Below are 57,671 nucleotides of genomic sequence, written 5' to 3'. Positions count from 1 at the left end.
TGCACCATTGGGCTATCTCGATGAACAAAACACGGGGCGTATGCGTAAAATCATTGATGAGGATTCGGGACAGACCCATACTTTCGTGGCGCACCTGCTGCCCGATGTGGCAAGTTGCATTGTTGCGCCGATAGGTGTTATCGTACTGTTGTTCTCTGTGGATTGGCAGTTGGGTGCGGCTGCAATGATACCTCTCGTTGGTGCGATAGGCATTATGGGATATATGATGAACCCGAAGAACAACCAATTTCAAAGGCTCTACCTTGACGCGCAGGAGAAGATGGGGGCAGAGGCGGTGGAATATGTCAGAGGTATTCCCGTGGTTAAGGTGTTCCAACAGACGGTCTTCTCGTTCAAACGCTTCTACGATAGCATTATCAGCTACCGCGACCTTGTCATCAAGTGTACGCTTGTGTGGCACACGCCAATGTCATTGTACATACTTGCTATCAATGCCTTTGCCTTCATCCTCGTTCCTACTGCTATTATCCTGATAGGACTCGGTGGAGATACAAGCACAATTATCGCCAACGTGATACTTTATGTGGTGATTGCACCGCTCATCGCTTCCAACGTGATGAAAGCCATGTATCTCAGTCAGGACCTGTTCATGGCAAACGAGGCTGTGGAACGATTAGAGCAGCTCACTGATATTGCACCGCTCTCGCAGCACGACGAGCCGAAACGTGCAGAAGCGTATGACATTCGTTTCAACGATGTTTCGTTCCGATATGAGGGAGCGGAGAAAGATGCAGTGAGTCATATCAACCTTATCATTCCTGAAGGAAAGACGGTGGCACTTGTAGGAGCCTCGGGCAGCGGAAAGACCACGATAGCAAGACTGATACCCCGCTTTTGGGACGTACGTCATGGCAGCGTTACCATAGGAGGCATAGACGTGAGGGATATGCGCAAGGACGAACTGATGCGCAACGTGTCGTTCGTCTTCCAGAACACCCGTCTGTTCAAAACTTCGCTCATCGAAAACCTACGTTACGGCAATCCTGATGCAACGACCGAGCAGATCAACCGTGCCATCGACCTCTCACAAAGTCGCGAGATTATCGACCGGCTACCACAGGGATTGGATACCGTTATCGGTGCCGAAGGTACATATCTTTCGGGAGGTGAGCAGCAGCGAATTGTTCTTGCCCGTGCCATTCTGAAAGATGCTCCTATCGTGGTGCTCGACGAGGCAACCGCCTTTGCCGACCCCGAAAACGAACAGCTTATCCGTAAGGCACTGGCACATCTCACACAAGGAAAAACCGTGCTAATGATAGCTCATAGACTAACCACTGTGCAGGATGCCGATAGTATCGTAGTTGTGGACAACGGCGAGATAGTCGAACAGGGCACGCACAAGGAACTATTGAGTGAGGAAAAGTATTACCACCGTATGTGGAATGAATATCAACAATCCGTTTCGTGGAAACTATCATCTATTAAAAGTCATAAAGTCATAAAGTCATGATTAAATATTTTCAAAACCGTTTCGCTCTTACGGAAAAAGGGGCAAAAGACTTGCGGCAAGGCATCATCTTTTCGACACTGCTCAACCTTGTGCTAATGCTGCCACCCACTTATTTGTTTTACTTCTTAATGGAGTATCTCGATAATATGCCAATGAATGCCCCTCATACGTTGTGGTTTTATCTCCTCGTGGCAGCAGGGTTAATGGTCGTGATGCTCGTCGTGATTCGTCGGCAATACGACAGCACCTATACCACCGTATATAATGAGAGTGCGCAACGCCGTATCTCCTTAGCCGAGAAACTGCGCCGCTTGCCTCTCGCCTTCTTTGGTGAGCGCAATCTCTCCGACCTCACTGCCACCATTATGGAAGACTGCACACAATTGGAAACAACGTTCTCGCACGCCATTCCCCAGCTGTTTGCTTCCGTGGTGAGCATGGTCATTATCGCAGCGGGCATGTTCTGTTACGACTGGCGATTAGCCATCGCTGTGTTTTGGGTCGTGCCATTTGCCTTGGTGGTGCTGTTGGTTTCACGAAATCGAATGGACAAGGCTTTTACACGTATCTACCACATCAAGCGTGGCGTGAGCGAACAGATACAAGAAGGACTGGAGTGTGTGCAGGAAATCAAGTCGTACAATGGCGAGGACGAATATAACCAGCGGTTCGACCAGCGATTAAAAACATTGGAAAAAGGACTTGTTGCCGGTGAACTCTTGATAAGTGTGTTTGTCAACATCTCCGCTGTACTGCTTAAACTGGGCATGCCTACCGTCATCGTTGTAGGCGCATGGATGCTTCAGCGTGGCGACGTGTCGGTGTTCGTCTATTTGGCGTTCCTCCTTGTTTCGGCAATGGTTTATAATCCTATTCTTGAAGTATGCAATCACCTTGCTATTCTTACTTTTCTCGATGTACGCATCAAACGAATGAAAGAGATGGAGGCAATGCCCATACAGACGGGCGACACCAAGGTGGAAGTTTCAAACTATGACATTGAGTTCCACAACGTCAGCTTTTCCTACGAAACAGACAAGCAGGTGCTTCACAATGTTTCATTCACTGCCCGACAAGGCGAGATAACCGCACTCGTTGGATCATCTGGAGGAGGAAAAAGCACCGCAGCCAAGCTCGCCGCACGCTTTTGGGACATCAATAGCGGTAAGATAACACTGGGCGGACACGACATCTCTGACATAGAACCAGAGACGTTGCTTAAAAACTATGCCGTCGTGTTTCAAGACGTGATGCTTTTCAATGCCTCCGTTGCCGACAATATACGCATCGGCAGGCGTGATGCCACCGATGAGGAAGTAAGGCATGTGGCACGATTGGCACAGTGCGATGACTTCATCCGTCGTATGCCACAAGGCTACGATACAGTGATTGGCGAAAATGGGGAAACCCTTTCGGGTGGGGAGCGGCAGCGTATCTCCATAGCCCGTGCGCTCTTAAAAGATGCTCCTGTCATACTCTTGGACGAAGCAACCGCCAGCCTTGATGCCGAGAACGAGACAAAGATTCAGGCGGGTATCTCTGAACTGGTGCAGGGCAAAACTGTCATTATCATCGCCCACCGTATGCGCACCGTATTAGGTGCCGACCACATCATAGTACTCTCGGGCGGAACGGTCAGCGAGCAGGGCACACCCGAAGAGCTAATGGCACACAATGGGACTTTTGCACAAATGGTAAGACTGCAACAGGAAAACAAAGCTAATTTATAGAACCAGCCTACAAAATATTTGAAAGGGTTGACCGCATTGCTGCGATCAACCCTTTAAAGATATCATTTTCCTTTTTGGGGAATAAAGCTGAGAGAATCTACTTTACCCTCTCCACGGTCTGTCCGCCAGGCTCGCCGGGCTGTATGGCGAACCGCACCTCGGGGGGGCAGTACTTCTTTTCTCGCAGAAGTGCTGTTCCCCCCGGGGTCGATGTTATTTTACGACGCGCATCAAGCGCACGGCGTTGCCGCTGACTCCGCTTTTCGATCCGAATGTCGCGCCGATCGTGATGTTGTAGTGGGTCATTGTCACGTTCCCCGGTATCCAAGCACCGTCGGACGTGGAGGTCCAGTAGTTGAAGTGGCGGCCTATCTGTTCTATCTTGCACTCGCTACCATTATAGCCATTGTTCCATCCGGGAAAGGGCAAGAAGAGGCAGCCCTTCTTGGTGACGGCTTCCATCCTGAGAATCTTGCCCTTATTGCCGCTCTCCAGGTCGGTATCGAGGGTTCTTTTGCCGAAAGTCGAACCATTCGGTGCGGTGAAGAGCGAGCTTGCAGTCGATTTTGTCATTCCATCGGGGAATATCACGATTCCAGCCTGGTCCACATTTCTCTCCACGGTACCGTTGCCGTTGAGGTCGAGGAACGCGAGGGCGAAGGCAGGCGTGTCGTCGTCAGGAAATTTGCGAGTGTCGAACAGGTACTGCCAATCGCTCAGGCTGGGGGTTACTAATGGGTCCTTGCTGTCGCCCAGCTTCGCGTAGTTGGTCCAGTCATTGTCCGTGCCCTGGTACTCGGTTTTTGCCGTGGGCAGGAAGTATTTGCCCGTACTCTTGTCGACGAGGGTGGGGTGTTCTGGTTTTCCGAAGAAGAACATGTCGAACACGGGGTTGGTGGTGCAGCTCACGTTCCATGCGTCGTTATTGTCCTTCACACAGGTGTAGATGCCGAAGTAGTAGTTGTCAGCGTAGCTGGTGGGGGGCACCATGATCCACTGCTCGGGGGCGAGTCGGTAGTATCCCTTCAGCACGTTGTACGTGGCAGTCAGCGATAGTGCTTTGTCCTTGCCCTTGCGGTAGAGGGTGTTGGGCTTGATGTGCTTGCGCACGGAGAGTGAATATACCTGCTTGGGCATCATGTACTGCAGGTTGCCGTCGGTGAAGTTGACCTTCTTGCCATCCTTGCTCACGGTGAACACGGATAGGGTGCCATCGGCTTTGCGCACGAAGGCGTCGGCGCTGTTGCCTACCTTCGCTGATACGGCTCCGGCGGAGACGATTTTTTTGGAGGTTTGCTTGTCGGTGTAGATGTCGAAGGAGATCGTGGCTTTGTCGGTCGCTGCCTTGTTGGGCACCAGAGGGAGGTAGATGTCATAGGGTGCATCAGGGCTCGCGGTCGTCGTGAACACAAGCCCCGAACGCACGTTGCTCTCCGTTCCCGCCATGACGGTGCTCGTAATTTCTCCGCTTGCTGCGTCGACGGTGGCTTGCAGGGGTACGTCGCCGTGTACCACGAGGTCTTTGTATTTGTCGCCCAGGAGCGGGTCGGTTTTGCCCTTGACACTGAAGTGGGCTGCGGCGAAGGCATTCTTGAGTGTCACGTCGCCCAGTATACTCGCCTTGTTGCCGTCCATCTTCACCGTTCCTTCTGCGTTAAGGGCGCAGAGGCTTTTCAGCGATTCGCGCTTGCCGTCGAGCTTAGAGAAGTCGAACATGATCTTGCCGTCCACGATGCGGGATGTATTCGTGTTGGGGCCGAGGTAGAATATGCGAACCTTTTGTCCGGCTGTCAACCCGTTTACGGATCCTTCGAACACGCCCTTCTCCTCGCCTATGCCTTTCTTGATCGTGAGGGTACCGAGGGCTTTGCCGTCAGCGTTCACCACAAGTAGTGCGTCATTGTTCTCCCACAGCCACGGGTTCTTGTCGTCGCCCTCGGTGAGGTTGGCGCGCGTGCCGTCGGGGTTCTCCACGCCAGTCGAGGCGGTCATGGTGAGCGTTACGCCCTGTGCTGGTGTATCGCCGCCGTCGATGAAGTCTTCCTGTCCGGTGCACCCGGTCAGTGCAAGCGCCACGGCTGCCGTTACGGTCACCGCTGCCTGTCTCATTGCTTTGATTGCTTTCATTTTGTCTTTCTTAATTATTTTTGTCGTTTGATACTTTTGTTTTGTTGTCGCTTTCCTGTAAGCTGCTTCCGCCTACCTCTCGGTTTCCCAGTCGCTGTTGTAGGACTTGCTCAACCCTGTTGCGCTTCGTCCTGAAAGTGATGGGTCGCTGTTGTCTACAACCTCCCATTCGCTTTCATCACTGTCCATCGAACTCTTTATTCCGCTGCCGGCGAGCAGGTTCTGTTGCATTTCCGTGGAAATGATTTCAACATTGGGTGTAATGTACTTTTTCTTTTTCATTTTGCTCGTTTTTTGATATTGTTCTTTAAATGATAATTATACTTGAGAAATGTCTATTGCTGACGCTTGCTTACGCCGCCGTCCGCCTGGCGAGCGGACATGAAGAAAGCAGGAAGGAAATTCCTGTGGAATCCCCGTCCTGCCTATGTTTCCATGCGTGCGCCTCGCGCGCGTATGCGAATATCTAAATAAGAGAGTTGACCGGCGGTTAGCCTGTGCGCATGTGTGTGTTAGCAAATTATTTGGGAATGCCAAATAATCTGTCGGAAAAATCACGCTGTCATCAAAAAAGTTTCGCATTTTACACACGCTCCACATTGCTTATGACGTGGCGCGAGCCACGGAGTTGATATATCAAGGGCAAAGGTACGAAAATTGTCCGATAGGTCCAAGCGTGCGGCCTGTTTTTTTTCATCTGCCCGCACGGGGCGGCACAAATACCCATTATTGGGTATTGTACGTCCCGGTCTTTATCCTTACCTTTGTCGCCATCAACAACCATCATGACATGACAAGGAGAAAACGACATATCAGGCAGCAGGAAGCTGCCATCCCATGCGAGGCGCACCGTTCAGGCAATGAGCGGTGCGCTTTTTTTTTGAACAAATCGGAACATCGTTCATTATTGTGGCTTCGCCAAGACCGGAATATCATATTCATCAATCATCAAAATAAAAACAACAATGAAAATCGAAAAAATCAACAACCTTTTCAGGCAGTTGGCGAACTGGATTTTGCGCCATCGGCTTATTGTGGGTGCGCTGTTCGCCCTGCTTGTCGCGTTCTCTCTCGTTGGAGCCAAGCGCATCGTGATAAGAACTTCGTTCGACGACTATTTTTTGAGCGACGACCCTATACTGCTCAAGACCAACGAGTTCAAGTCTATCTTTGGCAACGACTACTATGTGGCAGTATTGGTAAAGAATAAGGACATCTTTTCCAAACGCAGTCTCACACTCATTCGTGAGCTGAGCAACGAACTGAAAGATAGTTTGTCGTACGCCGACAAGGTAACATCGCTCACCGATCTTGAGTTTGCCTCTGGTACGGAAGAAGGTATGACCATAGAGCAGATTGTACCCGAGCAAATTCCATCGGATGCCGCTGGACTGAAAGAAATCAAGCGCAAGGCTTACAGCAAACCCTATCTGGCGAAGAAAATGGTATCGACCGATGGAACAATGACATGGATCATGGTAAAGCTGCGTCCCTTCCCTGCCGACAGTGTGTGGAAGAAGACGAGCGACATGGCTCCCGACATGATTACTGGAAGGGAAGCTGGACATGTCATAGGCAAGGAGAAATATGCAGAACTGTCGCCCGCTGCTGCGGGAATGCCTTATCTGAGCTATGAGAAGGTGGTCTATCTCAAGGGTGAAATGGGACGACTGTTCCTCTTCGCATTCATCATCTCTATTGTAGTAATGCTCATCGTAACTCGTTCGCTACGTGGAGTAATAGCGCCATTACTCACCTCTGTCTTAGGACTGCTCATCAGCTTTGGCATCATCGGCTGGACAGGCATCTACATCGACATGACAACCACAATGATAGCCGTCATTCTCACCTTTGCCTGCTCCATTGCCTACAACATCCACCTGTACAACTTCTTTAAGACGCGCTTCGTAGAGACAGGTAGGCGCAGGCAATCCATCATCGATGCGATGGGCGAGACAGGTTGGGGCGTATCGCTCTCAGCACTCACCACCGTGGCTGCCATGATGACGTTCCTTTCCATGAAAATCGTACCCATGCAGGCAATTGGTCTCAACACATCCATCAGTCTGCTCGCCGTATTGATTACCTGCCTTTTCATCACTCCCCTTCTGTTGTCGTTTGGCAAGGATAGAAAACCAACCGTCAATATGTCGAAGAGCTTTGAGGGCTATATTGGCAATAGGTTTGAGCAATTCGGAAGTTTTGTAATACGCCATCATCGGGGCATTGTCGCGTTGTCGGTGGTGCTGACAATTTTCTGTGGCATCGGACTCTTCTTCATCGAGCCAGCATTCGACATTGAGAAGACGATGGGGAGAAAAGTGCCTTACGTCAACAAATTCCTCAACCTTTGTGAAACGGAACTCGGCTCCATGTATGCCTACGATTTGATGATTACGCTGCCACACGACAACGATGCCAAGAAACCAAAAAATCTACAAAAGCTCGACCAATTGTCAAAAATTGCTGACAGCTACAAGCTAACCAAGCGCCACAACTCCATCACTGACATTGTGAAAGACATGAATTGCACACTCAATGGGAACAAGCAGCAATTTTACACCATTCCCGACAATGCCGATATGGTGGCACAGTTGCTGTTGCTGTACGAAAACGCCGGAGGAACGGAGTCGGAATACTGGATGGACTACAACTATAAACGGCTAAGACTACAAATAGAACTGAAAGACTACAACTCCAACGAAGCGGAAAAGGAAATGAACGACCTTCAGGCAGAGGCACGCCGTCTCTTCCCCGATGCACACGTTTCGGTGGTAGGGAATATTCCGCAGTTCACCGTCATGCAGCAGTATGTGGAGCGAGGACAGATGTGGTCGATGATGCTGTCGGTATTGGTGATCGGCATCATCCTCGTTCTGATTTTTGGAAACTGGAAAGTGGGACTCGTAGGGATGATACCCAACATAGCCCCCGCCATTATCGTAGGTGGAATGATGGGATGGCTTGGCTACCCACTCGACATGATGACCGCCTCGCTCATTCCGATGGTCTTGGGTATCGCAGTCGATGACACCATTCATTTCATCAACCACAGTCATGTGGCATACGACAGATGCGGCAATTATGCAGAAGCCATCAACCGCACCTTCCGCACCGAAGGACTTGCCATTGTGATGTCCACGGTCGTCATCTCGGCAACATTCATGGGCTTCGTCTTCTCCGATGCCACACAGATGAGCAACTGGGGCATCCTTGCCGTGGCGGGCATGGTATCGGCTTTGTTGGCTGACCTCTTCCTCACTCCTATCCTCATAGACTATCTCCACATCTTCAAGCAAGAGAAGGCAAAAATCAACAACACTCAAAATAACAATTAAAACAAAAAAAATGAAAACAAGAAATTTTACATTGCTGCTCATCGCTCTGTTGGCAATTGGCAGCGCACAGGCAGCAGGACTGTCTGGTAGGGATATTATGCAGAAAGTAAAGAACCGACCTGATGGCGACACACGCTACGCTAACGTAGAGATGACGCTCATTCAGCGAAGTGGACACAAACGCATCAGAAAACTCGAATCGTGGGCTATGGACGTAGGCAAGGACACAAAGAAAATTATGTTCTTCACTTATCCCGGAGATGTGAAGGGAACAGGATTTCTCACCTGGGACTACGACAATCCACGCAAGGTGGACGACAAGTGGCTCTATCTGCCTGCCATGAAAAAGACAAGACGTATTAGCGGTAAGTCGTCGAAGACCGACTACTTCATGGGTAGCGACTTTACCTACAACGACATGAGTATGCGCAATGTGGACGAGGAAAAGCACCAGCTCCTGCGAGAAGAAAACTTAGCCGGACATAGATGCTGGGTGGTGCAGTCGATTCCCAATGACAAGGACGAAATCTATACACGTCGAGTAACATGGATAAGACAGGACTGTTTGATGGCTGTCAAGGCTGAATACTACGACAAACTGAACAAACTACACCGCCGACTCTCTATCTCCAACATCGTAAAAGTACAGGGATTCTGGACGATGCACCTCATGCAAATGGAAAATGTGCAGACGGGTCACAAGACCATCATTCGCATGAACAACCAGCGATTCAATATCAAGGTTGCGCCCAACCTCTTCACCGTTTCCAAATTGGAGAAAGGACTCTGACCATGAGAATGCTGCGATTATGGACGATGCTCTTGCTTGTGCCGATGTTCTCGGCACAAGCATCAGCCCAGATTGACACCTCGGCGGTGGAGACCGATTCCGTTGATGCGGAATATGTGCAAGAGGAAGAAACGGAGGACAACGCCCTGCGCGTTCGGGTGAAGGGATTTCTTGACACCTACCACGCACTCCGAACAACGGGGAATGCTGACTGGATGGCATCGCGAACTCGGGCAAGGGGCGAAGTGAGACTCGAAAAAGGAGCGACTGCTCTCTTTGTCTCACTGAATGCTATTTACAACGGAATACTGAAAGAACGTACAGGCATAGAACTGCGCGAGGCGTATCTGTCATATACCAAAGGCAACCTTGACCTGCGTGTGGGACGGCAAATCGTGATATGGGGAGTGGCAGATGCACTGCGCCTTACCGACTGTGTGTCGCCCATCGACTATACCGAATTTCTCGCCCAAGACTATGATGACATACGTATGCCTGTGAATGGCTTGCGTGCCAAATACACCTTGGGAGTCATTACAGCAGAAGCAGTGTGCAACCCAGTGACTAACTTCGCTGTGATACCTACCGACCTGCGCAATCCGTGGGCAATGCGGTTGCCGAACACCTCCCTCCCCTATTCCATAGACTTAGAAAGCGGAAAACCAGAAAAGCGACTGAAGAACATGGAATACGGCGGACGCATCACCGTCAATCTCAGCGGTGTGGATTTCTCTGTGAGTGCCTTGCGCACATGGAACAAGTTGCCAGCCCTTCGCATGGGAATGACAACCGACGGAAAGTCACTACACATCGATGGACGCTATCACCGCATGACGATGTTAGGAGCCGACTGTTCGTTGCCCATCGGGCAATTCGTCATTCGAGCAGAGGTAGCCAAATACATCAATGAAGCGCAAAATGCTGCAATGGGATGCGAAGTAGAATGCCGCAATGCACTCAATGCGCTCATCGGCATTGATTGGTACCCTGGCAACGACTGGAATGCAAGTCTGCAATATTGCCACAAATACACATCGGGCAATCTTGAAAGACTGCCTATCTATCGCCATGCAGGGATAGCCACGGCACGACTCGCCAAAGAACTGCTGCAAAACACGCTAAAACTTTCTACCTTTGCCTACGTTGATGTAACAAACGGTGGCATCTTCAATCGCCTATCCACCACCTATGCCCTCAACGATCAAACAGCAATCGCTATCGGATACGACTATTTTCATGCCGACAAAGGAATATTCAAGATGTATGGCAAAAACAGTGAGGCGTGGGTTAAACTGAAGTACAGCTTTTAACGATAACCACTACTCTGAGAGTAGCAAGCAGGACAAAACTCAGACAATTGTAAGTTGTTATTTTCCCTTATTGATGATATAAATACCAGCGGCTGCCAACAAGCCAGCCACCAAATACTTGAAATGAAACGTCTCGTTGAGACAGAGACAGGAGGTCACGGCGCCCACCACGGGGATGAGCGAGTTATAGATGGCGACCTTTCCCACAGGGTTGCAGGTCAGCAACTTGTTGTACAAGCCAAAACCCACCGTGCTAATGCCAATGAGCAGCACCAAGTACACGCAGCCCAATAGCGTGATACGTGGCAGTGTGCCATTCCACAACAGCCCAGGCACCACCAAGAGCAAGCCGCCAATGGCCAACGCCAGTCCCGTACCAACAAACACGTCGATGCGCTTGCCCAGTCCACGGATAAGTAAGGAGGTAACAGCACCACAGAGGGCATTGAGAATAATCATGCCGTCGCCTAACCATGTGAAGTGTCCACTCTCGGCACTTCCCAAATTAAGCGACAGAATACCAGCAAAGCCCACCACACAACCCGTGAGTTTGCGCAGCGTCATGCGGTCGCTCTTAAAGAAAAGACAGGCAAAGATAACCACCGAGAAGACGCTGAGCGAATTGAGAATAGCGGCTCGCGAACCCTCACTATACGACAGTCCGAAATAGAAAAACGCATAATGCAAGGTGGTGTTCAGAAGGGCAAACAGCAGAATGTACCACGAATCTCTCGCCGATCGCAAATGAAAATCGCGCCCAGTGAGTTGCGCCATAAGCAAGATGATGACGCCCGACAAACTAAACCGAATGCCAGCAAACACCATCTTGCTACCCGTCATTCCTTGCGTGATGCCAAACTCGGCAAAGCCTAATTTGATGAGCGGATATGCCCAGCCCCATGCCACGGCGGCTGTGAGCGCAAATAGTGAAACCCAAATGGGACGTTGAAAAATACTCTGTGTTGGTGGGTTGCCTCTCATTGTTTGTTCATTCCTCCTTTTTTGATGCTCCATATTTCCATACCACCCACGCATTGCGAAGGTGGAACCAAGTTTCGCATCCTTAATTAGAGTGTAAAGGTACGATATTTTTCTTAAACACACACATCTCACCAACGGCTCTATTCCATGATGAGCAAAAATTGTGGGCATGGACGTGATGGATGACGCTCCGCCTCAATAACAAGATGACTTAGAATTGTTATATCTTGTCAATGAATTTGAAACAACTACTCACTAATTTTGCCAGCAAACTAATGATTACTAACAAAATCAAGAAAATGAAAGTTATATTCGTTGTACAAGGAGAAGGTCGTGGACACCTCACCCAGGCTTTGGCATTAGAAAAGGCACTGGAGGAAAAAGGACATCAAGTGATTGAAATATTGGTAGGCAAAAGTAAATCAAGACAGCTTCCCGATTTCTTCCTTCAAAGAGCCAAAGCACCCGTGGACACCTTTTGGAGTCCTAACTTTCTCCCTTCGAAGAAGAATCAGCACATCGGTCTGACACGCTCCATGGCATATAATTTCATGAAATCGTCCGACTATCTTCAGAGCATTCAACAGCTCTACCAGCACATCCAGTGGAGCGGTGCCGATTTAGTGGTGAACTTCTACGAAATACTTACCGGACTCACTTATGCGTTTTTGCGCCCCTCCGTACCAGAGGTATGTATTGGACATCAATACATGTTTATGCATCCCCAGTATCGCTTTCCCCATCACCACACTACTGCTCGCTGGCTCATGCTGGCGTTCACACGCGCCACATGTTGGGGAGCAGCGCATAAGTTGGCGCTTTCGTTTCGGAAGATGCCCGACTGTGATAAGCAGCATCTCTCTGTAGTACCCCCACTATTGCGTGAAGAGGTGCTGGACATCTCTCGTCATCGCAATGACTTCATCACGGGCTACATCATCAATGCTGGCTTCAGTGATATGGTGAAACAATGGCACCAAGCCCACCCACACGTAAAACTTCATTTCTTTTGGGACAAAGCGGATGCAGAAGAGGTAACCAAAATCGATGACACCCTTACATTTCATCGCATTGATGACACCAAATTCTTACACTATTTAGCCAATTGTAGGGCGTACGCCACCACTGGAGGGTTTGAGTCGGTATGCGAAGCCATGTACATGGGCAAACCCGTACTCATGGTTCCTGCCCACATTGAACAAGAGTGTAATGCTCACGAGGCTTCGTTAGACGGGGCTGGCATCAAAGCCGAAACGTTTGATATCAGTCAGCTTATAGACTTTACCTACGAACATTCTGAAGACGTAGAATTTAGAATGTGGGAAAATACTGCCAAGATGATGATTGTGTCACGATTAGAGGCGGTAGTCGAAAGATCTCTTCATATAGGTCATCGCAGTTGGTCCGTACGCAGAATGTTCTCCCACTCCTAATTGCATCGCCACATGTAGCCCTTTTTCAAGGGGAACAAAGACGGGCAAAGCTGCAAATAATTTGGGAGGATACATTTGAGCAAGGACGGGGCGAAGCCGTAATAGGAACATCGTCCAAGATAATGTGCAGCAAATGTTACAAGCAAAGGCGGGGCGAAGTTACAAATATTTTTGGGAGTTTACATTTGAGCAATTGGGGCGTGAAGCAGTAACAGGAACATCGTCCAAGATAATGTGCAGCAAATGTTACAAGCAAGGACGGGCGAAGCTGCAAATAATTTGGGAGTTTACATTTGAGCAAAGACGGGGCGAAGCCCCAATAGGAATATAGCCCAGAGCAACGCTCTGGGTATAGATGCATAAGCTAACAGGCGCGCTGTAAGCGCAAAAGGAGCCAGTAAGCCTCCTCTCTTTCTCCTTCCTTTTGCTCTTTCAGAGCGCAAAATAGATGGTCAACTGTACCCAGAGCGTTGCTCTGGGCTAAGTTCTTTTTGGGCTTTCAGCCCGTCTTTGCTAAAATGCAATAGCCCGTACTTGCTGAAATGTAATAAACACGGTTACAGATAACACCTGCGTCAAAGCATTGTGCAACAGCGACGATAATGGACAAGGGCTGGAGCAAAGCGGCAAATAATTTGGGAGTTTACATTTGAGCAAGGCGGTGTAAAACCGTAACAGGAACATCGTCCAAGATATTGTGTAGCAGATGTTACGAGCAAGACGGGGCGAAGCTGCAAACAAGCGCATAGTCCTATCTATAACAATTTAGAGAGTCCTGTATTCAACAAATTAGAGAGACGAAATCATCATAAACAATCCGCATACAGGTTACGCCCCGAAGGGGCAACAGCGCATAGCCAAAGGCATTGTGCAGCAGATGTTACGAGCAAGGGCGGAGCGAAGCTACAAATATTTTTGGGAGTTTATATTTGAGCAAAGACGGGGCGAAGACGGGGCGAAGCCCCAATAGGAATACAGCCCAGAGCAACGCCTTGGGTATGGATGTATAAACAAACTGGCGCGCTGTAAGCGCAAAAGGAGTCAGTAAATGTGCTCCCTTCCTCTTTCCTTTTGTTCTTACATATGGCAAAAGGAGCCAGCAAGCGATGACTTAACAGCCTGAACCGTCAATGTTGCAGGCAGGTGCATCTGACGCATTGCTCGAAAGTCCTGCCTCTTCAGGACGGAGCGTAACAGTGCCATCCTCCAAAACAAAACATGGAATGCCTGCCGCTCCACAGCGTTTCGCCTCATCAAAAACGGGATTGGTATCGCGCAAATGCAAAAATTGTTTTAACAACGATACATGTTCGCCAATGTCTATTACTTGGTAACGACTGTCGCCCGCTACCTGACGGTCTACTGCCACACAATCGGGGCAAGACTTCATTCCATAAATCTTAATCATGGGGTGAGTTTGTGAGTTTTTAAGTTAATGAGTTTTTAAGTTCGTAAGCTAATGAGTTCATAAGTTTCAACCTAATGCTTGCAAATCTTGGTCTCATCTACCGTAAATTGGTTGGAGGATGCGGGCATGAACTTTCCACGAGCTTCGAGAAAATCAACTAATTGTGCGGCTGTCATGCCTTCTGCCGAACAGGTGTGAAAACGTTCCGCTTCGCCAAACTTGTTGATAATTGCCTTTACCAACGCTTCTTTACTTTCATATGTGTTGCCTGCCATCATGTGCAGGACTTCATGTCCATGTGCCATAGTGAGTTTTGAGTTTATGATTTTGTGAGTTAATGAGTTTTGAACCTTGATAAACCTTTTAATGAGAACATCTATACCATGCGGTACACCGTCTATAAAAGGCAAAAAGGTGTCGCCTACCATAGAGACGCCACCCTTTCATATCTAAAAACTTTCGAGCCTCTTGTCGGATTCGAACCAACGACCCCGAGATTACAAATCACGTGCTCTGGCCAACTGAGCTAAAGAGGCGGGTGGGCAAGCTACTCTTATCGCGCCGCTACAACCTAATACCCTTGCTGCGTTCCCACCCTGGGGGATTCAAAGGGAGCTGGCCGTAAAAGACTTGCCCATTTTCTTAGCGAATGCAAAGGTAAGAAAAGGATTTGAATACCGCAAATTTTCTATTATATATTTTTTCAACGGCAATTTCATTTAACAACGGGCATAGAGTCAACCAACAAGTGCAAAATTAGTCAATCATTTTATAAAACTCTTGTTTGGTGTTGAAAACTTGAGTTTTTCACTTCCAATCTGGAGCGCAAAGTGCCGAAGCGTTATCGTATATTCACTTCTCTTTGTTTGGGAGTACAAATATAACAACAGGAAGAGAGTCTTTTCCTGCCTTTATACCTAATTATTTAGAACAAAATTGATTATTAAGTAGTTATTCTGACAAGTCCCAATTTGGAACATTACCAAAAATCATGTGTTATTTGTTTTCATATATAATTTCTTTTGTTTCATAGTGTCGTCTATATATTTTTTCTAATTTTACTATTCGATTATTTTTATCATAAGTAAATACACATGTATATGAAATAATGATGTCAGACATATTGGGCTTGTAAGTATAACTATATTGGGTAATAAGACTATCCTTGACTATAATGTTAATACTAACTACATAGTCAACACTGGCATCAAGATACGTGTAATACTTATTGATATCTTGTATAGAAATCTTTTTTCGCTCCCCTATAGGCTTTGTAAACGATAAGATTTCGCTTGGGTCATAACTTGACAAAATATCAGCAATAATACACGCATCTTTATATATGACCTCGGGATATTTTAGAATTATTCCATAATCAATCAGGCTATAAGATTGATATAAAAATATCTTTTGATATTTGATTTCATCTGCGGACAATTTAACCAATCTACCTCGTTTATTATACACCCCGATTTTTTTTTCGTTTAGAAATAAACTTCTCTCTACCTTACAACCATTGCTTAAAATTTTTACAACAGTTTGTGATTTCAATTCTAAACTATTTAGAATTGAAATCACAGAAAGTATCAATATAGCACAAAATCTCATTACTAATCTTTTATTTAGTTTCTATAACTCATCATCCCTTTTTCCAAAAACATATATTGTCTTCTGATGAAATACTGGAGATAAATATAATATTCGTTTTTTATTTTCAAAACTTATCAGATATTTTTCTTTGAAAGTTTTTTTCTTATAATTTCTCTGCATGATTAGTGTATCCTTATCAAGTGACCATATCCAATATTTTTTTGAACCTATGGGATCTATCTTGATAAGGGTATGATTATTCTTAAAAATAAGTGTAGGACCTCCGTTATTGCCAGTTCCAATCTCCGTATTTTCACGAATATATGATTCACCATTGCGTATGATAGTATCACCATGTAGAATAAGGGTGTACATTAAAGTCCACTTTGAATTTACTAATAGTGAGTCGTTAGCTGAAATTTGCATACTACTCGAAAAAATGTATATAAATAGGAAAAATAATTTATTCAACATGTTTAGGATTCTCCCTCCTCAAAGGTTTATTTAATTCTTTTCTAATTATATTTTCATTATTAATTGCATTACCAGTATCCGCACCAAGAACCTTAGGAGCTGCATGCCCTACTATTTCATGATATAAAATGTTCCTGCAAAATGTCTTAGGCAGGTGGGCGCCTGCGGACAGCCTTCGATGAAGCAGACTGCAAAAAGGGGCGGTACCATGTCGTATGTAAAACTCTTGTATTCCATTGTCATTTGTCTTTCATTTCCTGACAGTTGCTTTGCAAGCATTTATTTATATTTGCCGATACCGGCAAGGATATTGATGTGATTTCCGACTTATCCATAGACCTCCATATTGATGGTTATCAACTATTTAACGTCATCCTTTTCGATTTATTGCTCTCATCTTTTTTGTTCATGCTATTCTTCGTACTTTTGATAATTTCCGTTGAACTGCAATGCGGACATTGAAACTCAACTCCCAATCTGGCGCATAAAGTGCCGATGCGTTCTCGTACATTCATTTTTCTTTGTTTTGGACTACAAATATAACAAAAGGCAGAGAATCATTCCCTGCCTTTACGCCTAATCTTTTAAAAATAACATTGATAACCAGATGGTTATTATAATAACTCCTGATTGAAACATTACCCTAACATTGAAATGTGATTTAGATGCATCCCCTCCATATTGTCTATGTCCAATGGAATGTTCCTGTATAATCGCTTCTCCATGACACCCACTTCATTGGGATTATAGGATACGAAAAGCCCAACTTCATCACCATCAACTGCTTCCACAACCGTGTCAGAGACGAGTTAAACAACGTGTTCACCCAATTGATGGTGCTACTTGCTGATCGAAGCTTAGTGCCCCTTGACGTGGAATACATCGATGGGGCAAAGATAGAGGCTAAGGCAAAGTCGCTGCTTTCACCATGTTGTAGTATTTTACTCTCATCAATCATAAGCCTATCGGACAGTTAAATACGCTTTAATTTGACCAACGAATTTTTATTTACTGATATTAGCCCTCTTCTACGTAAAATTTACTTTCTTTACTCAAAGCTAAACTATCTTCAACTATAAAATCCCTTATTATTATCGGAATCAATTCTGATTGATCCTTTAAAAAAAACTCATCATCATAGTCATATACAACCATGTGTAGTTTCCCTTTTTCCATATAGCAGTTATTGATGTTTTTAGATAAGCTTACAAATTCATCAACAACTCTACCGTCATTATTTAAAACAATCCAATGGTAAAAATTTGTATCTAGTCCTGTTGGATTTTTTGTAACAGATAATAAAAAATAATAACCATTTTCACAGATAAAGACGTCGGGAGGATATTCCATATTTTCTGCCCAATTGGATAGTTTGATTGATTTTTTGATGCTCCTACTTATGTTAAACTTTCGATAATTTTTTAATGCTGATGTCTTGTTCTTTGAAAACGTAGCCAAGGAGGAGAATCTCATACTTGCATGTTTAGTTGTAGTATGAACTTCGTTGATACTTATGCCTCTACACTTTGTCTTAAAGGAACAAGAAGTTTCTATAAGACAAATGAATAGAAATGTTAGTAAATAATTTACCAGTATTTTCATTTTTTTTCTTCCTCCTGACCAATGGTTACTATGATTTTCTTTCATCCATTTATTGGATAAACGCATAAAGGTTGTGCCACCATAGGCGGCTGTAGATTCATACATAAAAATAATAGGATTATTATTAACAAAGCAATAAGTAGATAATATAGGATAATCTTCTTCCTTGGGATCGACACTCATCCACAAACTCAATCTTGGCTCATAGTACCTCGCACCATAGTAGTACATACCTGTCTCCTCATCCAGCTCTTTGACGTTGAGTTCTACTCTACGATTGGCTGCACTCGGCATAGAACAAGCAAGCTTGCCTCTGCGCTCGTTGGCACAATCGTTGAATCGAAAAGACGTGCTCCATGTGTTATTGCAGTTGGCTTTCCCTGCGGTCGCCGATTTCCGCGTAAGCTCCAATTCATCAATGAACACCTCGCCATACGGTACATATTCAATGTGCTGCGATACTTCGCCATCAAGGTTGGTGATGTAGCTACTGCTGCCCAAATGGTCGGGGTGGTAGTAGAACTGCATCTTCTTATAGTCGTCATTCGGCTTGAAGTTACCATTTGCAGCCCTTGTGCGTGCCATTGCCCTTGCCTTTGCTGCCTCCGGTGTGCCGTCGTTGCAGCAGAATTGGTGTGCCAATGAGTGGAAAGTGAGCTTGCTCTATCTTTTCCGAGTGCAGCCGACAATTTCCTTTGGACAAACTTAACCGTTTACGTAGTCGTCATTGTCCTGACCGTTGTATGGGATGTCAAAGGTACGATAATTTTCCTTGATCGCCTGCAACTGCTCACTATATTTTTTCTTATAGTCCACCGTCAATGGGTTGTTTGTTGTCAAAAACATTCATGTTCTTTTGTATCAACCACAAATTGAACCAATTAAACTAATCCAACTGTCACCCCTTCAAGCTATCTAAATGACTTAACCGGACTATTTACATGGGTTAACCAGACTATCTACATGGGTTAAGGGTGCTAACTCATGTTTACAACGGCATTATTGTAATGGGATAACAGCCAAAAAAGCAGGCTTTATCTGAAAAATGGTTGTCTTTTTTCATGCGAGTGAAATCCATGATGTGCTTTCCCCCACCATATTTAGCAACAAGGATGGAGCGGTGAGCCCCATCCTTGTGTTGGTAATAGGCTGGTTCTATAAATTACCACCGCATATAGTCATTAAAATTTTATGAAATACGTTTTGTTATCTTTTGGCTTCTTTTTATATAAAACAGGCTGTGCCTCAACAATTCAAACAAGTTTGATTGTATTCGGCTTGCTCCGTTTTTGGTTCAAAATGTAAGATTGTTCAGTCGTGTAGCTCGCTACACTCCTTCACGCTCTTGCATTTTGACCTCAAAAATAAGCTCAAAATCTAACAAAGCTAATTTATAGAACCAGCCTATCATCAGCAGCAAACGTTATTTGCGCGGTGCATCTTTCATCACAACTTCGTAAATCTCGGCATCGCCCTCGACAACTACTCGTGCGGTGCGAGACATGAGAGTGAAGGGATAGAAGTTGGTGGTTACCTGTTCGGTGTGGATACATTTCCCACGTTTGTCGAACTGGCTCACCTTTACTCCGCCGTTTGCAGGCAAGCGCATCAGCAGCGCATATTGCGAAACACCCGGTTTGATGTCGAACGACAGACGACCCGAAAGGTGGAATGCGGTTGTGGGTTGCTCATCAAATGCCCGCAGGGCAGCCTCAGTTTGCGAACCAGCATCTACCTTAAAACCTAAATATTGCTGACGAACAGGATTGACCTCAAACAAACGGACCGCAGTCCAATTCTTTTTCTCAGAAGGCAGTTTGCGCAAGCGCACATAGCGCGCCATCACTTCAGCCCCCTCCCACTGCACATCGTAGACGCCTTTGAGCTCTTTCAACAGCGGTTGCCAGTTGTTGCCATCGGCAGAATATTCCAAAGTGGCATGGTCGAAGTAATCCACATCGTCTACCGAGTTGCGTCCCTGAAGAATATGCACCTCACGGACAGGCTTCACACATCCCAAGTCTACCCCTATCCACTCGCCTGTTCGCTGCGATGCGGTAGAGGTATAATAAGAGGTGGTATCCGTATCAAACATCAATTGCGAGAGCGTGGTCTTGAGGTTGGGATAAGAGCCCACGGCACGATATACGAACGGCTTGCGCCCAGATATCTGTTGATAAAACGCCTCACTCAAGTCTTGCATCGCCACCTCATAGAATGGCTGCAACTTCATGGTTCCCGATCGATGCGCCTCGTAAGCCTTGCGCTCGCTGAGCGTCATGAGATTTTGCACGTAACCCGTCCAGAAATCGGTTAAATCACCCTCCTTGTACTGTTTCATCAAATCAATCGTGCGCTTTCCTCGTGTGCCTAAGCGTCCAAACTCCACGAGCCAAGGCTGCAACTCCTTTAGCAAGGCAGGGTTGTCATTGGCTTGCTGCATCTGTGCAGGCACTTTCTCGATGCGGTCGAACTCCTGATACAACGCCTCGAGCTGTTGGGGCGTATAGTTGTTGAAGCGGAATGTCTCCGTCTCCCACGACTCATCCCTGCGGTAACCCGTCTCCGTATCTGCCGAATGAATGGCAAAGGTGCGGTAAGCCTCGTGAGAGCGAGGAGCAACTACCTGCAAACCACGTTCCCAACTATCCATGGCATTGTATGCCTTTGGATTCCATGTGTAATCTGCCACACTATAGAGCGACAGCTTGGACGCTTCGGCATGTTCCATAGGATTGCTCACCAGTCCGCACATCTCGTTGGGGGTCACTGTTGTATCGAGTCCATAAACAGGACCCTGAAGTACGATGTGGCGCACATAGTCGGTCACCGCATAGTTCCACCAGAAGAAGGCAGGACGCTGAATGCGCTGGTTCACCCAGTCTAACGTTTCGTGGGTGACATCACTGCACACCACATCACCCGTCCAAAACACTTTGATGGAGGGGTCCAACGCTCTACCGTAAATGCTCAAAGCACCCTGCGGTGAGGGGTTTGCCCACAACTTGGAATAATCTGTAGGACAGACGATGAGGGGCGACACATCTTTCTTTTGCTGTACAAACTCATGCGTCAATCGGTTCAGCAGTTCTACCTGCTTCATCGGATTGGTTCCCTCTCCATCGATGTCATCGAAGAAGATAGCAAACGAACGCACGCCGAGCTCGTACATCATCTCAAACTTACGCACCAAATTTTGATAATCTTCCTCATTCCAATGAATATCCTTTCCGGGGTGGATAGCCCACACAAAGTCAACACGATTGCGCTGCGATGCCATCACCAAATCATGAATCTGCTCACGCTCCTTCTCTGGATAAGGCTTGCGCCAATTAGGTGCGCTGTGATAGGGGTCGTCCTTAGGACCATAGAGATAGGTGTTCATCTTATATTTTCCATAGAAATCGAGGAGCGACAAGCGCGCCTTGTGCGACCATGGAGTGCCATAAAAGCCCTCCACTACTCCTCGATAAGGGAAGGTAGGATAATCGACAACAGAGAGACATGGCAGCGTTTTACCGCCTTGTGCAGCAGGACTTTCCATGAGTTGCTTCAAGGTTTGTACGGCATAAAACACCCCTTTGTCATCACGCCCCGTGATGCGAATGCCTTTGGCATCGATTTGCAGGGCATAAGCACCCTCTACATTGGGCAAATTGTTCTTTTTCGAGGCATAACTCACGGTGAGGTTGACGCCTTTGCGTTGCAGGTTAAGGAAGTTGAGGTCCTGCGCCAGCACGTATTTCTTGTCCTTCGTCTTATCCTTCAGGCGCACGCCAGCAGTGACATCGAGTGCAACCTGCCCCCCGACATTCATTTCTATTTTCTGCGGAGTGGGATTGATGACAATGCCCTGATGATTTACTTTGTGTCCAGGCACTTTCAAGATGTTTTGCGACTCTTTGCGCTGCGAGCTGAGATCGAACCCAGTATCTTGCGCCATGCCAGTGGTTAGGGACAAGACAGCCGTCACAGCTGCGAGCGAAATTTTATAGATTTGTTTCATATTGATAGGATTGTATTTTTGTTGAACATGGGCGACATAAGAAGGAAGTGGCGAATCATCTCGCCACTTCTTCCGCGTCTAATGGTAAATGTGAACTTTGTTTGATGTTGCTTGTGGTGCTATTTTTGAATCGAAAGGAAGTTGAAAGAAGCCCAACTATATTGCTATGTGTTCCAATTGTGTCTTCGTGTAGTTGGCAGGCGCATCGTATATCTTGACGAGTAGCTCACGACTCTCGGCATCAGCCAAAGGGAAACCTACCCCCTTGTGACCGAGCAGTTGCGTTACCTTTGTCAAGTCTGAATACTGAATGGCGTTGGCATCCTCCGTGGGACGTTTCACTGTAGCGTCGTAGCTAAATGCGTTGTCGGTGATTTCTTCGAGTGTCAAAGCCTTGTACACGTTGGTATAATCGGCACCGTAGGTAGACTCTTCATAGAAGAATCCCACCTTGTCGTCCTTTTGCCACACCATGGTGCTATACGCCGAACCCATTTGTGATATTTGTTTCTTTCCTGTCCAATTGCTTGCAAACGCTTTTGGCGTGAAATAATCGTTCAAGCTTTCTAATGCCTTGAAGTAAATGCCCACATTGGCACGGTTCGGACCAAAGGGAACACTTTGCAGTGCCAAGAACATTTGCTTACCATCGCTGTTGCGCTTCACAGGAAGTATCATGATTTCGCCATTGCACGAATTGCTTTGTGCTGCCGTTCCGCGATTGTTCGCATCCGACTTAGCCACCTCGCCCCACGAGCCTTCGCCCGTCTCATGGTTAGTATAGGTATAGATATTGAACAGTCGTCCTCCATTGGTGCGGCTCGACAATAACACTCTACCATCGGGCAATTCTTCACACTTAGGCTCATCACCTCCGGGAGCAGGACGTGCATCCTTCCCTCCCAATACTTTCCAAGTTGCTCCGAAGTCATCAGAATACAGCACGCGGTTGCCACCGTCACGAGCACAAACAGGCATATACACACGGTAGTGCGTTCCATGCTTCACGATACTGCTCTGGCATAGCTTCCCAGAACCAGCAAACATACTTTTCACTGCACCGTCTTTACTTCCGTCAAAGAGTCCATAAACGGCAGCGGTAACATCGGTATAATTGCCCCACGTCTCACCTCCATCGGTACTCAGATAACGCACCATGGGCAGTGGATGCCCATTTTGGTAGTTCGCTGTTTGGTAGGGAACATGTCCTGCCACACACATCATCAGCACCTCATTGCTTTCACGGTCGGCAACAACAGCAGCATCGCCAAAGCCATAATCGAGTCCGCTGCCCGTTCCTTTGCCATTGGCAATGGTACGTGCATCGGTCCAAGTAGCACCATGGTCGGTAGAGGTTCGCAATTGAATATCTACCTCGCCATAACCAATGTCAGAGCCACCCGGGCGATAATCAGAGAAAGCCAGTAACTTACCGTCTTTCAAGCAAGCCAAGGCTGGTATGCGGTAAGGATGTTCGTTGGGACGAGTGATATAGAGTGGATGAAAATTCGCTGGAGCTGCAGCCTTTGTCACGGTTACTAACACGTTCTTCAGGTGTGCAAAACCTGTGGTAGATTGTGTCGCATGCTTTACATTGAACGTTGCCGTAGTGGCATGGATGTCTGTCACCTTCACGGCTTGCCACTGTGTGGGGCCATCCGACGACAATTCGGCAGCACCTTGCGGCGTCACCACAATCTTCTGTCCTGCCTTATCGGACGAGAAAGAAAATTCGTAACTCACGATTTCGTAGTCAGGAGTAACTGCTAAGGTGTAATCAGCACTGAACTTCGCCGAGCTGTTTCTTGTAAAAAGCTTTATCTCGTTCCCGTCGTAGTACGCCATATTGTTGGCAGCACAAGTCAGAGTGAGCATGGGATCAACGTCGTTACTGGTCCATTGCGCACCGTATGTTTTAGCAGGATTGGACTTGGTCCATGTACCTGTTGACTTCTGAATGCGGATTACTTTGTCCGCTGCGTGTGCGGTACTCCACCCCAAAGAAAGGAGCAGTGCAAAGGTCCATAATAATCGTAGCGATTTTAGATTCATAGATAATAGTGTCTTTTAATGTGTAAATAAATAATAATTCGATTGTTTCGTTTACAAAAATACTAAAATTATTTGAAATAATGGTACAATATGTCGAATTATTCAGAAAGAGGAAAGATAATAAGAAACAATTCTCTGTTTATTAGATAATTTGCTTACTTTTGCACATTAGTTATGATAAACGTACAAACACTTATCCAACTCAAAGCCTTTGCTCGCATTGACGGTCTTTGGCTCGCTCTGCTGTGGACCTCCAGCTTTGCCTGTTTGATGTATCCACCGCTGAATATCTTGGGCAACCTGCTCCTCTTGATGACGCCAGTGCTGATGACGTGGCGTGTCATCAAGTTTCGCAACTATGCGCTCGACGGTAGTATCTCTTATCGGCGCGCCTTTGCCTACGGCTGTTACATGACATTTTATGCCTCGCTGATATTTGCCATGGTGCAGTGTCTGTATTTCCAGTTCTTGGACAACGGCCACTTTGTGCAGCTGCTCAACCAGTCGGTTGAAGAGCTGAAAGCGATAGATACGAGAAACACCGACTACTGGAGCAACCTCCAGCAATCCATTGAAATGATGCGAAGCGTTTCGCCCATTGAACTGGCATTTATGTTCATGATGCAAAACCTTTTCATTGGAACATTGACCAGTACCATTGTGGCGATTTTTGGCAAAAAGAAGAAATAAACACCTCATGACTTCGCCCTACCGATACGCCGTCCTCTACCCTCTCTCCTATGCAGATGAGGAGAGGCGGACAAAAGAGTGAGGGCAACGTTGTGAATGATGAATAGAATAGTATGGACATATCTGTAGTAATTCCCTTGTACAACGAGGAAGAATCGTTGCCCGAACTCTTCTCATGGATAGAGCGGGTGATGCAAGCAAACGCTTATTCGTTTGAAGTAATTTTTGTAAACGACGGCTCTACCGACCATTCATGGGAGGTCATCCAACGACTCAGTAAGCAGTCGGAGGCTGTGCGAGGTATCTGTTTTAGACGTAACTACGGCAAGAGTCCAGCCCTGTATTGTGGCTTTAAGGAAGCACAGGGCAAGGTGGTGATTACCATGGATGCCGATTTGCAAGATTCGCCCGAAGAGATTCCAGCACTCTATCGCATGATTACGAAAGAGGGCTACGACCTTGTGTCGGGCTATAAACAGAAACGATACGACCCACTGAGCAAAACACTTCCTACCAAACTCTTCAACGCTACGGCTCGCAAAATTAGTGGCATCAGCAACCTTCACGATTTCAACTGCGGACTGAAAGCCTATCGGCAAGAAGTGGTGAAGAACATCGAGGTGTATGGCGAGATGCACCGCTACATCCCTTACTTGGCGAAAGAGGCAGGATTCTGCAAGATTGGCGAAAAGGTAGTGCAGCATCAAGCACGCAAATACGGCTCCTCTAAGTTTGGACTCAACCGTTTCTTCAACGGTTATTTAGACCTCATCACACTGTGGTTCTTGTCCAACTTCGGTAAAAAGCCCATGCATGTCTTTGGATTTTTAGGTTCCTTGATGTTTTTAGTTGGGCTCATCGCTGTGATGATATTGGGAGCAGAAAAGCTCTACGCCCTTTCCAACGGCATCCCCATGCGCTTGATTACCGATTCGCCCTACTTCTACATCGCCCTCACCACGATGCTCATCGGCACCCAACTGTTCTTGGCTGGGTTTGTGGGCGACTTGATTAGTAGGTCAAATCCAACTCGAAACGATTACCAAATAGAAAAAACCATTCGATGCGAAGAATAATCTTTTTGCTGTCTGTCGCCTTGGGCTTCACTGCATGCTCGTCTATCGATTGCCCTTTGAACAACACCGTGGTGACATCGTACAAGCTCATGGGTTCACAACCGAAGTTGGAAGACACGCTGACCATCATCGCTGCGCGTAGCATGGGGACGGACACGGTGTTGCTGAATCGGGCAGTGGGCATCGACAGCTTTATCTTGCCCATCAGTTATGCACAGCCAGAGGATGTGTTTTTCTTCAAGATTGCGAACAAGGACGGGCAAGTGTTTCGTGACACGCTGCGCATAGCCAAAGACGACCAGCCGCATTTTGAATCGATTGACTGTCCGCCTGCCATGTTCCACCGCCTCAAATCGGTGACGTGTACCCATCAAACGCTCGACTCGGTAGTCATTAACAACGAAAACGTGAATTACGATGCAACGAACCCACACCTATACCTCTATTTCAAAAAATATCTGTATTAGTGTGCTGCTCCTATTGGGCACAACAGTACAGGCGCAAATACCGAAGAAGATATTTGAGCAACCTAAAGACTCGACACGCTTTCTACGCCATGTGGCAGTATCTGCCGACTTGGTGGGACCGCTCCAACTGCTGCTCTCCGACTATGGACAATACGAAGCTGCCGCCCGAGTGAGCTTGCGCAACAAATATTTTCCTGTCGTGGAATTGGGTTACGGACAAGCCGACAGCGAGGATATCACAACCCACTTGCACTACACTTGCAAAGCGCCGTATGGTCGTATCGGTTTAGATGTAAACATGCTGAAGAACAAAGACGACGACTATCGACTGTACGTGGGGGCACGCTATGGCTACACTTCTTTCAAATATACGGTGAACCACCCCGGCATTACCGACCCCGTGTATGGCACCCAGCTCCCTTTCAATCTAAACGATATTAGCAACCAATACCACTGGTTGGAAGCCGTGATGGGCGTGGATGTGAAGCTTTGGGGACCTCTTCGCATGGGCTGGAGCGTGAGATACAAACACCGCATTGCCAGTAGTGCCAACACCGAGGCAGGCGACCCTTGGTACGTGCCGGGCTTTGGCAAACCCAAAGCAACACCCATAGGTGGGACATTCCTCGTTACGGTGGAAATTTAGCAGGCGGAGTGAACCAAGAAGGATGAAGAATGGGATGCGCTACTGGGCGTGTGGAATGAGAGGAAGTGTGCGAACAAATAAAAAAAATCAAGGTTGGAACTAAAAATAATTGAATGATGAAAATAACAAAATCTTCTATATTTCGGATTGTTTTTCTTCTTTTCTTAATCGTTGGCTCTATTTACATTATTCGCCAACAAAACACCATGCCGTATCAACACAATACGGGGCAAATATTTGGCACAACGTATCACATTACTTATCAGTCGGACAAGGACTTACATCGAGAGATTTTACAACGACTTCAGTTGGTAGATCAAACGTTTTCGACCTTCAATGACGAGTCGATTATTTCCAAAATCAATCGCAACGAACCCGTTAAGCTCAACCAAATGTTCATCGAAGTTTTCGACTTGGCGAAGACGGTTTCTAAAGATACGCACGGTGCTTTCGACATCACTGTTGCCCCATTGGTCAATGTGTGGGGCTTCGGATTTAAGTCGGGCACACCTCCCACAAAGGCAGTGATAGACAGTTTGCGCCACCTGACTGGCTACGAGAAAGTAAAACTCATCGGTAGTAAGGTGCGCAAGCAAGATCCACGCATCATGCTCGACTGTTCGGCGATTGCCAAAGGGTACGGAAGTGATGTGGTGGCGCAATATTTGCGTTCGCGAGATGTCGAGAACTTCATGATAGAAATCGGGGGCGAGATAGTGGTGCAGGGCAACAGCGACAAACGGTTGCCGTGGAAGATTGGCGTAACGAAGCCCACGGACGACTCCACACAGACGAACAACGAACTGCAAACGGTGCTCAATCTGTCGAACACTGCCATGGCAACGAGCGGAAATTACCGCCGATTCTATTATAAGAATGGGAAGAAATATGCCCACACCATCGACCCAAAGACAGGTTATCCAGTACAGCACAACATCCTCTCTGCCACCGTTTTGGCGAATACTTGTGCCAAAGCCGACGCTTATGCCACATCGTTTATGGTGTTAGGATTGAAAAAAACGCAACAGGTGTTGCAACATCATCCCGACCTCATGGTGTATCTGATATATGCCGACGGACAGGGGAAAAACAAGGTGTGGTACTCCCCCTCGCTGAAGAAAGCCATTCAAGGCGCAGAGAACCCGTCTGACAGGAAATAAGGAAAGCGCTAAAACTCCTCTCTCGGACACGCTGTACACGTATTCTTTTACCGCACACCCTAAGACATCATCCTCATGGCTCACCGCACAAGCACATCTAACACTCCCCTCCCCTTGGACTATCATACAGAAGATGCGGAAGCATTTCATCTTCTGTCGCTGCCACTGTTTCAAGGTCTCAGTCAGTCGGACTTGCTGCGCATTGCCGAAACCACGCCGCTGTCCTTTGCACAACACCCACAAGGAGAATGTATTGCAAAGGAGAGTGAAGCCTGTCGACAGCTAACGGTACTCTTCAAAGGCAGTGTCGAGGTGACGGCAGAGGCGGATGACCATGGCTATTCGCTCACAGAAACCCTGAAAGCACCCCTTGTCATCGAGCCAGAACATCTCTTTGGTTTGCACCAGCACTATCGTCGAACCTATACTACAGCAGAAGCGTGCAACACACTATCTGTCAGTAAGCAGCACGTCATCACTCTTACCCAAGACTTCATGGTGTTCAGGCTCAACCTCCTCAACATCATTTGTACGCAGAGTCAGCGTTTACAGCTACAGCCGTGGCATCCACAACCTACTGACCTCCGGCAACGCATCATCCACTTCTTCAAAGACCGCTCGCTGCGACCCGCGGGAGAAAAGGTTTTCAAAATCAAGATGGTGAGACTTGCCACCGAACTCAACGTCAGTCGCTTAGATATATCCATTGCTTTGAACGCCATGCAGACCGACGGTCTGATAAAACTCACCAGAGGGTACATCACGGTGCCAGCACTGGAGCGACTCACCTAACGGACAAAAATATAAATCAATCATACATGAAACTGAAAAGACTATCTCTCCTATGTTGGGCTTTGTTGCTGTTTTTCACACAAGCCTTACCACAGACAACACACCACAAGAAAGAACGCTCCGTTGACATCTACGGTCGTGTGGTCGACTCGTTCACCCATCTCTGCGTGCTTGATGCCAAGATCACCATCATGACTTCCGACAGCGTGATGGTGGACACCTGCCGAACTGTCACATGGAATAAAGAAGCCATACACCCCGATGCCTACTTCTACCTACGAAAGAAGCTGAGCGAAGGCACCTACATCTTCAAGATAGAGCACCCCGATTACCAAACTACGTACATCAACCACGAACTACTTTTCAAAGGTAGACAGAGCAGCATTGACTTGGATGACATGCCCATCCAGCGCAAACGCATGGAAGACAAAGAGCATACACTGGACGAAGTGGTGGTGAAAAGCACCAAAATCAAGATGGTGATGAAAGGCGACACCTTGGTCTTCAACGCCGAAGCCTTCAACCTTCCACAGGGAAGTATGCTCGACGCGTTGATTAGGCAGCTGCCGGGAGCCACACTCAACAGCCACGGAGAGATTTTCATCAATGGGCGAAAATTAGATTATCTGACGCTCAACGGAAAAGATTTCTTCAAGAAAGACAACAAAACACTGATAGAAAACCTGCCCAGCTACACCGTCAAAGACTTGCAGGTGTTTGAGAAAAGCACCGAGAAGAGCAAAGCCTTGGGCGTGGATGTGGAGAAGAAAGACTACGTTATGGACATCCAACTAAAGAAAGAGTATGAGAAAAACTTCATCGCCAACGCCGACATAGCCGGAGGTACCAACAGCCGATACGCCACAAAGCTTTTCGGTCTGTATTTCAACCCACGGCTACAGATGTCTGTCTTCGCCAACCTCAACAACGTGAACGAAGACCGCAAGCCCGGCGAGAAAGGCGACTGGGACCCAACCAAGATGCCCTACGGACAGGTAACGCAGAAGACAGTGGGGCTGAACCTTGCTACCAGCAACGACAAAAACACCATCACCGACAACGTGTCGACCAGTGTTTCCTGGCAAAACAGCCACAATGTGAGCCAAACAGCCACCGAATCGTTCCTCAACACGGGCAACAACAGCTATTCAAGAAGCGTGTCAGAGAGCAGCTCGAAAAACTTCGAGACCCAGCTCGAACACCAATTTGAGATGAGTAAACCCTTCTGGCTACGTGTTGAGAACAGTCTCACTTACCGCAAAAGTGACAACTGGAGCATCCTACGTGCTGGCTCCTTCAAACAAGACCCGGCGCCCTGGGGCGACACCCAAGCCGTTCTTGACACCTTGTTCACCACGCCATGGAGTCGGCGAGTGCAAGACGCAGTCCTCAACAGACAGCAAAATCAAAGTCTTGGAGAAGGTTATTCGTTCCAGACATCCAATCGCCTATATGGTTCCTACCTTTTGAAATCGGGAGACAACATCTTCTTCCAAGGTTCTTTCAGCTATGACAACACCAAACGAACGGCATTCGAACAATATCGATTAGACTACCTGCAGGGTGCGACAGCCAAAGATCAACGCGACAGATACGATGACACACCCTCGCACAGCTACGTGTATAACGCATCCGTAAGCTATAGATACCAACTTCCAAGTGGCTGGACTTTCCTTCCAGAATTCTCTTTCAACCAACAAATGAAATACACCAACAACTCAAAATACCGACTGGATCAGCTGCAAGACTGGCAACAGCAAGCACACGAATTGGGAACCCTGCCCTCGTCACGCGACGCTCTTCGGCGAGCATTGGACTCCAACAACAGTTACCAAGGATATTTGAAGACACAGACACAGGAATTGTCTTTGAACATCACCTACCGTAAAGAAAGTGGCAAGAACTCATTCTATATGGGTCTCTACATCCCCGTTCAACACGAAAAACAACGTCTGGACTACAGGAGTACGGCTCTCAACACCAACATCAGTCAACAGACATGGAAGACATCATATAACCTGAACATGGGCGCCACCTACAATCAATACAGCATCTTGGCTTATGGTCACATGAGAATCGGCATGCCTGACCTGTATTCGAAAATCGACAGGCGCGACGACTCTAACCCCTTGGCGATCTCGTTGGGCAACCCAAACCTCAAAAACACCACGACCTACTTTACCATAATTCACTTTGCTGACCAACACAACAGGCGATACAAGTGGCCAACTTTGGATTTTTCGCTCAATGTGCAACAAAACGCCATCGCCAACGGCTTCACCTTCAACCCTACAACGGGCGTTTACACCTACAAACCGCAGAATGTGAAAGGCAACTGGGCTGGCACGGCAGGCATCTATTACAACTGCCCGTTAGACAGTGCAAAATACTTCACACTGGACAATAAATTGGAATACCGTTACAGTCGCAACGTAGACCTCACGGCTGTGGAGGGACATACCGAAAGCGTACTGAGCAAGGTGAACAACCACTGGACGCGAAACGAACTCTCGCTGAACTACCAAAAAGAAGGTGCCACCTGCAGTTTGGTAGGCGCTTTGGGCTGGCGCAACGTCAACAGCAGACGGGAGAACTTCCACACCATCAACGCTTACGACTTCAACTACGGCATCGTGGGGTCTTATCATTTCGGCTTCGGACTGGAAACAGGCATGGATCTGAAGATGTTCAGCCGCAGAGGATACGACGACCCGTCGTTCAACACTGATAATTGGGTGTGCAACGCCTACCTCAGTCAGTCGTTCTGCAAAGGAAAGTTAAGCGCCAAACTCGAAGCCTACGACCTTTTCCAACAGCTTAAGAGCATGTCGTACGAGGTCAATGGACAAGGCAAGACCGAGACATGCTTCAACACCATTCCCCATTACGTAATGTTGCACCTGATGTACAAACTGAACATCAGCGGAAAGAAAAAATAAGCTTCGGCAAGCAATAGCGCATCCGTAAAAAGTCTAAGGATGGCGGGTAAGAAACCTATAAAATAACGACAAAAACGTACGCCAGCCAGACACCCGCACCAATCTCATTGACTTTGGGCATCTATCTCATTGACTTTGACTGCCAAACTGCATGCTTTAATGCGATTGTGACATAAAGATAACACCCTTAAAGAGTGTTTACAAGGGCGTTAAAACAATGTTTCAACGAGATGAGACGGTTTTTTGGGGAAAATCAGCGTATTTTTGTCTATTGTCTGCCTATTGATTTTTTCTATTTTGGAGATTTTCAACGGTCGATTTACGGTAAAATAACAGGACAAAATTCTATTCTGCTGACACAATTTGACACTCGTCCTAATATCAGTAACATGATGATGTCGCTCAATTTGTGACAACTCCATATGATTATGCTCATATCTTTAGAAAAGAACTGTCTACACTATGTCACTGGTGCGCTATAAAATAATGGCATATAAAAAGAACCAAAACTTTTTAACGAAAGAGCCGTGATTCATTAACGAAATTTTCATAGAATTGCTTTTATAAATCAAGGATTTTGACGAATTTTGCATAACGGTTGTACATACGATAATTTGAACTTAATATTTTGACCACCACTAAATTACTAAAAATTAAAGACATGTGCCACTGTTTACTCATATTTATCAACTTAAATAAATTCCGTCAACGGGTTATGAATATAAAAATGCCAAAATGGACACTATTTGTCTTACTTTCTTTATTAACATTACTGCCGAAACAAATATTAGCTTATCAAACAACGATAATGCTTCCCTCAACGCGAAATTATACTATCCATGGTCGTATTGTAGACTCGTTTACAAACCTCCCTATATCAAATGTCAAACTAACTTTACTATCGGCAGATAGTACAGTAATAGATACATGTCGCACCTTTATATGGAACGACAAAGCTGTTCATCCCGACTCCTATTTCTATATGCAAAAGAATTTGAGTGAGGGAAAATACATTTTTAAGATAGAGCATCCTGATTATTTTACAACTTTTGTCAACAAAGAGATACTATTCAAAGGTAGAAATACAAACATTGACATGCAAGACATTCCCATCAAGAAAAAAGGAATGGAAGATAAAGAACATACACTGGATGAAGTAGTGGTGAAAAGCACCAAAATCAAGATGGTGATGAAAGGTGACACTTTGGTCTTCAACGCTGAAGCCTTCAACCTTCCTGAGGGAAGTATGCTTGATGCTCTGATCAGACAATTACCAGGTGCAACACTTAATAGTAATGGCGAAATATTCATCAATGGTCGAAAATTAGATTATCTTACACTTAACGGCAAAGATTTCTTCAAGGGAAATAACAAACAATTAATAGAAAATTTACCAAACTATACCGTTAAGAATCTAAAGGTGTTTGAAAAGAGTACCGATAAAGGTCAAGCGATGGGTGTTGACATTGATAAGAAAGACTACATCATGGATATCTTACTAAAGAAAAAATATGAAAAAACTTTGATAGCTAACTTTGATATAGCTGGTGGTACGAACAGCAGGTATGCAGCCAAAGCGTTCGGATTATACTTCACACCACGATTGCAGTTATCTGTTTTCTCAAATAGTAATAATGTGAATGAAGACCGCAAACCTGGAGAAAAGGGAGATTGGGATCCAACTAAGCTGCCAAACGGTCAGGTTATACAAAAAACAGTAGGTCTAAACGCTGCTGTTAGCAATGAAAAAAACACATTGGAAAACAGTATGTCAACAAGTTTCTCGTGGAGAGATACACATAACAATAGTCAAATGATAGCTGAATCTTTCTTAAATGGGGGAAACAACTTTAATCGTAGCATCTCAGAGGTTAAATCCAAGAACTTTATTTATGACTTTCAAAATAATTTAAAGATTTCAACCCCAATTTACCTAAAATCAACCATAAACTTAAATTACAATAAATTTGATAATTGGGAATCTGCCCGTTCAGCACGCTTCAATGCAGACCCATCATCAATAGGTTGCACAGAAGCAATATTAGATACGATATTTTCCTCTTCAAGAAACAGGCTTATAAATGATTTTGGTGTAAACCGATTGTCTACAAAAACATATGGATTTGGTCATTCACTCAAAACTTTCGCCAATGTTAATGCATATAAACAGTTGCCATCTGGTGATCGTATATCAGCATTGATAGAAGGTAACTATCTAAATACCAAGAATTCAATGTTCAACAATTACCAGTTGAAGTACTTAAAAAACAATGCTATTGATGACTATCGCAATCGATATGACGACACTCCATCTTATTCTTACAATTATCGTTTAGGACCACAATATACATTCGTGATTCCTAATGGTTTTAGACTTTTCACAGGATATCAATATCAGCAAAAAGGAAGTTACCGAAACAACCAAAAATACAGATTAGACAAACTTGACGGATGGCAGAAAGAGAATCACCCTCTTGGCAGTTTACCATCTTCACGTGATTCTCTCCTACTCTCTTTAGATGCCAACAATAGCTACAAGGGATATTATATAAGTAAGCAAAATTCTGCTTCACTCGGATTTGGTTATTCAAAATCTAAGAATCACAACAATGTGTTCTTCAATACAAACGTGTCTGTTGGTTACAAACGTGAAAAACTTGACTTTCGCAATTCACTACTAAACACTTCTGTCCAACAATATAATTGGATTTCAGAATTGTCTTTAAATATGGGGTTTACAATAAATAAATACGGTTTTTACGGAACTTTGACTTCGAAAGTGGAAACTCCAAACCTTTACTCAAAAATTACCCGATCTGACGATTCCAATCCTTTAGCTATCTCTTTAGGTAATCCGAATTTGAAAAATAGTAGAAATACAAATGTAAATTTAAGCTTTAGTGATAACAACAATAGGCGATTTAAGCTGCCGATGGCATTTATAAATATCAATATCCATCAGAATGCTATTGCTAATGGATTTACTTACGATCCGATAACGGGTATATATACATACAAGCCACAGAATGTTAGGGGGAACTGGTCTGGCAATATTGGATTATATGATACTTTTCCATTAGATAATAAAAACTACTTCACATTAATAAATGCTATTGTCTATAGTTATAACCACAATGTAGACTTAACGGGAGTAACAGGTCAAACAGAAAGTATGTTGAGCAAAGTGAATAACCATTGGTTAGAGGATAACCTATCTTTAAATTATCAAAAAGGAGGATTGACCTGTAGCTTAGTTGGTGAAATGAAATGGAGATACGCTAACAGTAGACGTGAAAAATTCTCATCTATTCGTACCTTGGATTTTAATTATGGTATTCTTGGTTCATACAAATTTAAATTAGGATTAGAAACAGGTATGGATCTTAAGATGTTTAGCCGCAGTGGTTATTCAGATCCTCTTATAAATACGAATGATTTAATTTGTAACGCATACGTTAGCAAGAGTTTCTTTAGGGGGAAACTGGCAGCCAAACTTGAAGGGTACGATATATTTCATCAACTCAAGAGCATAAATTATGAGATAAACGGGCAAGGGAAAACCGAGAAACGTTTTAATGCTATTCCAAATTACTTAATGTTGCACCTGATGTACAAACTGAACATCAGCGGAAAGAAAAAATAAACTTTGGCAAGCAATAGCGCATCCGTAAAAAGTCTAAGGATGGCGGGTAAGAAACCTATAAAATAACGACAAAAACGTACGCCAGCCAGACACCTGCGCCAATCTCATTGACTTTGGGCATCTATCTCATTGACTTTGACCGCCAATCTCCATGAGTTAAGCCTCCAATCTCCGTGAGTTAACACCTCAATCTCATTGAGTTAGGAAAAACTCCCCATGGGCATTGCTTGATTGGCAGAACGCAGGCGTTCATGGACTTGTTGCGTTGTATTCGTTTCGTTGGTCACATTCGATGTTTAACAATATTGCCCTTCAATGAAAAAACCGTGGCTATCAACAACCTGTCTTCACTGAAAGAGTCGTGCCTCTTCACTTTCTCTTCATCGTTTTTGGGAACTATCGGCTTTTAATTGGGGAATTTTATCTAAATTTGCAAAGACGAGACGACGCCATTGATGAAACGACAGGAATGATTGACGCATCTCGATTTACTATCTATACGAATAGATTCACTATCCATACGAATATATGATAAGTAAAGCCAAACTGAAATACATCCATTCGCTGAAATCGAAAAAAGGAAGAGTGGCACAAGGAACGTTCATTGCAGAAGGTCCTAAGGTGGTTGGAGACCTCCTTTCCACCTTTCAACCAACGATGATGTTTGCAACCCCTCATTGGCTACAAGATATTCACAACCAAGAGCGCCTGACTCATCTTCAGCAAATGGGCGTGCCGATTGAAACGGTAACCAACGAGGAGCTCACCAAGATAAGTTGCCAACAACATCCGCAAGAGGTTTTGTGTGTGTTTGAAATGAGAAAAAGTCACTTAGCTTTTGACCCTTCTCGGCAACTCATACTTGCCCTTGACGACATACAAGACCCTGGCAATCTTGGCACCATTGTTCGCATTGCAGACTGGTTTGCGATACCCACCATTCTATGTAGTGAGAACACGGCAGACATTTACAACCCAAAGGTAGTGCAGGCAACCATGGGAAGTTTGGCTCGGGTGAACGTTGTGTACTTGGATTTGGAAAACTATATCCGCCAACATGCGTCCATGTTTCCTGTGTATGGAACGCTATTAGATGGAAAAGATATCTATCACGAAAACCTTGGAAGTCATGGACTCATTGTGATGGGCAACGAAGGGAATGGTATTTCAGCAGCGATAAGAACATTTGTAAACAAACCGCTTTACATTCCCAACTTCGCCAAGAGTGGGAACAGAGCAGAGAGTCTGAATGTAGCCATTGCAACAGCTATTACTTGTAGTGAATTTAGAAGAAGAGAATGAATAAATAACAAGATAAAAAATGGAAAAAGAATTATATAAGAACCGCAGTATATCCTCTTGTATCAAAATGGCCTACCTGCTATTTTGTTCAAATGTAATGACCATTCTCCGAAGAAATTGGTTGCCACTCCTTGCTTTTGCCATCATGGAAGGCGTTGTTACGGCGTGGTTGATCCAGCATGGTAATTCCCTTTTGGAAGACAACAGAGGCACCAGCTTTTTTGTCCTATCCTCCTTATTGTCTTTGCTGTATGTAGCCGCCATGGTTTGGTATATGGGCAGCACCACCAACCTGCTCAATGAAAACGGATTTAGATGTAACCTTCTGAGGAATCTAAAGCTAACGGTGTTCATAGGACTTATTTTCATCGTGCTGCTTGTGGGTGCCATTGCTTGGCAGCTCACTACGCTGCAACCCATTGCAACAGGACAAGCGATGCAGCAGACAGGCACCAATGTTCAAATGTGGATTTTCCCACTCTGCTTACTCATTTTCGCTCTTCTCTTGCTACCGTTGAGTTATTCGTACATGAATTATATTCAAGCCCCCAAAGCCCGTTTCAAAACTCACGTCATTGGAGGTTATTTTTCGGGATTGAGACATTTCGGATATATCTTCTCTACACAGCTTTTGTTTGGAGTGATTGTCTTTTTCCTCACCATAGTAGTAGCAATGCCCCTGTATCTATTGGTGTTTAGTCACACACTTTCACAACAAGGCGTTTTACAAGGAGATGTGAACACGTTACCTTCGTATTTCCCAATTCTACTTTACGGTTGCTCCATCCTTACAGGGTTTATCCTCATCGCCATCATGACCGTGGGCGTTTACGTCAATTACTATATGTATGGCGCAATTATTGCTAAAAAGAAAGCCCGTCGCCAGCGAAGAGAAATACAAACAAAAACAAGTGAGGGATAACAGTCCGATTGCGAAAAGCAGGGCTCAACCTCGAAACAAAAAGGCTAAACATGGAAGCGATGCTTGCGTTTGGCTTCTCTGGGCGTTTGAAGACCAAACCCTCCTCCTAAACCACCTTTTGCTACACCACGGTATTGTGCATAACGCGCCCGAATCTTATTGACGTAGTCGTAAGTTTCAGTCCCACGCATATATCCATATTTAACAACTGGGTCGAGGTAATATTTAGGTTCGCTGAGCTTTAGGATATAAGCTGACACATGGTTCCAGCTATACGGATTGCCGCCATATTTCTTCGTGAGCGCCATGGCATCGCGCACATGGAAGAAGCCACCGTTATAACTGGCTAACACAAAATATTGTCGTTCCTGCACATTTCGAACGTCGTTGAAATGCACGCTCAACTCTTTCAAATATTTTGCAGCAGCCGCAATATTCTGTTCAGGATTTTCTATTTGAGACATCGGTAAGCCCAAATGAGCGGCTGTGCCAGGCATAATCTGCATCAGTCCTCTCGCTCCTGCCCATGAGCGAGCGCGAGGGTCGAAGGTAGACTCTTGATAACACTGTGCTGCCATCAGTCGCCAATCCCAACGAGCGACGGGTGCATATAGCTGGAAATAGTGATCATAATTTGAAATGATACCTTTAGAACGATTCAACATGGGTGAGAAAACACGCCGTGTCACACTTCGAGTGGACAAGAGAAACGACTCCTCTTGTTGCGCTTGTGCAATAAAGGCAGGCTTAAACCATTTGTTCAAGGTGTCTGCCAATGCCTCATTGTCTTTCCGCACAGCCCACTTCGTTTTCCCAAAATCTGCTGTAGGACCCGCAGAAACCAAGACATTCTTTTGTATGGGTAAGGGAAAGGCAATGATGTCGCCATCCCCTTGCTTGAGTTTGTTCACCATTTCTGCCGTGTCTTTACACAGATCCACACGCAAAGACACGCCTAAGCTGTGCGCAAACTTTTCACAGAGCAGGTATTGAAGTCCCATGCCGCTGCCACGATAATCATAATAAGTCTGCGGTCCTCGCATGGTAAGAACAATCAGTTCACCGTTTCTAACGATGTCATCTAACAAAAAGTTGTCGTTTGAAGCTAAGCTATCCGCTCCTAAAGTAGTACCCCAAGGAGTTTCAACAGGGACTTTCTCTTCACGACACGCACAAAGCAACATGACAACTGTCAAACAGGTAAGAAGCAAAAGTCGCCCAGTCACAAAAGTATGACGAAATAGACGCATGCTGCAAAAGTACGACAATTCTTGCATACCTCATTGCATTTCACTATATTTGCAATGCTTTTTAAGAACAAATAAGAATTGTTGCGGTATATGTGAAACGCTCCATTTGATGTAGCATCACCTCTATACCCAAAGGAAAATGTTGAAGTGAAAGCATCACCCGAATCTAAATAACTAAAAGTCCTTTTGCATGAAAACATTAGAGCAGCTGATTCGTCCGCATCTCCGTAAGCTCAACCCTTGTGCTTCTATTGATGAACAAGCGCCACTCGATGAAAACGTCATTAGATTAAATGCGAATGAAAATCCCTATAACAAACCACTGAATCGGTATCCCGACCCGTTACAGTTAGAACTCAAGAAGACATTAAGCGCTCTGAAGAAAGTTCCTACCGACAATATTTATTTAGGGAATGGAAGTGAAGAAGCAATCGACCTCATTTATCGCATCTTCTGTGAGCCAAAAGTGGACAATGTTGTGGCAATTGCACCCACACGAATGCGATACAAGCGATTAGCAGAAATCAACAACATAGGGTATAAGCCTGTGCTGTTAGATACCAACTTTCAGCTGCAGCCAGACAAGTTGTTGCACGCTTGTGACCAACACACCAAAGTGGTGTGGATATGTTCGCCCAACGACCCTACTGGCAAGCCCATACAGAGAGATGCGATTTGCGAAATATTGACTTTGTTTGACGGGATAGTCGTTGTTGACGAGAGTTATATAGATTTCTCCCAACAACCTTCTATCAGGCACGAACTGAAAAAATATTCCAACTTAATTGTATTAGATACGATGAGTACAGCGTATGGGTGTGCTGCCCTACGGCTGGGAATGGCGTATGCAAATAAGGACATAGTTGAACTGTTTAACAACATAAAATATCCATTCAATATTAGTTCATTGACACAAAAGCAAGCCATTGAAATCCTAAAAGATAGTTTTGAAATTGACAAATGGGTCTCTACGATGATTCAAGAGCGTACTCGTATGCTACATTCTTTCAGTGTTTTACCCGAATGCGCTCAAGTGTATGCTTCAGAAGCAAACTTCTTCTTAGCCAAGATGAATGATGCAGGAGCTATCTATCAATATTTAAGAGAAAAAGGAATTAGCGTATATGATTGCAGTCATCTTCCACTCTGCGAAAACTGCATAAGAGTGACCATAGGCTCAAAAACTGAAAACATTTTATTGTTGGCTGCTTTACGACAGTACTAATAACGTGCCGTAGCGCTCACTCTACACAAAACAGATGCTTCACAGTTGTCAAGAAGAAAGGAAGAGGAAGCCCATCGGACACTCATTGTTGCCAAACATCTTTTCAAAAAAGACGCTCTACCCTACTCAAAAGTAAAGTGGATTTGATGAGTTATTACTTATCAAATCCACTTGAGCAATTAACTTCCTTTGTTAAAACTTAGAAAGGTAAGTCGTCTGTACTCTCTTCTGTCGTAGCAGGTTGGGGAGGGAACGGTGCTTGACTCTGGTTAGCACCCGTTGATGGTGTTTCTGTGGTGCCCATTGGTGGAGGCACTGGAGCGCCTTGTACTCCTAAAGAAGCAGGATCTACCTGACGAACATCATAAGCACGAATGTTATTATACCAACGCCCGTTGTGTTCGTGAGCATCAATATCAAAGGACACCAACACTTCTTGTCCTACCTGAATATTAAATCTTTGAAGACGTTCTTCGCCAAATACAGTAAATGACATTTTATGAGGATACTGTTCGTGAGTCTCAATCACAAAATCTTTTGCTTTCCATTCACCTCTTGCAGAAGTGCCACTTCTCTCAGGTGTTTCTGCAATCACCTTTCCTTGTAGTTCCATTTATCTTACGTTTTATGAATAATTTATCAATTGAATAGGATTCTCTGAACGGCGAAATTAGTAAAATACTTCTAAAATACGAAACTTTTAGACGGTTTTTTTGTTTGAGACAATGGTTTTTTGTATTTTTGTATCTACTTATAAGAATAACAATTAAAAAATTATACCCATGAGATTTACATTATCAAGCAGTGCCTTGAACAATCGTTTGCAAACGCTTTCTAAGGTCATCAACTTAAAGAACTCGTTACCTATTCTTGACTGTTTTCTCTTTGATGTAGCCAACAACGAATTGAAAATCACCGCAAGCGATAGCGAGAATGTGATGCAAACTTCTGTCTCTCTTGACGAATGCGATGGAAACGGCAAATTCGCTGTGCCCAACAGAACCATTTTAGACGCTGTGAAAGAGTTGCCAGAGCAACCACTGACTTTCGATGTAGACACCGAACATCTTACCATCAAGATTCTATACCAAAATGGAGTTTATAATTTTACGGCACAAAATGCAGCAGAATATCCTCAAACATCGGAAATACCCGATGGGGCAACAGTGGTTACAATTGGTGCGGACGTTCTGAACAACAACATCAACCGCTCCCTTTTTGCCACTGCACAAGATGAACTCCGTCCTGTGATGAATGGTATTTATTTTGATTTAACACCAGAGGGATTGGCAATCGTGGCAAGCGATGGGCATAAATTAGTGAGAAACAAGAATTTTGAAATAAAAAGCGAAACACCTGCTTCATTCATCTTACCTAAGAAGCCCGCTACACTGTTGAGGACAGTACTAACGAAGGGAGAAGGAGATGTTGTCATTAAGTTTGACAACAGAAATGCAGAAATACGATACGAAGGAGGTTCACTGTCTTGTAGACTCATTGAGGGAAAATATCCTAACTACAACTCTGTGATTCCGCAGGATAATCCTAATCAGCTCAATGTTGATAGAAAAGGATTGTTAGGCGCATTAAGACGAGTTTTGCCCTTTGCCAGTGAGAGCAGTCAACTCATTCGTCTCCACCTTGAGACAGGAAAGTTAGAACTGTCTTCTGAAGATGTCGACTTTGCGACAAGTGCGAAAGAACAAATCGTGTGTGATTATACAGGACAAACCATGAGTATCGGATTTAAGGGAAGTTCGCTGACAGACATTCTCACAAACTTAGACAGCGACGAAGTAACTATTCAATTAGCCGACCCAAGTCGTGCAGGGCTTATCATCCCTTCTACACAACCAGAACACCAAGAAGTATTGATGCTCATCATGCCTATGTTACTGAACGATTAAATAGTCACCATTAACTTGCCAAATGTATCTACATGAGCGCCTGAGACTTCGGGAATTTATACTTTGTAGATACATTTATCATCTACATCAAAAAATGAAATTAAATCTAAAGAAGCCTTTAATAATATTCGACTTAGAAACCACTGGATTAGACTTGGTGAATGATAGGATTATCCAAATATCATACATCAAAGTACTTCCTAACGGCGAGGAAGAAAGAGAAAGTATTTTTGTAAATCCAGAGAAACCGATACCGCATGAAGTGATTGAACTCACAGGAATAACGAATGAAGACGTGGCTAACGCTCCAAAATTCAAAGAAATAGCAGCACATCTTCAAAATCAATTTAAGGATAGCGACATTGCGGGATTCAACTCCAACCACTTTGACGTGCCACTCTTGGCAGAAGAATTTTTAAGAGCAGGTATCGACTTTGATTTTTCTAAATGTAATCTCATTGACGTGCAAACCATCTTTCATAAGATGGAACGCCGAAACCTTGCTGCCGCATACAAGTTTTACTGCGGACGAAAGATGGAGGAAGACTTTCAAGCGCACAAAGCCAACGAAGATGCAGAAGCCACCTATCGGGTGTTGTTGGGGCAGCTCGAGAGATACGATCCAGACAAAGCCGAAGAAAAAGAAAGAGCCTTGCCCAATGATATGCAGTACTTGGCTAACTTCTCGAAGACAAACGACGCTGTTGACTTTGCAGGGCGCATTGTATGGCGCGAGCAGAAAGACAGCAACGGAAAAGTGATGACCCATGAAAATGGTTCGCCTGTCAGAGTAGAAGTATTCAATTTTGGAAAATACAAGGGAAAGACTGTTTCAGAAGTGCTACGCCAAGACCCAGGCTATTACAGTTGGATGTTATCAAATGACTTTACAAACAACACCAAGCAAGTGTTGACAAGAATTCGCTTGCGTGAATTTAATAAGAACAATCAGTAAAATGAGAACGATACGTACGATTATCTGTTTACTTCTTTTCTGTACGTGCTGCACGAAGAGGGCGTGCGGTCAAGAATTGAACGCTAAAGTGCGTATCAATCACAGTCAGATACAAGGAACAGACCAACGCATCTTTGAGAACTTGGAGAAAACACTGAACACCTTCATCAATGACCGGCAGTGGACACACCTCCATTTCAAGAAAATAGAACGGATACCTTGCAATTTTAACATCACGGTAACGAAATACGATCAGGCAACGAACATGTTTACCTGCAAAGCACTGATACAAGCCAACAGACCCGTTTACAATTCTGCCTACACCTCCACCTTATATAATAATACGGACAATGACTTTAATTTTGAGTTTGCAGAGTTCGACCAACTCAAGTTTAACGAGGAATCCATAGACAATCAGTTGACTGCCCTCATTGCCTATTATGCCTATCTAATTATTGGCATTAACCTTGATTCGTTTGCACTCATGGGTGGCGATGACATCTTGCAACGGTGTCTACGTCTCACGAACAATGCACAGAACCTGAATTTTACAGGTTGGAAATCGTTTGATGATAGCCGAAATCGCTTTGCTATCATTAATGACTACATGGATAGCGCAATGTCTCCTTTTAGAAAACTGCAATACGATTATTATAGAAAGGGACTTGATGAAATGGCTACCAATGCAGAACGTGGACGTACCAACATCACAACAGCCCTACAAGAGGACCTCAAGAAAAGTCGTGAGAACAGACCCCTGAGCATGCTTCCGCAGATATGGACCGACTATAAAAGAGACGAGTTGGCAAATATCTATAAGGGGAAAGGTACGCAAAAGGAAAAAGAGACAGTGTACGACATCTTGTTTTCTATCAATGCTTCGCAAAATGAAGCCTGGGAAAAAATCAAAGAATAAATGCTCAAACAACTATATATACAAAACTTTACGCTCATTGACGAAATGAACATACTGTTTCATCCCGGATTCTCGGTTATCACGGGTGAAACGGGGGCAGGAAAAAGTATCATCTTAGGAGCTTTAGGATTATTAAAAGGCAACCGTGCCGACACCAAACAAATTAGACAAGGAAAGGAACGTTGCGTTATTGAGGCTCATTTTGATATTCGGCAATATAACCTCAAAGATTTCTTCTTAGAAAATGACCTTGACGACGACCCTCATGACTGTATCTTAAGAAGAGAAATCAACATCAATGGGAAGAGCCGAGCTTTTATCAACGACACTCCTGCTTCGCTTACAGTGATGAAAGATTTGGGAGAACGCCTCATCGATATTCATTCACAACACCAAAATCTATTGTTAAACAAAGAGGATTTTCAATTGCATGTTGTTGATATTTTGACCAAGGACGAAGATACACTGCGAAAGTATCAAGAAAGCTATCAGAACTATAAAAAAGAACAAACGATATTGGAAGAGATGATAGCCAAGGTGTCAAAAGACCAAGAGAATGAAGACTATTTACGATTCCAGCTCCAAGAACTTAGTGACGCAGCACTATCAGAGGGGGAACAAGAAGTATTAGAACAAGAGATTTCAACCCTTGAACATGCCGAGGAAATCAAATCAGCACTCTATCTATCACAAAATCTCATTTCTAACGAATCGAACGGCATTATAGAAACACTGAATCAAGTGAGCCAACAACTGCAAAAAATAGAGCAGATATACACACCAGTGCAAGAAATCTCTCAACGCATGGAGAGTTGTTATATTGAGATGAAAGACTTGCTGCAAGAGATTACAGCTCAAGGCGAGCAGGTTTCTTATAATCCTCAACAACTCGAACAAAGCCAAGCAAGATTAGACACCATCAATTCGTTAGAACATAAGTATCATGTTGCGTCAATTGCTGAACTCATAGCATACCAACAAAAAATACAAGAACAAATCAACCTCCTTGATCATAGCGATGAGGAAATACAGAAACAAAAAGATATTGTTGCAAAGTTATTAGATAACTGTACGCAACAAGCAGAAAGGTTGACGACTATCAGAAAGAAAGCAGCAAAGACTATCGAGTCAGAGATGAAAGCAAGATTAGTTCCGCTCGGTATTCCTAAAATCAACTTTAAGGTAGACATCAAACCAAAAGAGTTAAGCCCGAACGGAAAAGATAGTGTCTCGTTTCTGTTTAGTGCCAACACAAACTCCCCTTTAAGTCCTGTATCACAAGTTGCGTCAGGTGGAGAGATTGCCCGCGTGATGCTCTCTCTAAAAGCAATGATTAGTGGAGCTGTAAAGCTCCCAACCATTATCTTCGACGAGATAGACACAGGAGTGAGTGGAAGTGTAGCAGAAAAGATGGCGCACATCATGGACGAAATGGGAAATAACCACAGACAGGTCATCAGCATCACGCATTTACCACAGATTGCCGCCATGGGGAAAAATCATTATAAAGTCTCTAAGACGGAAACTCCCAACGGTACCATCAGCAATATGACTCCGCTAAATGAGCAACAACGAATAGAAGAAATCGCACAAATGCTCAGCGGTAGCAACATTACCAAGGCAGCATTAGCTAACGCACGTGAACTTTTAAATGTAAACTAAGACAACCACATGATGAATATAAAAAATAAAATATCTTACTTATTAACGCTTTTATTCATGGCTACATTCTCCGTAACGTATGTCCATGGTCAATCAAAACAGGTAAAGAAAGCAGCAGCTTCTATTTTTAGCCTAACGACTTTCAAAACAGACGGCACCCTATTAGCCTCTACCAATGGCGTCTTTATCAACGATAATGGAGAGGCTATCAGTGCGTTCTATCCTTTTGTAGGCGCAGACAGTGCAGTGGTCATTGACACAAACGGGAATGCTTTGCCCGTGGATGTCATCATTGGGGCTAATGAGTTGTACGATGTCTGTAAATTCAAAGTCAATGGAAAGACGACACGTATTAAAATAGCAAGTACGCCATCTAATGATAGTGAGAAAGTCTGGATGTTGGGTTATTCCATTAAAAATCAAGACGCAAAACAAGTACCTATCCAGAAAACAGAACTTTTCATGGACAAGTACACCTATTATATATTCTCCTCGGAGACACCAGAGAATATGGAGGGCTGTCCTTTTGTAAATGCGAAAGGCGAACTCATTGGAATTTTACAACATGCGAACCATTCGGAAGGAACGCATGCGGTGGATGCTCATTTCATGAAAGACATGCAGATTAACAACGGACTTTCTTTAGCAGACCCTGTTTTAAGACAAACCACTATCAGGACACAATTGCCTGCGAAAGAAGAAGATGCCTTGGTGACGCTGATGATGGCTTCAGAGCAAAACAAGAAAAACTATCTTAAATATATCCAAGATTTTAAGCACTTATTTCCTCAAGCTGTAGATGGATATGCAGCACAGGCAAGACAGTATGCCAACAAAAAAGAATTTGCAAAAGCTACAACCGAAATGGAGACTGCCATTAAAAATGTACACAAGAAAGATGTGGCACATGCTGAATATGCAAAAATCATTTTTCATCAACAACTTTTTCAGCCAGACTCCACCTACTTAGCATGGTCGCTTGACAAAGCGCTTGCGGAAGCACAAAAGGCTTATGAAATAAATCCTTTGCCAGCCTATCAGCACCAACAAGCACAAATTATTTACTCCAAGGGAAACTATCAGAAAGCGTATGACATGTTCTTAGCCTTGACGAAAACGAATCTACGTTCCGGAGAACTTTTTTACGAAGCCGCACAGGCAAAAGCACAATTAAAGGCAAACCAAGCAGAGATTCTGAGTCTGCTTGACAGTGCTGTCGCTGCATGTCCTCAGCCCTTGACACCCATTGCCGCTCCATTTGTACTTGCACGTGGGGCAGCTTATGACCAAGCGGGCGATTACAAAAAAGCCATCATGGATTATAACCGCTATGACACACTCATGCTTGGAAGGGCAAACCATGAATTTTATTATACACGCTTTAATTGTAATGTAAAACTACGAAGATACCAACAGGCACTGAATGATATTGCTCATGCAGCCGTGCTCAATCGACAAGAGCCAACCTATTTGGCTGAAATGGCTTCGTTGCAACTCAAAGTAAACTACATAGACGATGCCCTTAAAACTACTGAACTCTGCATTGGGATAGCACCTAATTATCCTGACATCTATCTTATCAAAGGACTTGCGCTCATTCAGAAGAAGCAAAAGAAGTTAGGCATAGAGGCATTTGAGAAAGCTAAACAATTAGGCGATAAAAGGGCTCAAGACTACATTGATAAATATAAATAACAGCCGCAAGCGTCGAATGAAAAAGAGTAATTCTTAAAATGACAAAAACAATAGGGATGAGCGAAGAAAATTTGCTCTTCCCTATCATATTTTGAAAACTAATCTTCCATTAACATAGAAGTCCTTACGCGACTCAATGTTTCAGGTGTCATCTGAAGATAATTAGCCACATAAGTAAGCGGAGCTCTGAAAACTACTTGTGGATATAACTTACACATGCGCTTATATCTATTTTGAGCTGTTTCAAAGCGAACCAAGTCGGCATGTATCTGTGAGATAATCAAACTTTCTTCTAATATCTTTCTATACATCATCTGAATATTCACGTTATGCAAGGCAACTTTCTCTAACTCTTCTTTCGGCAACGCATAAATAACAGAAGCCTCTAAAGCCTCTACCTGCAAATGACTCGGTTCTTCCTTAAACAAACTCTCGATACACATAAATATGGTGTGATCGGCACTAAGATGCTCGGTCACTTCCTTATCATTCTTAAAATAGAACTGTCGTATGAGACCTTTATCCAAGTAATAAATACATTGACAAATTTCTCCTTCTGCCAATATCATTTCACCTTTAGCAAACTTCATAGGCACCAAAATACTCTCCAAAGCATCTAATTCTTCGTGAGTCATCGTACTATATTTACGAGCTAATTCCCTCGCAATATCACGAGGTGTATTGACAGGTTCTTTCATTTTTGTATGATTGTTAAAGTTAGCATTTTCTTCTTCCTAATCTAATTTCAGAACAGCAAGGAAAGCCTTCTGCGGAACCTCTACATTACCAATCTGTTTCATCCGCTTCTTACCCTTCTTCTGCTTCTCTAAGAGTTTTCGTTTACGACTCACATCACCACCGTAACATTTGGCAGTCACATCTTTGCGTACACATTTGATAGTCTCTCTTGCAACGATCTTACCTCCAATAGCCGCCTGTATCGCAATGTCAAATTGCTGTCTTGGAATTAAATCTTTCAGTTTTTCGCACATCTTCCTTCCTAAGGTCACCGCATTGTCTTGGTGTGTTAAAGTAGAAAGCGCATCCACAGGCTCACCATTCAAGAGAATATCCAATTTTGCAAGTTTAGAAGGTCTGAACGAATCCACATGGTAATCGAATGAGGCATATCCCTTAGAGATAGATTTCAACTTATCGTAAAAGTCTATCACGATTTCGCCTAATGGCAACATAAAATGCAGCTCTACCCTATTGCCAGAAATAAATTCCTGTTTTATCAATTCCCCTCGTTTGTCCAAACAAAGCGTCATAATCGGACCTATATAATTAGCGTCCGTGATGATCGTGGCTTTAATATAAGGCTCTTCAATATGTTCAATCATCGTCTGTTCAGGAAGTCCCGATGGATTATGAACTTCCTTCGATTCGCCATGTTTGTCATAAACCATATAAGAAACGTTGGGAACGGTAGTAATCACTTCCATATTAAATTCCCTGTCCAAGCGTTCTTGCACAATCTCCATGTGCAACAGTCCTAAGAATCCACATCTGAAACCAAAGCCGAGTGCGATGGACGATTCAGGGAGAAAAGACAACGACGCATCGTTGAGTTGCAGCTTTTCCAAGGAAGCACGCAGATTTTCATAGTCATTGGGATCTATCGGATAGACACCCGCAAAGACCATGGGCTTCACTTCTTGGAAACCAGAGATAGCTTGCGTACAAGGACGAGCAACATGAGTAATGGTATCACCAACCTTCACCTCTTTGGCATCCTTAATTCCGCTAATGATATATCCCACTTCACCTGTGCTAAGCTCCTGCTTCGGAACCATATTCATCTTAAGAATTCCGATTTCGTCGGCATCATATTCCATTCCAGTGTTATAGAATTTGACTTTATCGCCTTTCTTGATACTTCCATTTTCTATTTTGAAGTAAGCGATGATACCACGAAAACTATTAAAGACGGAATCGAAAATCAAAGCCTGCAAGGGCGCATCTGTATCTCCTACTGGATGAGGCACACGCTCCACTACCGCTTTCAAGATTTCTTCTATTCCCTGTCCTGTCTTCCCCGATGCACGTAAAATATCCGAGCGTTCACAACCAATGAGTTCAATGATTTCATCTTCCACTTCTTCAGGCATTGCCGAAGGCATATCAATCTTGTTGATGACAGGAATAATTTCCAAATCGTGGTCGATCGCCATATACAAGTTTGATATGGTTTGAGCCTGCACACCCTGTGTTGCATCAACAACCAAGAGTGCTCCCTCACACGCCGCAATACTTCTGCTCACTTCATACGAGAAGTCAACGTGTCCAGGAGTATCAATGAGATTGAGTATATAGTTTTCGCCTTCATACTGATACTCCATTTGGATGGCATGACTCTTAATCGTTATACCACGCTCTTTCTCCAAATCCATATCATCCAACATCTGACCGCCTGTTACTTGTACCGTATTCGTATATTCTAACAACCGGTCTGCTAAGGTTGATTTCCCGTGATCAATATGAGCTATTATACAAAAATTCCTAATTCTATTCATTGGTTTGTTTCGTTATCTGCCAATTTAGTTATCGTCAATAATCCTGTTGTGCAAAGGTTGCGCGAGCCGAAGACAGAGAAAGTTTACTTTCTATGTTGAGGCGAAGCCAATCTTCTATAAAGATTGCGCAAGCCGAAGACAGAGAAAGTTTACTTTCTATGTGGAGGCGAAGCCAATCTTCTATAAAGGTTGCGCAAGCCGAAGACAGAGAAAGTTTACTTTCTATGTTGAGGCGAAGCCAAACTTCTGCAAAGATAGCTATTTATCTTTAATAATTCGTTGGAGCTATTCATAAAATTAGTAAAATATATGTATCTTTGCAAGAAACAAACATCAACAAATGAAAAGGATTTTTATTGTCGCAACCACCGTTTTAGCTCTGATGAGCTGTCACGAAAATTTAGAAGATAGATGTGTTCGTGAAGCTAAGGAATACACCGAGAAATACTGTCCCACTCCTGTTGTCAACAGTACCAGAACAGATAGTGTGACCTTTGACAAAGCTACGAAAACATACCAATACTTTTGTTCGTTTGTGGACGAATTGGATAATCCTGAAATCGTCAAGCGAAACACGCAAAAGTTACATTCACTTCTGATTAAGGAAATCAAAGATAACACAAGTATCAAGAAGCTGAAAGAAGCAAACTATAATTTTGCCTATATCATTCATTCAAGCAAAAATCCTAACAAGGTGCTTTATCAACAAACCATACGTGTAAAGGATTACCAGTAAACTGCGACAGCAAGCATAGCACTTAAAAAAGATGAGTTTGTTTTTATCCAAAACAAACTCATCTTTTGCAGTTGTATCTCTCTAAGAGAATTGCACGATTTAAGCTAAGGTAAAAAGATGATCAGCATCTTTTATTTTACCTTCTTTGAAAAGCCAACCTATTCCTAAGTAAACTTCTTCTGTTCCGATTTTTGCAGCTTTAGCAATTTCAGCTACGCTCATTGCCTTACCAGCTGATGCCAATGTTTGATAAACATCACCAGCACGGAAACCAACACTTTCCGCGTTTACTACCAATGCAGCCTTCTTCACAGAAGTTCTTTTGCATGCTGTAGTTTTCTTTGCTGGAGCTGCCTTCTTAGAAGCTGCTGCTGTTGTTACTTTCTTTTCTGTCATAATCGCTAAGTTATTAATTATTATTAAGCCACATGTGGCTGTTTGTTTATAATTTATGATACAAAAGTAGTATTTTTCTTTTAAATATACTAATTTTCAATTAACGAAATAACACATTTGCAGCCAACGACGCATAAAAATCGTCGTTTATTGATGTAAATCAAGTTTTATCTGCAATTCATCCAACTGCTTATCATCGATACAATTAGGAGCATCTAACATCACATCCCTTCCGCTGTTGTTTTTTGGGAAGGCAATACAGTCACGAATACTGTCAAGCCCAGCCATGATGCTCACAAAGCGATCCAGGCCGAATGCTAACCCTGCATGAGGTGGCGCACCGTACTTAAAGGCATTGATTAAGAAGCCAAATTGAGCCATGGCTTTTTCTGGAGTGAAGCCTAAGATTTCAAACATTTTTGCTTGTAACTGACCGTCATGGATTCTCAAACTGCCACCTCCCACTTCGATGCCATTGCAAACAAAGTCGTAAGCCTTTGCTCTAACTTTCTCGGGATGTTCGTCCAGCAGTGGGATATCTTCTGGATTGGGCATGGTAAACGGATGATGTGTTGCCATCAATCGCTGTTCCTCGTCGCTCCACTCAAAGAGTGGGAAATCGACAATCCACAGACACTCAAACTTGTTCTTATCTCGCAAGCCGAGTCGTTCGCCCATCTCAAGTCTCAGCGCACACAACTGTACGCGAGTCTTGTTAGGTTGGTTTCCGCTCAATATCAGCACAAGGTCGCCATCTTTAGCCCCCATCTGCTCTTTCACCGCTAACAGCTGCTCTTGTGTATAAAATTTATCGATGGAACTCTTGATACTCCCGTCCTCATTATATTTAATGTACACCAATCCTTTGGCACCTACCTGTGGACGCTTTACAAACTCTGTCAAGCCATCCAATTGCTTGCGCGTGTAGTTAGCACAGCCCGGTACACAAATTCCACCAATATAAGCTGCCTCGTTAAACACACTGAAGTCTGCTTTCCCCTTCAGAGTATCCATCAGTTCCACAAACTCCATTCCAAACCGCAAGTCGGGTTTATCGCTTCCAAAGCGTTTCATCGCCTCTGCCCAAGTCATTTGTTGCAGCTTGGCAGGCAATTCAACTCCTCGAATTTCCTTGAAAAGATGACGACAAAGGTTTTCAAACAAGCCAATCACATCTTCCTGATCGACAAAGCTCATCTCACAGTCTATTTGTGTAAACTCAGGCTGTCGGTCGGCACGCAAGTCTTCATCTCTGAAACATTTAGCTATCTGGAAGTAACGGTCGAAGCCGCTCACCATTAACAACTGTTTCAAGGTTTGAGGACTTTGTGGTAGTGCATAGAACTGTCCTGGGTTCATACGTGAAGGTACCACAAAATCACGTGCGCCCTCGGGAGTAGACCCAATCAGTATAGGTGTTTCCACCTCAATGAACTGCTCATTATCCAAGAAATTACGAATCAGAATAGTCATGCGATGACGCAATTCGAGATTCTTCCGCACCGTAGGGCGACGCAAATCCAAATAGCGATACTTCATGCGCAAATCATCGCCACCATCTGTCTCATCCTCTATCTTAAAAGGAGGTGTGAGGCTCTCGCTCAAAATCACTAATTGACTCACAAGTATCTCAATGTCTCCTGTGGGCATCTTTTCATTTTTGCTTTGTCGTTCGCTCACCGTGCCTTTGACCTGAATACAGAACTCACGTCCCAGCTTGTTTGCCTGTTCACAGAGCTTTGCATCAGCGGCTTCATTAAAAACCAGTTGTGTTATTCCATAACGGTCGCGCAAATCAACAAAAGTCATTCCGCCCATTTTTCGGGTGCGTTGTACCCATCCCGACAAGGTTACTTCCTTGTTCACATCAGAGAGCCTTAACTCTCCACATGTATTTGTTCTATACATAGTTTGAAAATTATATTCATTTTTAGGAGCCCACAATGGATTCCATTTACAACATTGCAAAATTAATTAAAATTGCTGAAACAAGCAAAGTCTGCAATCACTAATCTGCATTTCAAATTTTTACGCCAGCTTTGTGCGGTATCATCCAGATTGGAAGTGAAAAACTCAAGTTTTCAACACCAAACAAGAGTTTTATAAAATGATTGACTATTTTTGCACTTGCTGGTTGACTCTATGTTCTCTTCCCGTTGACTTGATTTCCAGCATATTGCTTGCAGATTTCAAGTATTTTTTGGAACTTTGCCATGAGGTTGTGCATAACAATGATTTTATAACCTAATAGATTTTGTACCACTAAGTTACTAAAAAGTTAACGACGTGTACAACTTTTTACTCATACTTATCAACTTAAATAAATTCTGCCAACGAGTCAATGATTGAAAGTATTATAGATTCACATATAACAGAGCAACTATATAAAATATATAGTTTAGACATTGACGGTTTTGTCAATAACCAAGAACAAGTCAAAACTTTAAATTTTGAATATGAATGGCCTGTTGTTGATTTTTTAGAGCCTGTTTTTATGCCTTTGTTCCAAAACATAGACTCCAACTTTATCTACTTAACAAAAGGGTATAATATAACAAAAGATGAAATCTATTCTATATTTTCAAGGAAAGAGTTTATAGAGTTCATGAGAGGAAACAAGACTTATACTCCACGAGGGCGAAGCAAGGAAAGTATTGACACTTATTACATGATAGGCCTAACTATTTTTGACGAAACGTTCGAATGGTTAATCCATAATAATGTTGACGTGGGGTATTTAACCTTTTCTTTTCAAATTAAGAAATTCAACAATGAGAAAATACTAAATTTACTCACGAACAACAAGTGGTTTGTGCATGATGATAATTATTAAGGACGGTAGCGGTGCCATCGAGTACTACTACGGCAATTTGGGCGAGGTGTTGAAGACCGTGCGCACGCTGATTGTGCCTAATCAAGCAGTGGCAACTTACGTCACACAGTGGAAGTATGACAGCCATAACCGCCTATTGGAAATGATTTACCCCGATGAGGAGAAAGTAACCTACGGCTATAACCTCGGTGGGCAGGTAGAGAAGGTCAGTGGCTATAAAACTACCCATTACGACTATGTCAGTAAGATAGGCTACGACAAGTTCGAGCAGCGCACCTACCTGAAATACTGTAACGGAGCGGAAACGTTCTACAGCTACGACCCTGCACGCAGACGGTTGCAGAACCTTGTAGTGAATGCCAAGGCAGGTACCATCATGGACAATGTCTACAGCTATGATGCCGTGAGCAATGTGTTGGGTGTTCAGAACAATGCTCCGCTCCCACAGAGTGGCAAGGCTGGCGGACAGAAGAGCCACAGCTATACTTATGACCCTTTGTACCGTTTGTCAAGCTCAACAGGTACTTACAAGGGAACGGACAATAAGACGACATCTTACACCCTTGCCATGGGCTACGACAACATGCATCGAATCACAAGCAAGAAGCAGCACCTCACGCAAAGTAACGTGCAGTTCAACGGTACCCTCAATGCAGGCTATGACCTCACCTACACCTATCAGGGCTCTACGGGGCATAAGTTCCAACTGGCCAGTGTCCGTGACATCAACTACCGCACGGAAGAAACTCCTACGGACAGCACGAACATCAATAACGGACACAAGTACGCTTACGACCTCAATGGAAACCTGGTCTACATCACCACCTCTCGTGTAAAGAAAGACAACAAGGAAGACGACAGGGCAAGTGAGCAGAAGTTCAAGTGGGACGAGGAGAACCGCTTGCTGGCAGCCGATGAGAATTATTCGTTTAAGCGAAAGCAGAGGCAAGCTTGCTTGCACGATGCCGAGTGCAGCCAATCGTAGAGGAACGCTCAACGATTGTGCCAATGAGGGCAGAGGCAAACTTGATTTCCAGCATATTGCTTGCAGATTTCAAGTATTTTTTGGAACTTTGCCATGAGGTTGTGCATAGCAATGATTTTATAACCTAATAGATTTTGTACCACTAAGTTACTAAAAGCTCAACGACGTGTGCAACTTTTTACTCATACTTATCAACTTAAATAAATTCCGCCAACGAGTAGTTATCATATATTATGAATAAGTTTACTTACATACTATTTGTTTTCCTCTGTTTAATAAGCTGTGCACAACCAAATAATAAAAAGCAAGTTTTAAAGGATAGGGCTGTGATATCACTAAAAAAAAATGTGACAGGAAAAACAACTTTTTATGATTTTTTCAAAAAGTTCGCCTCAGACTCATGTTTTCAACGGAAACACATTTTGTTTCCGTTGAAAATTATATATGAAGGTTATGATTATGAAGAGACAGACTCGATTCTTCATATCAGCAAGAGTGATTGGATATATACAAAATTCAACGATTCTATAATAGATGGGCAAAAAATAATGTTAAAGGTTGATACAATGACGCATACTGTTATCTTAAAGGGCTATGATTCGGGAATATATATGAAATATTTATTTAAAACAGATAAGCGTTCTTGGATATTATTTCAGATAGATGACTATTCTAATTAACGTGAATTCGACAAATTCAGAATATCTTTGAATAACAGAGTTCTAAGATATAACAAATTTCGGGTAATGCTCCAAATCGAGAGTTATCAAAATAATCATCTGATTATCAATATGATGTTTATATGGTTTGGCGTAGAGGCGAGGAAAGATTCACTGCCTTTTGCTATATTTGTAGTCCAAAACAATGAAAAGTGAATATACGAGAACGCGTCGGCACTTTGTACTCCAGATTGGAAGTGAAAAACTCAAGTTTTCAACACCAAACAAGAGTTTTATAAAAGGATTGACTAATTTTGCACTTGCTGGTTGACTCTACGAAGTATATCGTAATGGAGAGTTTGTTAAAGATAAGAATGGAAAACCTATTACATATAAAAACACCGACCAACCAGGAACAGTTGGCTTTGATTATAAATTTTAGTATATGTGGTATAAATGTTTTGCTGTAATAATTTTGTTCAGTTTGTTTGCTTGCACTGGTAAACAGACTGAACAAAAGTCGATAAGGATTGAAAAGAAATGGGCTAAAGATTGTAATCAAAATTCTAAGATTCACATTTTAGCTTCTAACGCTCAATTGATAAATGGGAAAGGGGTTTTAACAAGTAATCAGAAATATATAAAGATGACCGAAGATTGCATAAATGACGTAGAGGCACTTATAATTAAGTATCTTGATAAAAAGGATAACAACCATTATTTTGACAAACAAAATAATGTGTTAAATTGTTATTTTAGACAATATTTATGCTATAAAGATAATACGCATTTTTTTGTATTTGTAAATCTTTATGCATATAGAATTACAAGATATGAAGAAAATACGACCAACGCATTTGCCAGTAACCCCCTTGTTGATGTAATAAATCCACTAAATGGCAACAATAAAGATTATAAGATGTTTATAGTGAACTTATCTGAAAAATCAATACATTGTTTCACAAAGGAATAGGATAATATTGTGAACTTCTATATAGCGATAACTATTATAATATATTTTATGGAAAGGACCATCAAATACAAGTAAATATTAAAGCTACTATGATTGCAGGCAAGACGCTCTTTACACATCTGTATGGAGGGAGAGGAGAAAAGAGGTGTGAACATTTAAACTTTTAAATAATGAAAAAAACATCTATTATTTGCTTAATATTTCTGATAGTATTATCCTTATGTGCAACAACAAGACCTCAAAAGAAAATAAAGAGATCTTCTGAGGAAAAATTCATGAAGACAATAGTTTAATTTTTCTTAATATTTGACCGTTATCATTATTTTATATCTATCTTTGCAGCGAATAGTTGTAAAAGAAAGGATAAACAATGAAAAAATTAATGATGCTAACGTTGATGCTCTTTACCTGTTTCACCATGGCAAATGCACAACAGAATGCACAAATCAAGTTTGATAAAACAACACAGAGTTTCGGTGAGTTCAGTGAGAGTTCACCTGTTCAAACCTGCGTTTTTACCTTTACCAATGTGGGTAATGCGCCTCTGATTATCAATCAGGCTGTAGCAAGCTGCGGCTGCACAGTTCCAGCATATACCAAAACCCCTATTCAACCGGGTAAGAAAGGCGAAATCAAAGTAACCTATAATGGTAAGGGCAAGTTCCCTGGTCATTTTAAGAAAACGATTACTGTTCGCACAAATGGCAATCCAGAAATGACTCGTCTCTACATCGAGGGAGTCATGAAAGAAGCTAAATAGACGAACATAGCACTATGAATATCAGGCAATTTGAAGATATCCTTCTTTGAATTGCCTTTTTTATTTTCCCCAAAATGTCCTCTCTCTCGTTAAAAAAATGTGCGAGCGTCAGTCTTCCAAAGTACAGGCAGTATGAGCCGCCGAGATTGAAGACATGGGATAATGCCGTTATCTACATGGGTTAAGCTGGTTATCTACATGGGTTAAGCTGGTTATCTACATGGGTTAAAGGCACTAACCCATTGAGTTAT

Annotated in this window: 45 protein-coding genes, 1 tRNA gene and 5 pseudogenes (1 of these 51 running past the window's edge); 29 read left to right on the top strand and 22 right to left on the bottom strand. The window is 43.8% G+C overall.

The genetic code is table 11. The features are described 5' to 3' along the window. Window positions 1-1,474, top strand: the 3' portion of a protein-coding gene (locus tag BN35_RS01075; RefSeq protein WP_025072597.1) for an ABC transporter ATP-binding protein. It extends 314 nt beyond the left edge of the window; only the last 1,474 of its 1,788 coding nucleotides appear in the window; its start codon lies beyond the left edge, outside the window; the stop codon is at window positions 1,472-1,474. Further along, a complete protein-coding gene (locus BN35_RS01070; protein WP_025072596.1) occupies window positions 1,471-3,204 on the top strand; it encodes an ABC transporter ATP-binding protein in 1,734 nt (577 codons plus the stop codon). Before BN35_RS01075 ends, BN35_RS01070 begins: the two co-directional genes overlap by 4 nt. A 213-nt stretch (window positions 3,205-3,417) precedes the next feature. Here the strand turns inward: BN35_RS01070 and BN35_RS01065 are convergent, their stop codons facing one another. Both BN35_RS01065 and BN35_RS01060 read right to left on the bottom strand, forming a co-directional pair. Beyond that, window positions 3,418-5,331: a hypothetical protein gene (locus BN35_RS01065; protein ID WP_028900745.1), complete on the bottom strand. Its 1,914-nt coding sequence runs from the start codon at window positions 5,329-5,331 to the stop codon at window positions 3,418-3,420. 72 nt (window positions 5,332-5,403) lie between these two features. Beyond that, window positions 5,404-5,613 carry a hypothetical protein gene (locus BN35_RS01060; protein ID WP_025072594.1) on the bottom strand — a complete coding sequence of 70 codons (210 nt, stop codon included), beginning with the start codon at window positions 5,611-5,613 and terminating at the stop codon, window positions 5,404-5,406. A 683-nt stretch (window positions 5,614-6,296) separates the two neighbouring features. Here BN35_RS01060 and BN35_RS01050 point away from each other — a divergent pair. The 3 genes from BN35_RS01050 to BN35_RS01040 are packed head-to-tail and all read left to right on the top strand — an operon-like array spanning window position 6,297 to window position 10,769. Further along, a complete protein-coding gene (locus tag BN35_RS01050) occupies window positions 6,297-8,669 on the top strand; it encodes an efflux RND transporter permease subunit (protein ID WP_028900746.1) in 2,373 nt (790 codons plus the stop codon). 10 nt (window positions 8,670-8,679) lie between these two features. Beyond that, entirely contained in the window at window positions 8,680-9,459 is a 780-nt protein-coding gene (locus BN35_RS01045; protein WP_025072592.1) for an outer membrane lipoprotein-sorting protein, read from the top strand. Between the two features lie 2 nt (window positions 9,460-9,461). After that, complete coding sequence (locus tag BN35_RS01040) at window positions 9,462-10,769, top strand: DUF1302 family protein (protein ID WP_025072591.1); 1,308 nt, start codon at window positions 9,462-9,464, stop codon at window positions 10,767-10,769. 57 nt (window positions 10,770-10,826) lie between these two features. Here BN35_RS01040 and BN35_RS01035 read toward each other — a convergent pair whose 3' ends face one another. Further along, window positions 10,827-11,750: a DMT family transporter gene (locus tag BN35_RS01035; RefSeq protein WP_025072590.1), complete on the bottom strand. Its 924-nt coding sequence runs from the start codon at window positions 11,748-11,750 to the stop codon at window positions 10,827-10,829. A gap of 299 nt (window positions 11,751-12,049) precedes the next feature. Between BN35_RS01035 and BN35_RS01030 the strand changes: the two genes are divergently transcribed. Next, window positions 12,050-13,183 carry a glycosyltransferase family protein gene (locus BN35_RS01030; protein ID WP_025072589.1) on the top strand — a complete coding sequence of 378 codons (1,134 nt, stop codon included), beginning with the start codon at window positions 12,050-12,052 and terminating at the stop codon, window positions 13,181-13,183. A gap of 1,111 nt (window positions 13,184-14,294) precedes the next feature. Here BN35_RS01030 and BN35_RS01020 read toward each other — a convergent pair. The 10 genes and pseudogenes from BN35_RS01020 to BN35_RS12705 form a co-directional block, all read right to left on the bottom strand. Beyond that, entirely contained in the window at window positions 14,295-14,591 is a 297-nt protein-coding gene (locus tag BN35_RS01020) for a hypothetical protein (protein ID WP_008125463.1), read from the bottom strand. A gap of 71 nt (window positions 14,592-14,662) precedes the next feature. Continuing rightward, the gene (locus BN35_RS01015; protein WP_008125461.1) at window positions 14,663-14,896 is read right to left on the bottom strand and encodes a YecH family metal-binding protein; all 234 of its coding nucleotides are present in this window, start codon (window positions 14,894-14,896) and stop codon (window positions 14,663-14,665) included. Window positions 14,897-15,053: 157 nt separating this feature from the next. Then, a tRNA-Thr gene (locus BN35_RS01010) sits at window positions 15,054-15,127 on the bottom strand. 460 nt (window positions 15,128-15,587) lie between these two features. Further along, the gene (locus tag BN35_RS01000) at window positions 15,588-16,199 is read right to left on the bottom strand and encodes a hypothetical protein (protein ID WP_044071052.1); all 612 of its coding nucleotides are present in this window, start codon (window positions 16,197-16,199) and stop codon (window positions 15,588-15,590) included. A gap of 21 nt (window positions 16,200-16,220) precedes the next feature. Continuing rightward, window positions 16,221-16,556 (bottom strand): hypothetical protein, encoded by a 336-nt coding sequence (locus tag BN35_RS00995; protein WP_145992910.1) that lies wholly within the window; start codon window positions 16,554-16,556, stop codon window positions 16,221-16,223. 210 nt (window positions 16,557-16,766) lie between these two features. Then, window positions 16,767-16,892 carry a DUF6078 family protein gene (locus BN35_RS14020; RefSeq protein ID WP_234396703.1) on the bottom strand — a complete coding sequence of 42 codons (126 nt, stop codon included), beginning with the start codon at window positions 16,890-16,892 and terminating at the stop codon, window positions 16,767-16,769. 448 nt (window positions 16,893-17,340) lie between these two features. Beyond that, the gene (locus BN35_RS14330; RefSeq protein ID WP_028900750.1) at window positions 17,341-17,613 is read right to left on the bottom strand and encodes a hypothetical protein; all 273 of its coding nucleotides are present in this window, start codon (window positions 17,611-17,613) and stop codon (window positions 17,341-17,343) included. 746 nt (window positions 17,614-18,359) lie between these two features. After that, window positions 18,360-19,079: pseudogene (locus tag BN35_RS14305) on the bottom strand (RHS repeat domain-containing protein); the annotation flags it as partial. Window positions 19,080-19,680: 601 nt separating this feature from the next. After that, on the bottom strand, window positions 19,681-22,263 hold the full coding sequence (locus BN35_RS00975; protein ID WP_028900751.1) for a beta-N-acetylglucosaminidase domain-containing protein: 2,583 nt from the start codon (window positions 22,261-22,263) through the stop codon (window positions 19,681-19,683). Between the two features lie 156 nt (window positions 22,264-22,419). Beyond that, on the bottom strand, window positions 22,420-24,315 hold the full coding sequence (locus tag BN35_RS12705; protein WP_081411405.1) for a sialidase family protein: 1,896 nt from the start codon (window positions 24,313-24,315) through the stop codon (window positions 22,420-22,422). 174 nt (window positions 24,316-24,489) lie between these two features. On the opposite strand from BN35_RS12705, the gene BN35_RS00965 reads away from it, so the two are divergent. The 8 genes from BN35_RS00965 (at window position 24,490) to BN35_RS13655 (ending at window position 32,498) form a co-directional block, all read left to right on the top strand. Further along, complete coding sequence (locus BN35_RS00965) at window positions 24,490-25,005, top strand: DUF4199 domain-containing protein (RefSeq protein WP_025072344.1); 516 nt, start codon at window positions 24,490-24,492, stop codon at window positions 25,003-25,005. Between the two features lie 113 nt (window positions 25,006-25,118). Beyond that, window positions 25,119-26,081 (top strand): glycosyltransferase family 2 protein, encoded by a 963-nt coding sequence (locus BN35_RS00960; protein ID WP_025072345.1) that lies wholly within the window; start codon window positions 25,119-25,121, stop codon window positions 26,079-26,081. Beyond that, complete coding sequence (locus tag BN35_RS00955) at window positions 26,069-26,548, top strand: DUF6452 family protein (protein WP_025072346.1); 480 nt, start codon at window positions 26,069-26,071, stop codon at window positions 26,546-26,548. Before BN35_RS00960 ends, BN35_RS00955 begins: the two co-directional genes overlap by 13 nt. Next, window positions 26,499-27,194 carry a DUF6048 family protein gene (locus tag BN35_RS00950; RefSeq protein WP_025072347.1) on the top strand — a complete coding sequence of 232 codons (696 nt, stop codon included), beginning with the start codon at window positions 26,499-26,501 and terminating at the stop codon, window positions 27,192-27,194. Before BN35_RS00955 ends, BN35_RS00950 begins: the two co-directional genes overlap by 50 nt. A gap of 113 nt (window positions 27,195-27,307) precedes the next feature. Then, the gene (locus BN35_RS00945) at window positions 27,308-28,354 is read left to right on the top strand and encodes an FAD:protein FMN transferase (RefSeq protein ID WP_036893100.1); all 1,047 of its coding nucleotides are present in this window, start codon (window positions 27,308-27,310) and stop codon (window positions 28,352-28,354) included. A gap of 75 nt (window positions 28,355-28,429) precedes the next feature. Continuing rightward, the gene (locus tag BN35_RS00940) at window positions 28,430-29,146 is read left to right on the top strand and encodes a Crp/Fnr family transcriptional regulator (protein ID WP_025072349.1); all 717 of its coding nucleotides are present in this window, start codon (window positions 28,430-28,432) and stop codon (window positions 29,144-29,146) included. A 26-nt stretch (window positions 29,147-29,172) separates the two neighbouring features. After that, window positions 29,173-32,085, top strand: a complete 2,913-nt coding sequence (locus BN35_RS00935) for a hypothetical protein (protein ID WP_025072350.1) — start codon at window positions 29,173-29,175, stop codon at window positions 32,083-32,085. A 230-nt stretch (window positions 32,086-32,315) separates the two neighbouring features. Continuing rightward, a complete protein-coding gene (locus BN35_RS13655; RefSeq protein ID WP_154653942.1) occupies window positions 32,316-32,498 on the top strand; it encodes a hypothetical protein in 183 nt (60 codons plus the stop codon). A 151-nt stretch (window positions 32,499-32,649) separates the two neighbouring features. Here the strand turns inward: BN35_RS13655 and BN35_RS13455 are convergent. Continuing rightward, window positions 32,650-32,766, bottom strand: a pseudogene (locus BN35_RS13455) (IS982 family transposase); the annotation flags it as partial. A gap of 46 nt (window positions 32,767-32,812) precedes the next feature. Here BN35_RS13455 and BN35_RS00930 point away from each other — a divergent pair. The 3 genes from BN35_RS00930 (at window position 32,813) to BN35_RS00920 (ending at window position 37,952) form a co-directional block, all read left to right on the top strand. Then, on the top strand, window positions 32,813-35,728 hold the full coding sequence (locus tag BN35_RS00930) for a hypothetical protein (RefSeq protein WP_102937999.1): 2,916 nt from the start codon (window positions 32,813-32,815) through the stop codon (window positions 35,726-35,728). 528 nt (window positions 35,729-36,256) lie between these two features. After that, a complete protein-coding gene (locus tag BN35_RS00925) occupies window positions 36,257-37,030 on the top strand; it encodes an RNA methyltransferase (protein ID WP_028900753.1) in 774 nt (257 codons plus the stop codon). 19 nt (window positions 37,031-37,049) lie between these two features. Continuing rightward, on the top strand, window positions 37,050-37,952 hold the full coding sequence (locus BN35_RS00920) for a hypothetical protein (RefSeq protein WP_145992909.1): 903 nt from the start codon (window positions 37,050-37,052) through the stop codon (window positions 37,950-37,952). Between the two features lie 44 nt (window positions 37,953-37,996). On the opposite strand, the gene BN35_RS00915 is transcribed toward BN35_RS00920, so the two are convergent. Further along, a complete protein-coding gene (locus BN35_RS00915) occupies window positions 37,997-39,136 on the bottom strand; it encodes an MltF family protein (protein ID WP_234396706.1) in 1,140 nt (379 codons plus the stop codon). A 256-nt stretch (window positions 39,137-39,392) separates the two neighbouring features. On the opposite strand from BN35_RS00915, the gene hisC reads away from it, so the two are divergent. Continuing rightward, the gene (gene hisC / locus BN35_RS00910) at window positions 39,393-40,427 is read left to right on the top strand and encodes a histidinol-phosphate transaminase (RefSeq protein WP_028900754.1); all 1,035 of its coding nucleotides are present in this window, start codon (window positions 39,393-39,395) and stop codon (window positions 40,425-40,427) included. Window positions 40,428-40,626: 199 nt separating this feature from the next. On the opposite strand, the gene BN35_RS00905 is transcribed toward hisC, so the two are convergent. Continuing rightward, entirely contained in the window at window positions 40,627-41,040 is a 414-nt protein-coding gene (locus tag BN35_RS00905; protein ID WP_025072354.1) for a DUF3127 domain-containing protein, read from the bottom strand. A 169-nt stretch (window positions 41,041-41,209) separates the two neighbouring features. Here BN35_RS00905 and dnaN point away from each other — a divergent pair, with 169 nt between their 5' ends. From dnaN to BN35_RS00880, 5 genes are all read left to right on the top strand, one after another. Continuing rightward, on the top strand, window positions 41,210-42,334 hold the full coding sequence (gene dnaN / locus BN35_RS00900) for a DNA polymerase III subunit beta (RefSeq protein ID WP_025072355.1): 1,125 nt from the start codon (window positions 41,210-41,212) through the stop codon (window positions 42,332-42,334). A 94-nt stretch (window positions 42,335-42,428) separates the two neighbouring features. Then, a complete protein-coding gene (locus BN35_RS00895) occupies window positions 42,429-43,289 on the top strand; it encodes a 3'-5' exonuclease (RefSeq protein ID WP_025072356.1) in 861 nt (286 codons plus the stop codon). Window position 43,290: 1 nt separating this feature from the next. Beyond that, window positions 43,291-44,205: a type IX secretion system protein PorD gene (porD, locus tag BN35_RS00890; protein WP_025072357.1), complete on the top strand. Its 915-nt coding sequence runs from the start codon at window positions 43,291-43,293 to the stop codon at window positions 44,203-44,205. After that, window positions 44,206-45,867, top strand: a complete 1,662-nt coding sequence (gene recN / locus BN35_RS00885; RefSeq protein ID WP_025072358.1) for a DNA repair protein RecN — start codon at window positions 44,206-44,208, stop codon at window positions 45,865-45,867. A gap of 57 nt (window positions 45,868-45,924) precedes the next feature. Beyond that, window positions 45,925-47,562: a tetratricopeptide repeat protein gene (locus tag BN35_RS00880; RefSeq protein WP_044071047.1), complete on the top strand. Its 1,638-nt coding sequence runs from the start codon at window positions 45,925-45,927 to the stop codon at window positions 47,560-47,562. 98 nt (window positions 47,563-47,660) lie between these two features. Here the strand turns inward: BN35_RS00880 and BN35_RS00875 are convergent, their stop codons facing one another. Together BN35_RS00875 and lepA are read right to left on the bottom strand one after the other, a co-directional pair. After that, window positions 47,661-48,260, bottom strand: a complete 600-nt coding sequence (locus tag BN35_RS00875; protein WP_025072360.1) for a Crp/Fnr family transcriptional regulator — start codon at window positions 48,258-48,260, stop codon at window positions 47,661-47,663. Between the two features lie 36 nt (window positions 48,261-48,296). Beyond that, entirely contained in the window at window positions 48,297-50,078 is a 1,782-nt protein-coding gene (gene lepA / locus BN35_RS00870; RefSeq protein ID WP_025072361.1) for a translation elongation factor 4, read from the bottom strand. Window positions 50,079-50,418: 340 nt separating this feature from the next. On the opposite strand from lepA, the gene BN35_RS00865 reads away from it, so the two are divergent. Further along, entirely contained in the window at window positions 50,419-50,814 is a 396-nt protein-coding gene (locus BN35_RS00865) for a cupredoxin domain-containing protein (protein WP_025072362.1), read from the top strand. Between the two features lie 99 nt (window positions 50,815-50,913). Here the strand turns inward: BN35_RS00865 and BN35_RS00860 are convergent, their stop codons facing one another. The 3 genes and pseudogenes from BN35_RS00860 to BN35_RS14000 all read right to left on the bottom strand — a co-directional run. Then, entirely contained in the window at window positions 50,914-51,210 is a 297-nt protein-coding gene (locus BN35_RS00860) for a winged helix-turn-helix domain-containing protein (RefSeq protein ID WP_025072363.1), read from the bottom strand. Between the two features lie 147 nt (window positions 51,211-51,357). Next, window positions 51,358-53,118: an aspartate--tRNA ligase gene (gene aspS, locus BN35_RS00855; protein ID WP_028900757.1), complete on the bottom strand. Its 1,761-nt coding sequence runs from the start codon at window positions 53,116-53,118 to the stop codon at window positions 51,358-51,360. A gap of 247 nt (window positions 53,119-53,365) precedes the next feature. Continuing rightward, window positions 53,366-53,516: pseudogene (locus tag BN35_RS14000) on the bottom strand (IS982 family transposase); the annotation flags it as partial. Window positions 53,517-53,551: 35 nt separating this feature from the next. On the opposite strand from BN35_RS14000, the gene BN35_RS00850 reads away from it, so the two are divergent. Continuing rightward, entirely contained in the window at window positions 53,552-54,043 is a 492-nt protein-coding gene (locus tag BN35_RS00850) for a hypothetical protein (protein ID WP_025072364.1), read from the top strand. 142 nt (window positions 54,044-54,185) lie between these two features. Next, window positions 54,186-54,965, top strand: a pseudogene (locus BN35_RS00845) (RHS repeat-associated core domain-containing protein); the annotation flags it as partial. A gap of 101 nt (window positions 54,966-55,066) precedes the next feature. On the opposite strand, the pseudogene BN35_RS14325 reads toward BN35_RS00845, so the two are convergent. Next, window positions 55,067-55,214 (bottom strand): annotated as a pseudogene (locus BN35_RS14325) (IS982 family transposase); the annotation flags it as partial. Window positions 55,215-55,261: 47 nt separating this feature from the next. On the opposite strand from BN35_RS14325, the gene BN35_RS00840 reads away from it, so the two are divergent. The 3 genes from BN35_RS00840 to BN35_RS00830 all read left to right on the top strand — a co-directional run bounded on the left by BN35_RS00840 (window position 55,262) and on the right by BN35_RS00830 (window position 57,420). After that, window positions 55,262-55,708, top strand: coding sequence for a DUF4348 domain-containing protein (locus BN35_RS00840; protein ID WP_025072366.1), 447 nt, complete (start codon window positions 55,262-55,264; stop codon window positions 55,706-55,708). 424 nt (window positions 55,709-56,132) lie between these two features. After that, window positions 56,133-56,660: a hypothetical protein gene (locus tag BN35_RS00835; RefSeq protein WP_025072367.1), complete on the top strand. Its 528-nt coding sequence runs from the start codon at window positions 56,133-56,135 to the stop codon at window positions 56,658-56,660. A 370-nt stretch (window positions 56,661-57,030) separates the two neighbouring features. Continuing rightward, window positions 57,031-57,420: a DUF1573 domain-containing protein gene (locus BN35_RS00830; RefSeq protein ID WP_025072368.1), complete on the top strand. Its 390-nt coding sequence runs from the start codon at window positions 57,031-57,033 to the stop codon at window positions 57,418-57,420. Window positions 57,421-57,671 lie beyond the last annotated feature (251 nt).

This window comes from Hoylesella timonensis 4401737 = DSM 22865 = JCM 15640 (assembly GCF_000455445.1).
GTDB classification, from domain to species: domain Bacteria; phylum Bacteroidota; class Bacteroidia; order Bacteroidales; family Bacteroidaceae; genus Prevotella; species Prevotella timonensis.
The sequence above is the reverse complement of the archived record's forward strand: the minus strand, read 5'-3'. Positions and strand labels throughout refer to the sequence as shown.

Excerpts from the sequence above, each read along its gene's own strand:
- BN35_RS01070 (WP_025072596.1), top strand. The coding sequence starts at position 1,471 with ATGATTAAATATTTTCAAAACCGTTTCGCTCTTACGGAAAAAGGGGCA.
- BN35_RS01065 (WP_028900745.1), bottom strand. The coding sequence starts at position 5,331 with ATGAAAGCAATCAAAGCAATGAGACAGGCAGCGGTGACCGTAACGGCA.
- BN35_RS01060 (WP_025072594.1), bottom strand. The coding sequence starts at position 5,613 with ATGAAAAAGAAAAAGTACATTACACCCAATGTTGAAATCATTTCCACG.
- BN35_RS01050 (WP_028900746.1), top strand. The coding sequence starts at position 6,297 with ATGAAAATCGAAAAAATCAACAACCTTTTCAGGCAGTTGGCGAACTGG.
- BN35_RS01045 (WP_025072592.1), top strand. The coding sequence starts at position 8,680 with ATGAAAACAAGAAATTTTACATTGCTGCTCATCGCTCTGTTGGCAATT.
- BN35_RS01040 (WP_025072591.1), top strand. The coding sequence starts at position 9,462 with ATGAGAATGCTGCGATTATGGACGATGCTCTTGCTTGTGCCGATGTTC.
- BN35_RS01035 (WP_025072590.1), bottom strand. The coding sequence starts at position 11,750 with ATGAGAGGCAACCCACCAACACAGAGTATTTTTCAACGTCCCATTTGG.
- BN35_RS01030 (WP_025072589.1), top strand. The coding sequence starts at position 12,050 with ATGAAAGTTATATTCGTTGTACAAGGAGAAGGTCGTGGACACCTCACC.
- BN35_RS01020 (WP_008125463.1), bottom strand. The coding sequence starts at position 14,591 with ATGATTAAGATTTATGGAATGAAGTCTTGCCCCGATTGTGTGGCAGTA.
- BN35_RS01015 (WP_008125461.1), bottom strand. The coding sequence starts at position 14,896 with ATGGCACATGGACATGAAGTCCTGCACATGATGGCAGGCAACACATAT.
- BN35_RS01000 (WP_044071052.1), bottom strand. The coding sequence starts at position 16,199 with ATGAGATTTTGTGCTATATTGATACTTTCTGTGATTTCAATTCTAAAT.
- BN35_RS00995 (WP_145992910.1), bottom strand. The coding sequence starts at position 16,556 with ATGTACACCCTTATTCTACATGGTGATACTATCATACGCAATGGTGAA.
- BN35_RS14020 (WP_234396703.1), bottom strand. The coding sequence starts at position 16,892 with ATGGAATACAAGAGTTTTACATACGACATGGTACCGCCCCTTTTTGCA.
- BN35_RS14330 (WP_028900750.1), bottom strand. The coding sequence starts at position 17,613 with ATGATTGATGAGAGTAAAATACTACAACATGGTGAAAGCAGCGACTTT.
- BN35_RS00975 (WP_028900751.1), bottom strand. The coding sequence starts at position 22,263 with ATGAAACAAATCTATAAAATTTCGCTCGCAGCTGTGACGGCTGTCTTG.
- BN35_RS12705 (WP_081411405.1), bottom strand. The coding sequence starts at position 24,315 with ATGAATCTAAAATCGCTACGATTATTATGGACCTTTGCACTGCTCCTT.
- BN35_RS00965 (WP_025072344.1), top strand. The coding sequence starts at position 24,490 with ATGATAAACGTACAAACACTTATCCAACTCAAAGCCTTTGCTCGCATT.
- BN35_RS00960 (WP_025072345.1), top strand. The coding sequence starts at position 25,119 with ATGGACATATCTGTAGTAATTCCCTTGTACAACGAGGAAGAATCGTTG.
- BN35_RS00955 (WP_025072346.1), top strand. The coding sequence starts at position 26,069 with ATGCGAAGAATAATCTTTTTGCTGTCTGTCGCCTTGGGCTTCACTGCA.
- BN35_RS00950 (WP_025072347.1), top strand. The coding sequence starts at position 26,499 with ATGCAACGAACCCACACCTATACCTCTATTTCAAAAAATATCTGTATT.
- BN35_RS00945 (WP_036893100.1), top strand. The coding sequence starts at position 27,308 with ATGATGAAAATAACAAAATCTTCTATATTTCGGATTGTTTTTCTTCTT.
- BN35_RS00940 (WP_025072349.1), top strand. The coding sequence starts at position 28,430 with ATGGCTCACCGCACAAGCACATCTAACACTCCCCTCCCCTTGGACTAT.
- BN35_RS00935 (WP_025072350.1), top strand. The coding sequence starts at position 29,173 with ATGAAACTGAAAAGACTATCTCTCCTATGTTGGGCTTTGTTGCTGTTT.
- BN35_RS13655 (WP_154653942.1), top strand. The coding sequence starts at position 32,316 with ATGAGACGGTTTTTTGGGGAAAATCAGCGTATTTTTGTCTATTGTCTG.
- BN35_RS00930 (WP_102937999.1), top strand. The coding sequence starts at position 32,813 with ATGCCAAAATGGACACTATTTGTCTTACTTTCTTTATTAACATTACTG.
- BN35_RS00925 (WP_028900753.1), top strand. The coding sequence starts at position 36,257 with ATGATAAGTAAAGCCAAACTGAAATACATCCATTCGCTGAAATCGAAA.
- BN35_RS00920 (WP_145992909.1), top strand. The coding sequence starts at position 37,050 with ATGGAAAAAGAATTATATAAGAACCGCAGTATATCCTCTTGTATCAAA.
- BN35_RS00915 (WP_234396706.1), bottom strand. The coding sequence starts at position 39,136 with ATGTTGCTTTGTGCGTGTCGTGAAGAGAAAGTCCCTGTTGAAACTCCT.
- hisC (WP_028900754.1), top strand. The coding sequence starts at position 39,393 with ATGAAAACATTAGAGCAGCTGATTCGTCCGCATCTCCGTAAGCTCAAC.
- BN35_RS00905 (WP_025072354.1), bottom strand. The coding sequence starts at position 41,040 with ATGGAACTACAAGGAAAGGTGATTGCAGAAACACCTGAGAGAAGTGGC.
- dnaN (WP_025072355.1), top strand. The coding sequence starts at position 41,210 with ATGAGATTTACATTATCAAGCAGTGCCTTGAACAATCGTTTGCAAACG.
- BN35_RS00895 (WP_025072356.1), top strand. The coding sequence starts at position 42,429 with ATGAAATTAAATCTAAAGAAGCCTTTAATAATATTCGACTTAGAAACC.
- porD (WP_025072357.1), top strand. The coding sequence starts at position 43,291 with ATGAGAACGATACGTACGATTATCTGTTTACTTCTTTTCTGTACGTGC.
- recN (WP_025072358.1), top strand. The coding sequence starts at position 44,206 with ATGCTCAAACAACTATATATACAAAACTTTACGCTCATTGACGAAATG.
- BN35_RS00880 (WP_044071047.1), top strand. The coding sequence starts at position 45,925 with ATGGCTACATTCTCCGTAACGTATGTCCATGGTCAATCAAAACAGGTA.
- BN35_RS00875 (WP_025072360.1), bottom strand. The coding sequence starts at position 48,260 with ATGAAAGAACCTGTCAATACACCTCGTGATATTGCGAGGGAATTAGCT.
- lepA (WP_025072361.1), bottom strand. The coding sequence starts at position 50,078 with ATGAATAGAATTAGGAATTTTTGTATAATAGCTCATATTGATCACGGG.
- BN35_RS00865 (WP_025072362.1), top strand. The coding sequence starts at position 50,419 with ATGAAAAGGATTTTTATTGTCGCAACCACCGTTTTAGCTCTGATGAGC.
- BN35_RS00860 (WP_025072363.1), bottom strand. The coding sequence starts at position 51,210 with ATGACAGAAAAGAAAGTAACAACAGCAGCAGCTTCTAAGAAGGCAGCT.
- aspS (WP_028900757.1), bottom strand. The coding sequence starts at position 53,118 with ATGTATAGAACAAATACATGTGGAGAGTTAAGGCTCTCTGATGTGAAC.
- BN35_RS00850 (WP_025072364.1), top strand. The coding sequence starts at position 53,552 with ATGATTGAAAGTATTATAGATTCACATATAACAGAGCAACTATATAAA.
- BN35_RS00840 (WP_025072366.1), top strand. The coding sequence starts at position 55,262 with ATGAATAAGTTTACTTACATACTATTTGTTTTCCTCTGTTTAATAAGC.
- BN35_RS00835 (WP_025072367.1), top strand. The coding sequence starts at position 56,133 with ATGTGGTATAAATGTTTTGCTGTAATAATTTTGTTCAGTTTGTTTGCT.
- BN35_RS00830 (WP_025072368.1), top strand. The coding sequence starts at position 57,031 with ATGAAAAAATTAATGATGCTAACGTTGATGCTCTTTACCTGTTTCACC.